This window comes from Streptomyces sp. NPDC002690, from assembly GCF_053592415.1.
In genome coordinates this window covers 1-41,223 of record NZ_JBSFVR010000027.1, presented here as the reverse complement: position 1 = coordinate 41,223, position 41,223 = coordinate 1, and the positions used below count along the sequence as shown (strand labels likewise).

Sequence of the window (41,223 nt, the reverse complement as noted above, 5' to 3'; positions counted from 1 at the left end):
GAGCGCGGGACGGGTGAGCGCGGGACGGGTGAGCGCGGGACGGGTGAGCGCGGGAAGATTGGGCGCGCGAGGGGCGAGCGCGCCACGCCGCGCCGGCCGGAGCCGGGGCGGGATCTGCGCGACGGTCCTGGCACTGGCGGCGGGAGTGCTGTCCGCCTCGGCGGCGGGCGCTCCCCCGGCCGCGTCGCTGACCCCACCGGTCGGGTTCACCGCCGACAACCTGTCCACCTACCAGACCAACGGCATCGTCTGGGCGCTGGCGGAAGCGAACGGGGTCGTCTACGCGGGCGGCACCTTCTCGCAGATCCGGCCCGCCGGGGTGGCGGCGGGCGGGACCGGCTCGGTCGCGGCGGTCAACTTCGCGGCGTTCAACGCCGCGACCGGTGCTCCGGCCGGCTGCTCGCTCTCCTTCACCCGGAGCAGCGGCACCGCCACGGTACGCGCGTTCGCCCTGTCGCCCGACAAGTCGACGCTCTACGCGGGCGGTTACTTCCAAGCGGTCAACGGCACGGCCGCCAACGGCCTGGTCGCCGTCAACACCGCCAACTGCACCGTGCGTTCGGGGTTCGCCCCCAATTTCGGTGCGACCGTGCGGGCGCTGGACGTGGCGGCGGACGGAACGGTGTACGCGGGTGGTGACTTCCAGACGGTCAACGGGAGCGCCCGGCGCTTCTTCGGGGCGGTGACCCCGTCGGGTGCGCTGACGGCGTGGAACCCGGACGCGGACGACCCGGGACGGGCTCTGAAGGTCACCCCGGACGGCCAATCGGTGCTGATCGGCGGCGACTTCACCACGGTTGGTGGTACCGCGACGCACGCGCTCGCGGTGACGGACGTGACGTCCGGCGCGCTCACCCACACCTATCCGAACGGTTTCGTCCCGGCGAGCGCGGTCATCAAGGACATCGTCACGGACCAGGCTTCCGGTGGCTGGTACGTCGCGGGCGAGGGCATGGGGGGCAACTCCTTCGACGGGCGCCTCGCCATGGAGCTGGACGGCTTCGGGCAGCGCTGGCGCGACACCTGCCAGGGCGCCACCCAGGCGCTCCGGGTGTACCGGGGTGTGCTGTACGCGGGCAGCCATGTGCACGACTGCTCCACCATGGGCGAGTTCCCGAACCAGGTCCGCAAGCACCTGTCCGCCCAGTCGGTGGACGACCCGGCCATGCTGGGGTGGCTGCCGGACACCAACGACGGCATCGGTGAACCGGTCGGGCCGCGCGCGCTGACCGTCGCCGGCCGGGACGGGCGCGACTTCCTCTGGGTGGGCGGCGAGTTCACCACCGTCAACGGTTCGTCCCAGCAGGGGCTGACCCGGTTCGCCAACACCCCGGACACGGGGGCGCCCGCCGTGCCGGTGGTGAGCGTGTCCGCGCCCCGGGCCGGGCAAGTGAAGGTGGCCTGGCGCTCCTCGCTGGACCTGGACGACTCCTCGCTGACCTACCGGGTGTACCGCGACGGCGCGTCGACCCCGGTGTACACCACCACCGGTTCCTCGCTGTTCTTCAGCCGTCCGCAGCTGGTCTTCACCGATACGGACGTGGTGGCCGGGCAGACGTACTCCTACCGGGTCAGCGCGAGCGACGGCACCAACACCAGCGCCCAGTCCGCCGCCGTCCCGGTCTCCGCGACCGCCTCGGCCGCCGCCTCCCCGTACCAGGAGAAGGTGCTGGCGGACGGTGCCGGGCTGTACTGGCGCTACGACGAGACGGGCGGGGCGTTCGCCGCGGACGCCTCGGAGGGGCTCGACGGGGGCGTGTACGTCAACGCGCCGACGTACCGGGCGGCCGGGGCGGTGGCCGGTTCGACCGCGCTGGGCCTGAACGGCACGGACGAGTACGTCTACAGCGACCGGCTGCACCACCTCACCTCGCCGTCGCCCTACTCGGTGGAGACCTGGTTCCGTACGACGTCGACGACCGGTGGCCGGATCATCGGCTTCGGCAACAACATCGGTGTCGACACGGGCCACACCAGCACCATCTCCGACAAGATCGTCTATCTGACGGACGACGGACGGCTCGCCTTCGGGGTCCAGACGGGCAGCAGCAACGCCCGCCCGACGATCACCACCAGCGGCAGCTTCAACGACGGTGCCTGGCACCACATGGTCGCCACGCAGGGCCCGGCGGGCATGGTGCTGTACGTGGACGGCACGGTGGCCGGTACCAACGCGGCGACCGGGAACCGTTCGTACGACGGGTACTGGCGGGTCGGCGGCGACGCCATGAACAACGCCTGGCCGAACCGTCCGACCAGCACCTACCTCGCCGGGCAGGTGGACGAGACGGCCGTCTACCCGACGGTCCTGACCGCGGCGCAGGTCGCCGGGCACTACGACCTCGCGGACGCGCCGCCCGCCCCGGGCGGCGGCGACGGGGGCGGCGGCGACGGCGGTGCGGACACCACGGTCACGCTCACCCCGGTGGAGGACGCGTACGTCAACAGCGTCGCCCCGAACACGAACTACAACGACAACCAGCTCGCCTCGCGCGGCACCACCGCGTACGTGGGCTACCTCCGCTACGACCTGCCGGCGGCCCCCGCCGGCCAGGTGCTCAAGGGCGCCCGGATCGACTTCCGCACCTCCTCGGACTCGACGGCCGGTTCCGCCGAGAGCCACCAGGTGGTGCAGGTCACCGGCGCCTGGACCGAATCGACGGTCACCTACAACACCCGGCCGGCGCTCGGTGCGACCGTGCTGGGGACCATCACCGGCGCGACGGCGGTGTCCACCGGCTACACGGTGGCGCTCGACGCGTCGGCCCTGGGCGGAGCCCTCGGCTCCACCACCTCACTCGCTCTGACCAACGCCGGTACGGACAGCCTCCGTATCTGGTCGAGCGAGATCTCCACCGCGGCCTACCGGCCGCAGCTCGTTCTCACCTTCGGAGCTGAATGATGAACGGACGTACGGGGCGGAGATCCGCCGGACGCGGCCGCAGGCGCGCCGCCTCCGCCGCCCTCTGCCTGCTGGCCGGAGCCCTGACCGCGACAGCGGCCGGGACTTCGCCGGCGGCTTCGCTGACGCCGCCGGTGACGGTCACCGCCGACGACCTCTCCACCTGGCAGACCAACGGCATCGTCTGGTCGATGGCCGCGAACGCCGGCGTGGTCTACGCCGGCGGCACCTTCTCCACCGTGCGTCCGCCGGACGCCGCGGCCGGCACCTCGGAGACCCCGGCGGTGAACTTCGCCGCGTTCGACGCGGCGACCGGTGCGCCGACCGGCTGTTCCCTGTCGTTCACGCTCTCCTCGGGTACCGCGACGGTGCGCGCCCTCACCCTCTCCCCGGACGGGCAGACGCTCTACGCGGGCGGCCAGTTCGGGTCGGTGAACGGGGTCGGGGTCAGCAACGTCGCGGCGATCGACACGGCCACCTGCACCCCGCGCGACGACTTCAAGATCGCCGTCTCGGCGACCGTCCGGACCATCGCCGTCACCACCGACACCGTCTATCTGGGCGGTGACTTCAACAGCGTGGGCGGCCAGACCCGCAACAAGTTCGCCGCCGTCACCACCGGGGCCGACCTGCTGCCGTTCACCGCCAACGCCGACGAGGTCGCCCGGGCGGTCGAGGTGACCCCGGACGGGCAGCACGTGGTGCTCGGCGGCGACTTCTTCACCGTCAACGGCACCACCACGCACGCGCTGGCCGTGGTGGACGCGACGACGGGTGCCGTGACCACGGCGTATCCGGGTTTCATCCCGAACACCTCCACCACGCAGGACATCACCTCCGACGCCACCGGCTTCTACACCGCCAACGAGGGCACCGGCGGAGGGGTGTTCGACGGCCGCATCGCGGTCGACCTGGACGACTTCCAGCAGCGCTGGCGGGACACCTGCCTGGGTGCCACCCAGGCGGTGCTGGTCCACTCCGGGGTGCTCTACAGCGGCAGTCACGCCCACGACTGCTCCAGCATGGGCGAGTTCCCCGACCAGCCGCGCAAGCACCTGCTGGCGCAGTCGGTGAACGACCCGCAGCTGCTGCCGTGGTTCCCGGACACCAACGACGGCATCGGTGAGCCGGTCGGCCCCCGGGTGATGGCGCAGACGGACAGCGGCGGACACCACTACCTGTGGGTCGGCGGCGAGTTCACCACCGTCAACGCGGCGGCCCAGCAGGGTCTGACCCGGTTCGCGGACGGCCCCGACACGGTCGCCCCCTGGGTGCCCAACGTCCAGCTGTCCACCGTCGTACCGGGACGGATCGACGTCAACTGGCAGACCAGCTTCGACACCGACGACGGTGTGCTGACCTACCGGATCTACAAGGACGGGGCCACCACCCCGGTGTACACCACGACCGGCACCTCGCTCTTCTGGGACCGTCCGCAACTGCGCTGGACCGACACCGCGGTGGCGGCCGGCGAGACGCACTCGTACCGGATCACCGCGAGTGACGGCACCAACACCAGCGCCAAGTCCCCCGCCCTCTCGGCCACCGTGGCCTCGGCCGCGGAGGCGTACCCGGCGAAGGTGCTTGCCGACGGCGCTTCACTCTACTGGCGTTACGACGAGGGCACGTCGACCTTCGCGGCGGACACCGGGACCGGGCTGGACAGCGGGTTCCTGCGCAACGCCCCGTCCTACCGTCAGACCCCGGCCGCCGTCGCGGGCGCGTCCACGGCGATCGGGTTCAACGGCACGGACGAGTACGCGTACAGCAACCGGCGGCACGCCCAGCCGAGCGCCTTCTCCGTCGAGACCTGGTTCAAGACCACCACGACCAAGGGCGGCAAGCTCATCGGCTTCGGGAACCTGACGATGCAGACCAGCACGAACTACGACAAGCACGTCTACATGACGAACGACGGGAGGCTGGTGTTCGGCGTCCACGACAGCGCCACCCGCACCGTCACCACCCCGGCCGCCTACAACAACGGCGCGTGGCACCACGTCGTCGCCACCCAGGGGAGCGGGGGCATCGCGATCTACGTGGACGGCGTACTGCGCGCGTCCAACTCCTCGTACAAGACCAACCAGAGCTACAACGGCTACTGGCGGGTCGGCGGCGACAACCTCAACGGCTGGCCGTCCGCTCCGACCAGCACCTACTTCGCCGGTCAGCTCGACGAGACGGCCGTCTACCCGACGGCGCTGAGCGGTACCCAGATCGCCGCGCACTACGCCCTCAGGACGGGCTGATGAGGAACCCGCTCCTGGCCGGCGCCGCCGTCGTCATCCTGACGGCGGCGCTGGCCGCGTGCGGCTCGTCCCACGACGGGAACGGCCCGGAGGCCGCGGACGCACCACGCCCCGCGGCCTCCGGGCCCTCCGTCGCGGGGCCCACGGCCGCCGCACCGACCCACGACGCCCGGTCCGGGGCTTCAGGAGCTTCCGGGGCGGACGCGGCTCCGGCCCCGGACGCCTCCGGGCCCAAAGTCCCCACCGACGAACTCACGCCCGCCACCGGCACGTTCACCAAGAGGGAGAAGGAGTACCTCACCGACCGGGTACCCAAGGGCATGGACCCGGCCGCCGTCCTCCAGACGGGCCAGGAGACCTGCGACAAGCTCGACTTCCTGGTCAAGGCCGACCGCCGGATCGCCGTGGGCTCCATCGTCACCGGTGAAGTGCCCGACGCCGCACCGGCCGTGACCCACCTCTGCACCGGACACCAGGACCTGGTGGACGAGGCCGCGCTCGGTTACGCGGACGGCACCCACACCGGCAAGGAACTGCGACCCGGCGCCTACCGCTCCGTCTCCCCCACCACCGCCTGCACCTGGCGGACCGAGGGAGCCGGAGGCAAGGTACTCGACCAGGGTTCCTCCGCGAACGGTCAGCCGGTGCGGATCACCCTCCCCACGGCCGCCCGCGCCTTCACCTCCACAGGCTGCTACGCCTGGCTGCCCGAAGGAGACAAGAGTTGAGCAAGCTGCCCATCGCCGTGGCGATCCCCACCAAGAACGAGGGCCTCAACATCGCCGAGGCGGTCAACTCCGTGCTCGGCCACTTCGAGGCGGTCGTCGTGGTGGACTCCCACAGCACCGACGACACGGCGAAGATCGCCGCCGAGTGCGGCGCGGAGGTGGTCGAGTACACCTGGGACGGCGGCCACCCCCGGAAGAAGCAGTGGTGCCTGGAGAACGTCCGCACCGACATCGACTGGATCCTGGTGCTGGACGGCGACGAACGGCTCAGTCCCGGCCTGCTCGCCGAACTCCGCGCGATCTTCGCCGATCCCGCCACGCCGAAGCCGGCCGCGTACGACATCCCGCTCGGCTACTGGTTCTCCGGCAAGCGGCTGCGCCACGGCTACACCATCCGCAAACGCTCCCTGACCGACCGCACCCGCTGCGCCTACCCGGAGGTCGGCGACCTCGCGGCCCCCGGCATCGGCGAGGTCGAGGGCCACTACCAGCCCGTCGCCGACTCCGCCCAGGCGCTGCGCAACCCCATCGAGCACCAGGACCTCGACCCGGTGACCGCGTGGTTCGAGCGCCACAACCGGTACTCCGACTGGGAGGCCTGGCTGGAGCACCACCCCGACGTCAAGGAGCAGGTCCGCCGGGTCAAGTCCCGCCAGGGGCAGCTGTTCCACAAGGCGCCGTTCAAGCCGCTGGTGTCGTTCGCGTACATGTACGTCTACCGGCGCGGGTTCCTCGACGGCCGGGCGGGGCTCGACTTCGCCCTCGCGATGAGCTTCTACCGCTGGCAGATCGCGCTCAAGTCACGCGAAAAGCCGCAGGGTTGACGCTTCTCATGGGGGAACGGCCCGGGGGCCGCGCGAAGTTCGCGCGGCCCCCGGGCCCGTTTCCGTGTACCTCAGGACGGCTTCCGGGTGGAGGCGCGCCGCAGCAGGGTGGCGGCGACCAGCCGGTGCCGGGGCAGGCCCTCGGCCACCGTGCCGCCGCCCTGCACCAGCTCTATCAGGAGCTGCGCCGCCTGCTTGCCGATCTCCTCGGGCGCCAAGTCCAGCGCGGTGAGCGCGGGGCGGGCGCTGCGGGCGAACTCGCCGTCGGCACCGACGACGATCTGGACGTCCTCGGGCACCCCGAGGCCGAGTTCACGGCAGACCGCGAGGGTGGCGAACCCGAACTTCTCCATCACGACGTAGAGCGCGTCGGGGCGGTCCGGCCGGTCGAGCAGCCTGCGCGCGGCGTCGGTGGAGTCGGTGCCGGGTTCCGCCCGGTCGATCAGTACCGGGTTTCCGGTGCGGGCGCACCAGTCGCGGTAGGCGCGGGCCGCGTCCTCGTCGTAGGACTGGCCGGTCGAGCCGGTCAGCAGACCGATCCGGCGGGCGCCGGTGGCGGCGAGGTGGTCGAAGGCGGCCAGCGCGCAGGTGGACAGTTCGTTGTCGACCCAAGGGAAGGCGTCCTTACGGGCGAGGTCCCGGCCGGTGGTGACGACGGGGACGCCCATGCCGGAGAGCCGGGTGAGCAGCGGGTCGTCGGTGAGCGGGTCGATGACGATCGTCCCGTCCAGCGGCAGCGACTCGAAGGGGCGGCCGTCGAGCGAGGGCGGGACGAGCACGAGGGAGTAGTCGTGGGCCATCGCCGTCCAGGTGGCGGCATTGACGATCTTGACGAAGTACTCGATGTCGGTGACCCCGCCCTCCACGGCGGAGCGGTGCGTCAGGCCGAGCAGTCCGGTTCGGGCGCCGCGCAGCCCCCGGGCGTTGGGGTTGGCGCGGTAGCCGATCTCGGCGGCGACCGCCAGCACGCGTTCCCGGGTCTCGGCGCCGACCCTGCCCACGCCGTTGAGGGCGTGGGAGGCGGTGGTGACCGAGACACCCGCACGGTGGGCCACCTCGCGCAGCCCACCGGTCTTCGCCGCGCCGGAGGTGCGGCGCCTGGGTCCGCCGGTCGTCGCGGCGCCGGAGGTGCGGGGCGCGGGTCCGCCGGTCGTCGCGGCGCCGGAGGTGCGGGGCGTGCGAGGGGTGCCGCGCGGGTCCGGCTCTGTGACGTCTGACATGGCGGCGAGCTTACCGGTTGACTGCCAAAACGTTTAGGCAGTACGGTCCGGATCATTGCCAAAACGTTTGCGCACTTCCCTGCGGGCTGTTGCCAAAACGTTTTGGCATGCGTGCGGCGCGCCGGGTTCCCCCGCCCGAGCCGCGCCGCACGGCCCCCCGCCTCACCGCTCTCCCCCCGCTCCACCCCCCGCACACCGCCGTGCGGTCACCCGGCTCGTTCCGGAACTCCCCGTACATCCCTCGTCCCGTCCCTCCAGGCCGGGACGCGAGTCCGCAAAGGACGTCTGCCGACCATGGCCGAGGCCACCGCCACCGCCCCGCCCGGATCCACCGACCACGCGGCCCACGTCGACGGGACGTCCCCGACGTCCGTCTTCACGGTCGAGCAGCGTGGCATCGACGCCGTCCCCGCCTCCGAGCGCCAAGGCGGCCCCGGCCGCCTCTTCGGACTGTGGGCCGGCACCAACACCACCGTCTTCACCGTCGTCTACGGGGCGCTGGTCGTCTCCTTCGGCCTCTCGTTCTGGTACGCCGTCGCGCTGATCGTGGTCGGCAACATCCTCGGCTTCACCGTCACCGGCCTGACCAGCCTCCAGGGCCCGCGCACCGGCACCTCCACGCACTCGGTCTCCCGGGCTTCCTTCGGGCCGAACGGCGGACGACTGCCGGCGCTGCTCAGCTGGGTGATGCTGGTCGGCTTCGAGGCGGGCGGCATGGTTCTCATCGTGCTCGCGGGCCTCGCCCTCTTCGAGCAGGCGGGCATCCACACCGGCACCCCGCTGAAGCTGGTGACCATCGCGATCGCGGCGGTGCTCCAGATGCTCCTGCCGCTCTCCGGCTACCACCTGATCATGAAGGTGCAGAAGTACTTCGCCTGGATCTTCGCCGCGATGTTCGTCGTGATGGCGTTCCTCGTCTTCCCGAAGGCGGACTTCGCCACCCACGGCTCCGCGCCTTCGGTGGTGACGATCTCCCTCGTCCTGGCCATGGTCACCGCCTCGGGCGGGCTGTCCTGGGCGGACATGGGCAGCGACTACTCGCGCTACCTCCCGGCCGACGCCGCGCCCCGCAAGGTGTTCACCTGCGCCGCGCTCGGCGGCATGGTGCCCAACATCGCGCTCCAGATCCTCGGCGCCGCCGTCGCCACCGCGACCACCAACGCCGCCGACCCGATCTCGGGGCTCCCGGAGGTGCTGCCCGGCTGGTTCGTCACCCCGTACCTGCTGCTCGCGATCGTGTCGCTGCTCGCGGTGAACACCACCGACATGTACTCCTCCGGCCTGAACCTGCTGGCCGTCGGCCTCCCGGTGAAGCGGTGGATGGTCGTCTTCGTGGACCTGACCCTGTGCACCGCGATCACCCTGTGGGCCGTGTTCTCCGCGGACTTCTACACCCTGCTGTCGAACTTCCTCAGCCTGATCGTGCTCTGGCTCGGACCGTGGGCCGCCGTCTACCTCACCGACTGGGCGCTGCGCCGGGGCCGTTACCACGTGCCCTCGCTCTTCCCCCGGGAGACCGGGGCCAAGGGCATCTACTGGCACAAGGGCGGCGTACGCCCGGCCGGTCTGATCGCGGTGCTCCTCGGCTTCGGGGCCGCCATTCTCTGGGTCGACTCCACGGTGTTCGTCGGCCCGCTCTCCGACGCGGCCGGCGGCCTGGACCTGTCGGTCTTCGCCGGTGCCCTCGTCGCGGGCGTCGTGTACTGGCTGCTCGCCCGCAGCACCGTGCGCGCCGAGGCGGAACTCGTCCTCGACGCCTGAACGGTGGCCGGGCGCCGCACACTCGGCGCCCGGGCCGCCTCCCCTCCCCCCTCTTCACCACCTTCTCGACCCGCCCTGGAGCGAACCCCATGAACCACCCCAGCCTCCGCAGCCTCATCGACGCCTCCGAAGGGGTCGTCAAGGCCGACCGGATCATCAAGGGCGGGCAGCTCGTCAACGTCCACACCGGCGAGATCTACCCGGCGGACGTCGCGATCACCGGCGAGCGGATCGCCGCCACCGGTGACGTCACCGCCTACGAGGGGCCGGACACCGAATTCGTCGACGCCACCGGCAAGTACCTCACCCCGGGGCTCATCGACGGCCACCTCCACCTGGAGTGCTCCAAGCTCTCGGTGACGATGTTCGCGGACGCGGCGGTCCGCTACGGGACCACCTCGGTGATCTCCGGCCTCGACCAGTTCCTCGTCGTGGCCGGTCTCGAAGGGGTCCGCGAGGCGCTGCGGGAGGCCGACGCCGGCCCGATGAAGATCTTCTGGGGCGCCCCCTTCAAAACGCCGTACACCCTGCCCGAGACCACGGTCGGCTTCACCTTCGGACCGGAGGAGCACGAGGAGACCCAGGGCTGGGCCGAGTGCTTCGGGGTCTGGGAGACGGTCGCCGAATTCGTCCTCAACCGCGACGAGAAGGTGCTGCGCGCCCTCGAACTCGCCCACCGCAACCGGCTGCCGATCTTCGGCTGCGCCCCGATGGCCGCGCAGACCACCATCAACGCGCTGTCGGCGGCGGGCGTCCGCCTCGACCACGAGAGCTACACCGCCGAGGAGGCCCTCCAGAAGCTGCGGGCCGGCATGTCGCTGCTCATCCGCGAGTCCTCGGTCGCGCACTTCATGAACGAGAACGTGCGCACCGTCACCGAGTTCGGCGCCCAGTCCCGGCACGTCGGGTTCTGCACCGACGACATGCACGTCGCCGACATCATCCGCGAGGGCCACCTCGACAAGCTGGTCCGGATGGCGATCAAGGCCGGTGTCCGCCCGGTCGAGGCGATCCAGATGGCCACCCTGAACTGCGCCGAGATGTACCGCATCGACCACCTCGTCGGCTCGATCACGCCGGGCCGCTTCGCGGACGTCCTGATCGTCGACTCCCCCGAGTCCTTCCAGGTGGAGCGGGTCTTCGCGCGCGGCGAGCTGGTCGCGGAGAACGGCCACACCCTGCGCGCCCCGCAGCCGCCCGTGCGTACCCCCGCGCTCTCCCCCGCCTTCCGGGTGGCCCCGCTCGCGCCGGAGGGCGTCGGTATCGCCGCCGAGGGCGACGAGGCCCGCGTCCTGGTCGTGGAGATGGACCGCACCGTCCCGTTCGTCCGCAAGGGCGTCGAGATGACGCTGCCGGTGGTCGACGGCACCGTCCGCGCCGACCTCGCGCAGGACGCGCTGTACGTCACGGTCTCGGAGCGGTACGGCAAGAACGACGGCGCCACCGTCACCGCCATGATCAACGGCTTCGGCTTGCGGTCGGGTGCCATCGCCTCCTCCGCCGCCCCCGACGACAACAACATCGTCTGCGTGGGCGCCGACCGGGCCGACATGGCGCTGGCCGTGAACCACCTCTCCGAGCACGGCGGCGGCCAGGTCGTCGTGGACGGCGGTGTGATCAAGGAGTTCCTGCCGCTGCCGGTGGCCGGGATCGTCGCCGACATCACCCCGGAGGAGATGGCGGAGGCGGAGGACCGCCTGGAGGCGGCGTCCCGCGCGCTCGGCTGCGAACTCCCCTCGGCCTTCGGCTACTTGATCTTCCTGGAGATCACCGCGATTCCCGAGTACGCCGTCACCGACCTGGGTGTCGTCAGCTACACCACCCAGGACGTCGTCGACGTCCTGCTTCCCGCCGCCAACTGACGCGCCCTACCGAGGAGATCGCCATGACCGAGACCGTCACCGTGGACCCCTTCGTCGCGGGTCTGCCCAAGTGCGAACTGCACCTGCACATCGAGGGCACCCTGGAGCCCGGACTGAAGTTCGCGCTCGCCCGCCGCAACGGCGTGGAGCTGCCGTACGCCGACGAGGCGGCGCTGCGCGAGGCGTACGACTTCGACGACCTGCCCGGCTTCCTCGCCGTCTACTACGAGGGCATGTCCGTGCTCCGCACCGAGGCGGACTTCTACGACCTGGCCGCCGCCTACGCGGCCAAGGCGCACTCCCAGAACGTCCGTTACGCGGAGATCTTCTTCGACCCGCAGGCCCACACCGCGCGCGGTGTCGCCTTCGACACCGTCATCCGCGGCCTGACCCGGGCGCTGGACGACGCCGAGCGGGCGACGGGCTTCCGGGGCCGTCTGGTGATGTGCTTCCTGCGCGACTTCCAGGCCGAGTTCGCCATGGCGACGCTCGTCCAGGCGCTGCCGTACAAGGAGTGGATCATCGGTGTCGGCCTGGACTCGGACGAGGCCGGCAACCCGCCGGTGAAGTTCCGCGAGGTCTTCGCCCGGGCCCGCGCCGAGGGCTTCCGGCTGACGATGCACTGCGACGTCGACCAGAAGAACTCCACGGAGCACATCCGCCAGGTCCTCGACGAGATCGGCGTCGACCGGATCGACCACGGGGTCAACGCCCTGGAGGACCCGGCACTGGTGGCCCGTATCGTCGAGCGCGGCCTCGGCCTCACCGTGTGCCCGATCTCCAACGCCCATGTCACGGACGGCCTGAAGGCCGCCGAGATCCGCGCGCTGCTGGACCAGGGCGTCAAGGTCACGGTCAACTCCGACGACCCGGCGTACTTCCCGGGGTACGTCTCGGAGAACCTCGCGGCACTGCGCGGCCCGGCCGCCCTCAGCGACGAGGAACTGGTCCTCCTCCAGCGGAACGCCATCGAGGTGTCCTGGGCGGCGCCTTCGGTCCGGGAGCGATTCCTCGCCGAACTGGACGCGTATCAGGGCTGATCGGCCCGAAGGACAGAGTGAGGGGCCCGCGGCTGCGCGGGCCCCTCACCCGTCTTCGCCGGGCGGTGACGCCCGGGGCCGGCCGTGCGGGAAGAATCCCCCCATGGAAGCAACCCCCTGGCGCAACACCACCCACGACTGGGCGAGCACCGTGGACCACGCCCACCTCGCGGAAGTCCGCGGCGAACCGGCCGCGTTCGCACCCGGCGGCCCGGCCCATCTGGTCCTGGAGGTGATCGCCTACGCGGCGGACGAGGCGGAGGACCGGGGAAGCGGGCACTGCACGGTCACCCTCCACCCGGACGGCTCGGTCTCCGTCGCGGACGACGGGCGGGGCACGGACACCCGGCTCGACGCGCGGGGTCGCCCGGTGACGAAGCCGGTCATGGCGACCAAGGACCTCCGGTTCTTCGACCACCCCGGCGCGCGGACCCTCCCCGACGGGCACCCGCGACGCGGGATGTCGGTCGTGGCGGCACTCAGCGAGTGGCTCGTCCACACCAACCGGCGGGCGGACGGCGCCTGGACGCAACGCTACGAACACGGGGTCCCGGTGACGGACCTGACGCCGGTCACCGATCACGGCACCACCGGCACCACCGTCCACTTCCGCCCCTGCGGGGAGCTGCGCACCGCGCCCCTCTTCCCCGAAGCGTTCGAGCACCCGTGGCCCCGGCTCACCGTCGGGGTGCGCGACCTCCGGACCGGCTGAGGGCCCACCCCCGCCGTCGCCCGCGGGTGCGCCCGACCACCTCCTCGTAGGTCCGGCGCAGTGTGGCGGTGACGACGTCGATGGTGAAGTCCGCGTTGACCAGATCCCAGGCCGCCTTGCCCGCCTCGGCGGCGGCGCCGGGTTCCAGCAGTTCCAGGACGGCCCCGGCGACCTTGGCGGCGTTGGCCGCGTCCTCGCCGACCCGGCTGTCGATCACCCGGCCCGCTCCGGCCTTCGCCACGTCCGGGCCGAGGCCGCAGGTGCGGGTGATGACGACCGGCGTACCGACCGACATCGCCTCCAGGACCGAGACCCCGAGCGGTTCCTCGATGGACGGGAGGACGTAGACGTCGGCCTCGCGCCCGGCCGCCAGGACCTCCTCGTGGCCGAGCGGGCCGACGTGGTCGAGGGAGCCGGCCACGCCGAGCCGCTCCGCCAGCGCCAGGGTGCCCGCCAGCGCCCCGGTGTCGGGGCCCGCCAGCACGAAGCGGGCGCCCGGGTGTACGGCGAGCACGGCGGGCATCGCGGCGACGAAGTCCTCGGGCCGCTTACGCTCCTGGACGCGGGCGAGGAAGAGGACGGTGGGCGGCCGGCCGGGCTCGCGGGCGGGTTTGCGTTCCTGGGGGCGTACTCCGTTCACCAGCCGGACCGTGCGGGTGAGGGCGACCGGTGCGGCCACCGCGTTGACGTCGAGGCGCTCCGTCTCGGTGAGGTGCAGGACGGCGTCGGCCTCGCGCAGCACCTTCCGTACGCCGAGCAGGTCGGTCAGCTTCGCCACCGGCTTCTCGGTCGGGTCGATCATGCCGTGGGTCTGCACGACCAGCGGGGTACGCGTCGCGAGCGCGAGGAGCGCGACGGGCAGGGTCACCAGGTCCCGCATGAGATGCACGTGCACGAGGTCGGCGTCGCGCATGGCGCGGCGGGCGGCGCGCAGCAGCGCGAGCGAGGTGATCCCGCTGACCTCGAACATCGGCAGTACGTGACGGGCTTGATGGAGATGGGCCGGAACTCCCTCCATGTCAGCGGGTAGTTCGCCGCGTTCGAAGCCGTCTCCCAGCGCCATGATCCGCGCGTCGTCACCGGCCGCCCGCTGGACCTTGGAGAGGTTGAGCGCCACCCGGGTGGGACCGCCGAAGGCGTGGTCCGGGGTGTGCAGCGTGACGACGTGCAGGATTTTCACCAGGGTTCCCCTCAACCTCGGCCGGTGTTCACAGAGTAGCCAACGCATACCCTCAAGTGGGTTGATTCGTTAGGGTGTTCGCAGGTCCACGGAACGGGGGGCGCATGACGTCCGGGTACGACACGGCTCCGCCCGCGCGGGCCCGCGCGGGCGGCGTCCGAGGTCACCTGGAGCCCGTGGCGAGGCCGCTGGCCTGGGCGATGCTCTCCCGCGCGCTCGCGGTGCCGCTGATCCTGGGCCTGGTCGTCTTCCTGCCCGCGGTGGTCGCGGCGCAGCCGGGGACGGGCGCCCGGGACGTCGTGTTCTGGCTGCAACTGGTCCTGACGTGTTACGCGGGTGCCCGGCTGGCGACGATGATCCTCTCCACCCGGCGCCGGCTGCTCCAGGGCGTCTTCTGGATGTTCGTGTACATCGCGATGGGTGTGGCGCCGTTGGCGCAGGCGGTCATCGGGAAGACCCCGACTCCGCTGGTGGGGCCCCGTTCGGACCTGGTGACGGCCACCGCGATGATCCTGGTGGGGTGTTCGGCGTTCGACCTGGGCGCCCTGCTGGCCTCCCGCCGTCCGCTGCGGCGCCGCTCGGCCGGCACTCGGTCACGGCGCGGACGTCCGGCGGTCGCGAGCCGTACGCGGCTGCGGCTGCTGTTGCTGGTGGCGTTCGCGGCGAGCGGCTACTACGTGGTGAAGCTCGGCGGCCCGGCGATCTTCTTCACCAGCCGTCAGGAGATCAGCGCGTCCGTGGCCGAGAGCGGGGTCGCCTCGGAAGGGTCGAACGTCGGCTCGGCGTTCCTGAAGGGCTTCGGCACGGTACCGGCGCTGCTGGCCCTGCTCTTCTGGACGCGCCGTCTGGTGACCTCGCGCCGGGCCCGGCGCTCGCCGTCGACGGTGCTGGCGTGGTCCGCACTGGTCCTGCTCAACCTGGTCGTCAACAACCCCATCTCGAACGCGCGTTACTGGTTCCTGACGGTCCTGGTGTCGCTGCTGTTCACCGCGTTCCCGAGCAGTGCGGCGGTGTACCGCACGGTGCTGGCGATGGGGGTGGTCGGCGCGCTGGTGCTCTTCCCGTACGCGGACCGGTTCCGGTACGACGACGGCGGCTACCGGCCGGTGCAGTCGGCCTCGGCTTTCGAGCCGCTGGCGACGAAGGACTACGACCAGACGGTCATGTTCGCCAACACCATCGCCTGGGTGGACACCCGGGGCCACACGTACGGCCGCCAGCTCGCGGGTTCCGCGTTCTTCTTCGTACCGCGCGCGGCCTGGAGCGGGAAGCCCGAGGACACCGGGGTCCGGGTGGGGCAGTGGATGGGGATGAACATGACCAACCTCTCGGCCCCGCTGTGGACCGAGTTCTGGGTGGACTTCGGCCCGGCCGGGATGGTGGCGGGTCTCGCGCTGATCGGTTACCTCGCCGCGCGCACCGACCGGAGGTACGCCGTAGCGGTCACCCGGGCCGGGCCGGGACCGGGCAGCGTGCTCGCCGTAGCGGCGCCGCTGGTGGCGGGTTACACCTTCATCCTGCTGCGCGGTCCGCTCCTCCAGTCGGTGGGGAAGCTCGCCATCGCGGCGCTCTGCCTGGCGTTCGTCACGACGTTCACGGAGCGGAGCGAGCAGCGGTCGCGCTGACGGTCTTGGTACCGGCTCCGCCGGCGCTCCGCAGCCTGGCGACCCGGGTCCAGGTGGCGACGGCCTTGCAGACGGAGCCCAGGCAGAGCCCCCAGGCGGCGCCGGTGACTCCGGCGGCCACGTACCCGGTGATCAGGAAGACGACGGCGGCGAGCGAGAACACCACCTGGATGGAGAGCGTGGTGCGGGGGTCGAGCATCCGCAGCGCGAGGAGCCCGCAGGTGCCGAAGGCCATCGCCGCGTACTGGCTGCCGGTCGCGGGCAACAGGGCGGCGGCGGACGGCCAGGTGTCGCCGAGGAGCTGGCCGCCGATCCGGTCGGGGAGCAGCGCGAGGACGGTGGCCCAGAGCGCGGCGGTCGCGGCGAGCACCCCGGCGAGCGCGGCGGTGGCCCGTGTCCGGCGGCTTTCGTCGCCGATCCGGGAGAGCAGCGGCGGCCCGAAGCTGGTGGCGGAGGTGAACAGGACGTTGAGCGGTCCGAAGAGGGTGGTCGCGCCACGCAGGGCGCCCACCACGAGCGGGCTGCCGACCGCGCCGAGGCCGAGCACGGAGAGCTGGCTGGTGGCGTTGCCGACCCCGAACTCCACGACGAACCGCTGCCCGAGGTGACCGCGCCGCAGGTAGGGCCGCAGTTCGGTGTGCGCTCCGGCGGTACGGCTTCGCAGCAGGACGGCGGAGAGCAGCAGCGCGGGGAGGGCGGACAGCCCCCAGGCGGCGACCAGCCGGGCCGCCCCGGCTCCGTGGCTCTGCGCCCCGAGGGCGCCCAGGACGCAGGTGAGACGGAGCAGGTCGGCGGTGAGGGCGAGGTGCGGGAGCTGGAGCGTGGAGAAGGCGTACCGCATGGCGTCCTGGCCGAGGACGACCGGCAGCACGAGTCCGAGCGCCAGGAGGGCGCGGGAGGTGTCGCCGGGCACGAGCAGGGCTCCCCCGGCGAGGAGGGCGCCGAGCACGGCCGCCGCGAGCACGGCGAAGGCGACGGCGGAGCGGCAGGCGTTCCGGGCCGCCTCGCCGCCCCGGGTGAGGACGAGCGGCTGGCCCGTGTACGCGCCGAAGACGCCGAGCAGCACGGTGAAGACGAGGTAGACGGCGGAGAACCGGGCGAAGTCGGCGACGCTGGAGAGCCGGGCCGCCGCGACCAGCACCAGGATGTTGGTGAGGGCGGCCACCCCCTGGTCGGCGACGGAACTGACGACCGCGCCGCGGGCTCTCACCGGCGCGTGGGCGGCACGGTGAAGGTGCGCAGCCCCATCGTCTGGGCCGGGTCGCCGGTGATCTCCGGCCGGCCGTCCTCTTCCGGCTCCGGTCCCCGACCGCCGCCACCACCGTCGTCCCGGCGTCCGGCGGACTTCTGGTGCTTCCGGCGTTCCTTGCGCGCCCGCCGGGTGTGTCCGGGGTGGAGGAGCACCCCGAGCAGGTGGCCGCCGGCCGCGCCGACGACCTCGCGGATGCGCTCCAGGTCGCTGCGGTGGACCTCGCGGGGGTCGCAGACGATCATGACGCCGCCGACCCGGTCCAGGAGGGCGACGGCGTCGGCGTACGAGAGGACGGGCGGGGCCAGCACGACGACGACGGCTCCGGGCGCGTCCGCTTCGGCGACGATCCGTCCGACCGGCGCCGAGGTGAGGGCGCGGGGGACGTTGTCGACCGGGGCGCCCGCCACCAGGGCGAAGGCGCCGGAGCCCGGCACGTCGACGTTGGTACGGCTTCCGGCGGGCCAGCCGCGCTTGTCGTCCGATGCCCATCGGGGCCGGGGCTCGCTGACCGCCGGGCCGAGGTCGCGGGCGAGGGAGGGGGTCCGCAGGTCCGCCTCGATCAGGAGGACGTCGCGGCCCATCTCGGCGAAGGCGGCGGCGACGTTGGCCGCCGCCGCGGCGGCGGCCGTGTTGTCCCCGCGGGGGGCGGTGACCAGGAGTCTGCGGTTCTCGGCGAAGGCGGGGTCGTAGGCGAGCCGGAACGCCACGGCGCGGTACTCCTCGGCGAGCCTGCTGCCGCCGCGCCCGATGGCGAGCAGGGCCGTGGCGGCGGCGCGTTCCTTGGGAAGGGTGCCGAGCAGTGGTGCGCCGAGCGAGCGGACCAGCTCGTGGGTGGAGCGTACGGTCGGGTCGAAGACGAGGCGGACCCAGGAGAGCAGCAGCCCGAGGGCGAGTCCGACGACTCCGCCGAGGCCGAGCAGGAGCGGGAGGCCCGCGCCGGTGGGCTTGACGGGTGCCACGGGCTTCTTGGTGAGGTAGCCGGGAGTGGCGTCGAGCGCCTTCAACTCGGAGATCTTCTGGCTGAGTCCGGAGATGGAGACGATGAGGTTCGCGCGGGCGCTGGTGATGTCGTCCGCGGTGGCGGAGCCGATCTGCTCCTCCAGCTGGTCGCGCTTCTCCTCCAGCGGTTTGAGCTGGGCGCGGTAGCCGTTCGCCATGTTCTCGATGCTGTCCTCGGTCAGCTGCTTCCGGTTGGCGAGGTAGGCGGTGGCGAGGGCTTCGGCGCGGGCGCGCGCCTCCTCGGGGGTGCTGCCCGTGTAGGTGAAACGGAGGGTGAGGGTGTTCGGCGGGTTGGTGACCTGGAGTCCCGCGAGCAGGTCGCGGGAGGAGACCTTGTCGCCGTGCGCGGCGAGGGTGCGGGCGGCGAGGGTGCCGACGGTGTCGCTGACCGCGGTCTGGCGTTCGGAGCCGATGTTGATGCCCTTGTCGGCGGAGGCGCCGGTGGCGAAGGGGTCGGCGGTCGCCGTGCGGACCAGTACCTCACCGGTGGCCGCGTAGGTGTCCTCGCCCGCGACGGCGAGGTAGCCGCCGCCGAGGAGTCCGACGAGCACCCCGGCGGCCAGCAGCCCCCGATAGCGCAGCAGTTGGCGGAACTGGTCACGCAGCAGCGCCGGTTCGTCCTGGTCGTCCAGGGCCCGGATCGGATGGGTCATCGGCGTGCGCTCCCTCGTGCGTTCCCTCGGGCGTTGTGGAGTGCTTCGGCGAGCAGGTCGTCGAAGCGGGCGAGCCCCGCCTCGCGGCTGAGGTGCTGTGCGACGTAGGCGGCTCCGCTCGCGCCGAGCCGGCCGGCCGCCGTGTGGTCGGCGGCCAGCTCGCGTACGGCGGCGAGCAGGGCGGCCGGGTCCTCGGGCCGCACCAGAACTCCGGCGCCCGAGCGGCGCACCTCCTCGGCGGTGCCGCCGCCCTCGGCGACGGAGGCGACGACGGGCCGTCCGGAGACGAAGTAGGAGGTGAGTTTGGAGGGGACGCTCATGTCGAGGACGGAGGCGCGCTGGGTGATGGCGAGGACGTCGGCGGCGGCGAGGACGTCGGTGAAGTCCTCGGCCCGGGCGGGCGGCAGGAAGTCGAGGTTGGCGAGCCCGGCGGCCCGGGCGCCCAGCGCCTCGCGCTGGTTGCCGTCGCCCATCAGGACGACCCGGACGTCGGGCGCCAGCCGGGCGAGGTCGACGAGCACGTCGAGGCCCTGCTTGAGCCCCATGTTCCCCGAGTGGAGCAGCACGGGAGTGTCCGGTCGCCAGCCCAGGCGGGCGCGGGTGGCCGCCCTGTCGGCCGTGGGCCCTTGCACATGGGTCCAGTTGGGAACGGTGCGGATGCGGGCGGGGTCGACGCCGAGGGCCGTCACACCGGGCACGAAGCTCTCGTGGATGACGCCGACCAGGGCCGCGTCGCGCAGCGCGTACCGCTCGGCGGCAGCGGCGGCGGACGCCGCTCGGCCGCCGCCCCGGATGCCGCTCTGGGCGGCGGCGGCACCCATCAGGTCCTGGACCACGGGGATGTACGGAACGCCGTGGCGGCGGGCGATCCGGGCGCCGACGACACCGCCGGCGAGGCTCGGCATCTGGGCGACGACGGCGTCCGGGCGGCCGGGCGGCGGGGCGAGCAGCCCGTGGCCGAGGACGGTGAGTTCGAAGAGCCCTCGGCGCAGGGCGGTCTGCCGGGGCGGTACGTAGTGCCGTCGACGGTGGACGTGGACTCCCCCGCGGCGCTCCGTGGTGCGCCAGACGCCCCGGTACTCCTCGTCGGTCCGCCAGGACGGGTAGTGCGGCATCCCGGTGAGCACGTCGGCGCGGGCGGTGGTGGCCGCCCAGTGTTCGGCGAGCTGGGTGGCGTACGGGCCGATGCCCGTCAGCTCCGGCGCGTAGTTGGTCGAGACCACCAGGATCCGGCGGTCGTGCAGCGGCGTACGTGGTGCGGCAGCGGACATCGGACGATCGCCTTCCCCCCGGAACGGCCCCCTGCTCCCGAAGGGAACAGCCCCGAGCCGAGCTTATCCGTTCACGGGTTGCACAAGTGTTCTTCACAGTAAGGTCGTTGGAATCATCAGCACATGACGTTCACCGTGGGGGGAGAGAACGGATGGTGCAGCACAGGGTGGGTTACGCGCCGGGCGTGTACGACCTGTTCCACGTGGGTCACCTCAACATCCTTCGTCATGCCCGCAGTCAGTGCGACTACCTGGTGGCGGGGGTCGTCTCCGACGAGATGGCCGAGCTCGCCAAGGGCCACCGGCCGGTGATACCGCTGCCGGAGCGGCTGGAGATCGTCCGCAGCATCCGTCACGTGGACGCCGCCTTCGTGGAGACCGCGCCGGAGAAGATCGACACCTGGCAGCAGGTCCGCTTCGACGTGATCTTCAAGGGCGACGACTGGCGGGGTACGGAGAAGGGGAAGAAGCTCGAACGCGACTTCGCCGAGGTCGGCGTCGAGGTCGTCTACTTCCCGTACACCGTGCACACGTCCAGCACGCAGCTGAGCAAGGCGCTCGACGTGCTCACCGCCCGGCCCGGAGCGCTCTCAGCTCCCTGAACCACTTGGCCAGGAAGGCCACCAGGAACAGCGCGTGCACCACGGCGAGCGCCGCGTACCCGGCCAGGAAGGCCGTGGGCGCACCGAGCAGCAGGAAGACCAGGCAGAACACCCCGTAGTCGGCGGGGAGCAGCGCGACGGCGCGTACCCGGGAGACCGGCCCGGCGGGGGCGGCGGTCCCGGGGTCCGCGCGCTGGGCCGCCTTGCCCAGCTGCTCGCGGAGCAGTCCGGCACAGAAGGTCAGGACGGCGACGAAGAGGAAGCCGAGGGGCAGCAACAGCCAGGTGTCGGAGCGCTGTTCGCCGATGCGGTAGGAGCCCGCACGGTAGAGGGAGATCAGCACCGCCGTGTGGACCAGGATCATCTTGGCGCAGTCCACCACGTGATCGAGCCACTCCCCGTCCGGGCCTCCGCGTCCGGTGAGCCGGGCGAGCTGGCCGTCCGCGGAGTCGAAGGCGAAGCCCACCACCAGTCCGGCCCACACCAGCACCCCGAGCGCCCACGAGGGTCCGGCGAGCACGACCGCGGCGAGCGAACCGAAGGTGAACAGGGCGCTCACCAATGTGACTTGATTGGGCGTCAGGCCAATCCGGAAGGACGCCGCCGCGAGCACCCGGCCGGCGGGTCTGTTCACGTACCGTGAGTAGAGCGAGACGCCCTTGGCCGTCTTCTGTGCCCCGCGCAACTCGCGCAGCACCGTACCCGTGCTTCCCATACGCCCCCCAGCGTCCGGCGGTTGCCCCGCATCATGGCACGCTTCCGTTTCCGGGCATACGGTGCCGAGCGGTACGGCCCGCGCGACAGCCGGGGTGCGCGAGGTTCAGCGTTCTTCGGTGAGTTGATCGTCCAGGTCGTCGAAGAGCAGGTCGCCGTGGTCGATCTGGCCGGTCCGGTACGCGGATCGGGCCACCAGGTGCGCCGCCACCGGGCCGGTCATCATCTGGAAGAAGAGGATCAGGGCGAGGGTCGCGAGATCCATCCCGCTGCGCAGCCGCATCGCCACCCCGATGAGCACCAGCAGGATGCCGAGGGTCTGGGGTTTGGTCGCCGCGTGGCTGCGGGAGAGGACGTCGGGCAGCCGGAGCATGCCGAAGGTGCCGAGCAGGCAGGTGGCCGCGCCGAGCAGGACGGCGACGGCCCCGGCGGTGTCGACGACGGTGAGCCAGGTGGTCATGGTCCGGTCTCCTTCGTGCCGGTGGGGCGCCCGGGCCGGGGGCGCGGGCGCGGCCGGTCGCGGACCGCGATGAAGCGGGCGATACCGACGGACCCGGTGAAGCCGAGGAACGCCAGCACCAGCATGATCGGGAAGTAGAAGGTGTCGCGGACCAGCGCCGCGCGGGCCCCGAGACCGGCGATGATCAGGGCCGCGCAGACGTCGAGCGAGAGCGCGCGGTCGAGCATCGAGGGCCCGCGCCAGATGCGCGCGAGCAGCAGCAGCCCGGCGACGACGATCGTCGCGACCGCCACGTACAGCAGCCAGCGGTCGACGTTCTCGGTCGTGCTCATGCGGGGGTACTCCCGGTCCGCGGATGGGGTGGCGGCGGCTCGGCGACCCGGGCGATCTCGTCCCGGGTCCCGAAGGCCCGTACGGTCAGGGCTTCCATCCGCCACACCGAGCGCCGGGCCGCGTCGAGTTCGGCGGGCCGGTCGGCGTCGAGCACGTGCAGGAAGACGGTTGCGGTGGAGCGGCGCACCTCGACGATGGCGCCGCCCGGCACGTTGGAGACGGCGACGGCGGTGGCGGTGAGCATCAGGTCGCTCCGGCAGCGCAGCGGCACCGCGATGACGGCGGCCCGGTGCGGGCGGTCGGCGAGGATCTGCCCGGCCACCTTCACCCCGGAGGTGAACATGTCGTACAGCAGATAGCCGACGAGCCGCAGAATGCCCCAGGGGTGCAGCCGCAGCCCGAGATCGACCCGGGGCAGCGGGAAGGCGAGACAGACGGCCACCGCGACGACCACCCCGATGAGGACGTTGGCCCAGGTCAGGGTGGACCAGAGCATCACCCAGATCAGGGTGAGCCAGGCGATGAGCGGCAGGTCGAGCACCCGGCGCCCGCTCCTGCCCAGGGTGAAGGCGAGCGGCGGCATTCCGGGCCCGCGCGGGAGTCGGCGGCTCACCGGCCGAGCACCTCCTCGATGTAGGGCGTGCGCCGCAGGAGTTCGGCGGCGGCCCGGTCGGTGTAGGTGGTCAGTGGTCCGGCGAAGACGGTGAAGGCGAGGCTGATCGCGACCCCGGCGGCGGTGGCCGCGACCATGGTGCGCGGCAGCCGGGTCGTGGTGGTGATGGCGCGTCCGTGCAGGGTGGCGGCGAAGGCGCGTCCGGCCGGTCCGGGCAGGTGGCTCACGGGCTCGTCGCCCGTGCCGGGCATACGGTCCGGTCCCTCGTCGGCGTCGGCGGCATCGTCGTCCTCGTCGGAGTCGGCCTCCAGCACGGTGCCGTCGAGCGCCTGTCCGGGCGGTGCGTCGCGCCAGAACGCCAGGTTCCAGACCTTGGCCATCACGTACAGCGTGAGCAGGCTGGTCGCCGTGGACCCGGCCACCAGGAGCCAGGCCCAGACGCTGCCGTCGGCCACACCGGCGCGCATCAGGCCGAGCTTGCCGATGAAGCCGGAGAACGGCGGGATGCCCGCCATGTTGAGGGCCGGGACGAGGTAGAGGACGGCGAGCAGCGGGGCGGCGCGGGCGAGGCCGCCGGTCCGGGTGAGTTCGGTGGTGCCGCCCCGGCGTTCCATCAGCCCGGCGACGAGGAAGAGCGTGGTCTGCACGGTGATGTGGTGGGTGACGTAGACGATCGCGCCGCCGTACGCCTGGCGGGTGGCGAGGCCGATCCCGAAGATCATGTAGCCGATGTGGCTGATCAGGGTGAAGGAGAACAGCCGCTTGAGGTCGGTCTGCGCGACGGCGCCGAGGATGCCGACGATCATCGAGGCGAGGGCGAGGGCCATCAGCAGGTCGCCGACCCGGTTGCCGGGGAAGAGCAGCGTCTCGGTGCGCAGCATGCTGTAGACGCCGACCTTGGTGAGCAGGCCGGCGAAGACGGCGGTGACGGGCGCGGGCGCGGTGGGGTAGGAGTCGGGGAGCCAGGCGCCGAGCGGAAAGACGGCGGCCTTGATGGCGAAGACCGTCAGCAGCATGGCCTGGATCAACGTCTGGACCCCGAGCGGCAGTTCTGGCATCCGTTGGGCGAGCTGGGCGAAGTTGGCGGTACCGGCCGCCGCGTACGTCATGGCGATGGCGGTGAGGAAGAGCATCGAGGAGAAGAGGGAGATGATCACGTACGTGGAGCCGGCCCGGACGCGGGGCCCGGTGCCGCCGAGGGTGAGCAGCACGAAGCTGGCGACGAGCATGATCTCGAAGCCGACGTACAGGTTGACCAGGTCTCCGGCGAGGAAGGTGCAGGAGACTCCGGCGACGAGGATGAGGTAGGCGGGGTGGAAGACGGCGACGGGCGTCTCCTCGTCGCGGTCGGCCATGCCCTGCCCGAGGGAGTAGACGAGCACGCAGAGGGTGACGGCGGAGGAGACGGTCAGCATCAGGGCGGAGAGCCGGTCGGCGACCAGGGTGATGCCGAGCGGCGGGGGGAAGTCCCCGAGGTCGACGGAGAGCGGGCCGTTCGACTGGGTGGCGGCCATGAGTCCGGCGGAGAGCCCGAGGACGAGCGTGAGTACGGCGACACTGATGAAGCGCTGGAAGCGCTTGAGGCGGGTGCCGAAGGCGAGGCTGAGTCCGGTGGCGCAGAGCGGCAGCAGCACCGGCAGCGGGACGAGGGCGTTCATCCGGCGTCTCCTGGGTGGTGGTCTCCTGGGTGGTCGTCTCCCGGGCGGGGGCGGTGCGAGGGGTCGTCCGGGGACGGGCGGGCGCCGGCGGCTTCCGCGTAGTCCTCCGGGTCGGCGCCGAGCACGTCGTGCCAGAGATCGCCGGTGGCGTCCCGGCCCCGGGCCTGGAGGGCGCGGTCGGCGCGCAGCCGGTGGCGCAGGCGGCGGCGTTCGTCCAGGTAGCGGGCGCGCTCCTCGCTGGTGGGGGCGTCTCCCGTCCGGTACTCCTCGATGAGCTGGGCGCGTTCGCCCCGGACCTCGGCGCGCAGTGCGATGCGCCGGTCCTCCAGGTCGTCGTGGACCTCGTCGGTGCCGGTCAGCTGGTGGCTGCGGTAGGCCATGGCGAGCAGGAACGCGGTGGTGGCGAGGGTGATGACGATCGCGGTGAGGGCGATGGCCTGCGGCAGCGGGTCGGTGACCTCGCGCAGCGGTACGCCGTAGAGCAGGGGCGCGGCGCCCGCCGAGCCGGTGCCGGCCAGCACGAGGAGGTTGATGCCGTTGCCGACGATCACCGCGCCCAGCAGGATGCGGGTCAGCGGCCGGGTGAGCATGAGGATGCCGCCGACCGCGCAGAGTACGACGGCCGTGGCGAGCAGCGCGGCGCTGACGGTCACCGGGCACCGCCTCCCGCCTCGGTGGGGCCCTGGTGCCGCAGGGCGGCGGCGCGTTCGATCTGCCGGTCGATCTTCGCTCCCAGCGCGCGGACGAGGTCGAGGACGACGCCGAGGACCAGCAGGTAGACCCCGCAGTCGAAGAGGACCGACGTGCCGAGGTGGTAGTCACCGAGGACCGGCAGGTGGCCGTGGTAGGTCCAGGCGTGCAGCACCGTGCCGTCGATCAGGCCGAGCAGGGCGATGCCGGTGGAGAGGAACAGGCCCAGTCCCGTGATGAGTCCGGGGGGCAGCGGCGCCGCCTCGGCGAGTTCGAACCGACCGCCCGCCAGGTAGCGGGTGATGAGGGCGACGGAGCCGACCATCCCGGCGACGAACCCGCCGCCCGGCATGTTCTCCGCGCAGAAGAGCAGGTAGACGGAGAGCACCAGAACCGGGTGGAACAGCAGCCGGGCCACCACCTCGAAGACGAGCGAGCGGTGTTCGGGGGCGAGGGTGGAGGTCGCGGCGAGCCAGTCGCGTTCGGGAGCGCCCTCGTCGCCCTTCGGGAGCCCGGTGAGGTCCTGGCGGTCGCGGGAGAGCGACCAGGCGGTGCCGTGCGCCGGGGCGGCGGTGAGTGTCGGGAGGCCGGCCGGTGCGGTGGCGCCGGGCGTGGTCCGGCCGGTGGGCCCGTCGCCGGGGGCGGGCGGTTCGCTCCTGCGGTGCAGGTAGATCAGGCTGGTCACGCCCACGGCGGCGGCGGCCAGCACCGCCGACTCGCCCATGGTGTCCCAGGCCCGCAGGTCCACCAGGATGGTGGCGACGACGTCCTTGAGGCCGTGGCTCGCGGCCTCCTCCACCATCGCCGCGCCGGCCGGTTCGGCGGTGCGGGCGGCGGCGGAGACCCAGACGGCGACTCCGAAGGTGGCGGCCGCCGCGAGGGCGACGGGAATGCGGACGGCCCGCCGCCAGGAGCTGACGGTCTCCTGGAAGTGCACCGGCATCCGGCGCAGCACCAGCACGAACACGATCATCGAGACGGTCTCGACGCAGAACTGGGTCAGCGCGAGGTCCGGGGCTCCCTGGACGACGAAGAGCAGCGCGGTGCCGTAGCCGGTGAGCCCGGCCAGCACGACGGCCTTCATCCGGCGGCTCACGGTGAGGCAGAGCAGGGCCGCGGCGCTGGTGAGCACGGCCAGCGCGCCCTGGAGGGGGGAGTCCCAGAGCCGTGGGGCGACCGCGTCGTCCCACGGGCGGTCGGTGATGAGTACGGCGAGCTGTCCGGCGATCAGGACGAGCAGGGTGGTGGCGAGGTAGACGGAGAGCGAACCGCGTTGCACCAGGCCGGTGATCTGGAGGGCGAGGCGTTCCAGGCCGAGCAGGAGGTGGCCGAAGACGCTGTCGGCGGTGGGCCAGGCGACGCGCCGGGAGAACGTTCGGACGGGGGTGCGGGCGGCGAAGATCACGATGCCGCCCGCCCAGGCGACGGCGGAGAGCAGCAGCGCGGTGCCGAAGCCGTGCCAGAGCGCGAGGTGGTAGGGGTACGCGGTGGCGGGGAACTCGTCGGCGTACCGGCTGAACAGGTGCTCCGTCCAGCCGATCCCCGGTCCGAGCACGAGCCCGGTGACGGCGAGCACGGCGGGCGGGGCGAGGAAGGCGGCGGAGACCCGGTGGACGGGGGTGTCGGCGACGCCGGGCTTGCGGAGGAAGGCGCCCCAGACGAACCGGAGGGTGTACGCGGTGGTGAGCGCGGCACCCGCCACGCTGGCCGCGAGGGTCCAGAGGTCGGCGGTGTCCCCGTGCAGGAGTGCCTCGAACGCGGCTTCCTTGGCGGCGAATCCGAGCATCGGGGGCAGTGCGGCCATGGAGACCGCGGCGAGCACGCCGACGGCGCACACGTACGGCAGGGAGCGGCCGACGCCGGAGAGACGGCGCAGGTCGCGGGTGCCGGTGGCGTGGTCGACGATGCCGATGACGAGGAAGAGCGGGGCCTTGAACAGGGCGTGCGCCAGGATCATCACGGCGGCGGCGAGCGCGGTGTCACGGTTGCCGTCCCCGGCCAGCAGGGTGAGGAAGCCGAGCTGGCTCACCGTGCCGTAGGCCAGTACGAGTTTGAGGTCGTGCAGGCGCAGCGCGCGCCAGCCGCCGAGCAGCATGGTGGCGGCGCCGAGCACGAGGACAACCGGGCGCCACAGCGGCACGTCGGCGAAGGCGGGGGCGAGCCGGGCCACCAGGTAGACGCCGGCCTTCACCATCGCGGCGGCGTGCAGATAGGCGCTGACCGGGGACGGGGCGGCCATGGCGTTGGGCAGCCAGAGGGAGAACGGCCAGATCGCCGACTTGGACAGCGCGCCCGTCAGGACCAGTGCGACGGCGACCTGGACGGCGACGGAGGCGGTGGGAGGGTGGTCGACGATCTCCGAGATCCGGTACGTGCCGGCCGCGTGTCCGATGATCAGGAACCCGACCAGCATGGCGAGTCCGCCGAAGGTGGTGACGGTGAGGGCCTGGAGGGCCGATCTGCGGTTCTGCTTCTTCTCGCTGGTGTGCCCGATCAGCAGGTAGGAGAAGACGGTGGTCAGTTCCCAGAAGACGTAGAGCGTGATCAGGTCGTCGGCGAGGACGAGGGCGAGCATCGCACCGGCGAAGGCCAGCAGGTTCCCGGCGAACCGGGCCAGTTGGGGTGTGTCGTCGGTGAAGTACGAGGCGCAGTACAGCAGCACGAGGGTGCCGACCCCCGCGGCGAGCAGCACCATCAGTTCGCCGAGGGCGTCCAGGCGCAGGTCGACGGAGACGTCGTACGCCGGAATCCAGTCCCAGGACCACTCGTCGGGCCGTCCGTCGGCGGCGCCCGTCCACATCGTGAAGGCCCAGACCGTGGTGGCGGCCGGGGGGAGCGCGAGCACGGTGAACGCGCGGCTGCCCAGCCGGTGCACCAGGGGACCGGCACAGGCCGCCAGCGCGAAGTGGCAGAGGACGAGCGCGATCACAGCGGGACGTCCGGGAAATATGGCACTGAGTACAGATATATCCCCCGGCGGCGTTCACCCGTCCGGCACGCCGCACGGGACGCGGCGGCACCTCATGACCACCCGGGCGGTCCCGGTACGCGCCTTTGGCGGCGCCTAGAGGTGTGGGGAATACGTGGGACCGGTGTTGTTCATGTGAGCCCACTTTCTCTTCATTTTTTCACTGTGCCTAGTATCTATGTGTCGAAGTTCTCAACGGAATTGACGGTTCGTGAGTCCGTCACCCACGTCAAGGAGCATGCCCTGCGCACGCGCGCGTCTCGGCGCACCGACTCGACCCCCATGTCGCTGCGGACAGCCCTGCTCATCCTGGCCATCGTCCCCGGCGTCGCCCTCGCGGCCCTCTGGGCGGTCACCAGTGGTCAGACCCTGCTCGACTTCCAGCGGCAGGCAGCCCAGGGGCAGTTGGCCCAGAAGGCCGGCCAGCCGTCCAACATCGTGTACTTCAACCTGCAGGAGGAACGGCGGCTCAGCGCAGAGGCGCTGGCCGATCCCGATGCTTCCAAGGAGGCTCTCCAGCGCCAGCGAAAGCTCACCGACAAGGCGATCGAGACCTTCCAGTCGGTCTCCGACATCTCCGCCGACAGCGCCCCCGCCAAGGTGCGCGAGGCCGTCGGCAAGGCCCGTGAGTCGATCAACCAGCTCCCCGCTCAACGGACGTTGGTCGACCAGGGCGACGACGAGCAGCAGGCGGTGGTCTACGGCTACTACACCGACCTCATCGACGTCGACCTCCAGCTCTTCGCCGCCCTCAGCCAGGTGGACAACGGCGAGGTGACCACCGCGTCCGCACCGCTGGTCGACCTCTTCTGGGTCAAGGAGATGGCGTCCCGCTCGGACGCGCTGCTGGCCCGCGGCTGGTCCGACGGCAAGCTCAGCACCGCGGACCTCGCGCAGCTGCGCGAGGAGATCACCGGCCAGTCCTTCCAGTACTCCACCAAGGTGCTTCCCAACCTCCCCGCCGACGAGCGGGCGATGTGGAACAAGATGGCCGAGGGCGAGGCATGGAAGACGAAGACGAAGCTGGAGGCGCAGATCCTCGCGCCCCGCGACGCCGACTCCAAGGGGTACGTCAGGATCGTCGCCTCACAGAAGTCCTGGCGTTCGACGATGGACGAGGTCACGCCCCAGCTGGTGGCCCTGCTCCAGCACCGCACCGAACTGGTGGTCTCGATCGGCAAGGACAGCATCGTGTCCCTGCTGGTCAAGATGGTGATCACCACCGTGGTCGGTCTGCTCGCCGTGGTCGCGGTCATCCTCACCACCTGGCGCCTCACGCGTAACCTGCGCCGCCGCATCAAGCGTCTCCAGGACCGCGCGGAAGAGCTGGAACGCACCCTTCCGGACGTCGTCGAACGGCTCGGCCAGGGTGAGAAGATCGATGTCGAGGCCGAGGCCCGCGCCATCGAGTCCGACCGCAAGGACAAGTCCGGCGACGAGCTCACCCAGCTCGGCGACGCGCTCAACCTCGCCCGCACCAGCGCGCTCGCCGCCGCCGTCAAACAGGCCGACCAGCACCGCGGGTTCGAGCGCCTCCTCCAGCGCATCGCCCGGCGCACCCAGCAGCTCATCGGCCAGCAGCTCAAGAAGCTGGACGAGCTGGAGCGCAAGCACGAGGACCCCGAGGTGCTCGACGGCCTCTTCGACCTGGACCACCTCACCGCGCGTCTGCGCCGGTACGAGGAGAACCTGGTCATCCTGGCCGGCGGCGCCCCGCACCGGCGCTGGCGCAAGCCGGTCCCGCTGCTGGACGTCATGCGCTCCGCCCAGGGCGAGGTGCAGGACTACCAGCGGGTGGTGCTCGACCTCGACGGGACGCCCTGGCTGTCCGAGCGGGCCGTCGGTCCCGTCTCGCACGTACTGGCCGAACTGATCGAGAACGCGCTGGCGTTCTCCCGGCCGCCGAGCCCGGTGGAGGTCCGTGCCGCCAAGGTGAGCCGCGGTCTGGCCATCGAGGTCGAGGACCGCGGTCTCGGCATGGAGGAGAGCCAACTGGCGGAAGCCAACGAGCTGATGAGCCGGCCGCCCCGGATGGACGTACTCGCCCACTCCGAGGACATCCGGCTCGGCCTCCACGTGATCTCCCGCCTCGCCCACCAGCACGACCTGCGGGTGGAGTTCCGTTCGTCGGCGTTCGGCGGCACCCGTGTCGTCGTACTCGTTCCCGACGAGCTCACGGTCACCCACCCGACCGGGCGCACGGTGGCAGCCGTCCCCGCCGCCGCGGTCCCCGCGCCGGAGCCCGTGCGTGAGGAGGCCCCCGCCTCCACCGGCGTACTGCCGTCCCGGGTCCAGGGCAGGGCACTGGCCGGGGTCACCGCACTGGTCGACCACGCCGCCGGCCGCTCCCAGCGGTCCGCCGAGCCGGAACCCTCCGGGGAACGGCCCCCCGCCGCCGCGGACGCGGACCGACCGGTCGCCTCCGGTACGTACACGGTCCAGGAAACCCCGTACCCCGCCCCCGCGGAGCCGTACGGGAACGAGGTGTACGCCGAGACCTCCTACGCCCCCGCGCAGGAGTCGTACGACACCGCCGACCAGGCGTACGGGGCCCCCGCGGACCCCTACGCGCCCGGCGACCAGGGCTACACCTCCCAGGAGCGGCCGTACATGACGGCAGCCGGGCAGTACCCGGTGCCGGACCACGGCTTCCCGGGGCAGGACGCGCCGGCGGGTGCGTACCCGGAGCCGGAGCACTCCTACCAGGAGCCGGCGTACGGGGACCCGTCGTACGGAGAGCCGGCGTACCAGGAGCCCTACCAGGAACAGCCGTACCCCGGCGGTTTCCCGGGCCCCGACGCGAACACCTCGCCCTACGGGAACCACGCGCACAGCGGTGAGCGGCAGCCCGAGGTCTCCGGCCATCCCGCGCTCCCGCCCGGCCAGGACGCCCCCGCCCCCGGTTCGGAGCCCCCGCTCCCCCGCCGGGTCCGTCAGGCCAGCCTGGTCGACGAACTGCGGGTCGACCCCGCGGCCGGTCGTCCGGCCGCCGCCCCCAGGACGCCGAGCTGGGACGAGAACCCGCTGCTCCGGCCCGCTCCCCGGCGTGCCGGTGCCGCCATCGGAGCGTTCCAGCGGCGGTCGCGCGAGGCGCGCTCGGCCGACGGGGCGCCCGCGCGGACGACCCCTCCCCCATCGCCCCTCAACCCGAGAGAAGAACGGTCATGACACGCACAACGGCCACGCTCCAGGATCTCGACTGGTTGCTCGACGGCTTGGTGGACTCGGTGGCCGAGACCGTCAACGCCGTGCTGCTGTCCGACGACGGACTGGTCGTGAGTCACTCCCGGACCATCGACAGGTCCGACGCCGAACGGCTCGCCGCGATCTGCACCGGGCAGCAGAGCCTCGCCCGGGGCGTCGGCCAGCTCTTCCGGGGCGGCACGGTCCACCAGGTCATCGTGGAGCTGGCCGACCTCTGGCTCTTCATCATCACCGCCGGCCAGGGCACCCACCTCGCCGTCGTCGCCTCCCAGGAAGTGGATGCCGAGGTGATGTCCCTGGCGATGCACAACCTGGTCCAGCAGGTCGGCCAGAAGCTCACCGCGCCCGTGCGCGGCGAGTTCGACGCCTTCGGCACCGGGGACGGGCAGCGGGTGTGACGCCCTACTGGGACGACGACGAGACCGACGCCTATGAGGACGACGGTGCGGGCACCATGGTGCGCCCGTACACGATCACCCGGGGCCGGACCGCTCCCGAGCGGGACGACTTCACCCTCATCACCGTGCTGACGACCGTGCACGAGATGCGCGACGAGCACGGTGCACCACTGCGGCCGGGCCGGCTCCAGCCGGAACACCGCATGATCCTCGACCGCTGCACCCACCCGGCAGCGGTCGCGGAGGTGTCCGCCGATCTCGACCTGCCGATCTCGGTGACCAAGATCCTGCTGGCGGACTTGGTCTCCCAGGGCCTGCTGCTGGCCCGCGCCCCGCTCTCGGTGGCACGGGCCTCCGGCGGGGCCGACATGGGCATGCTGGCCGCCGTACGTGACGGACTCCGGAGACTCTGAGCAAGATGACAACCCCTCAAACGGCGCCCAGCGCCGTCAAGATACTCATCGCCGGCGGCTTCGGCGTCGGCAAGACCACCCTGGTGGGCGCGGTCAGCGAGGTCGCCCCGCTGCGCACCGAGGAGTTCCTGACCAAGGCCAGCATCGGCGTGGACGATCTGGCCGGTGTCGGCCAGAAGAGCACCACGACGGTCGCGCTGGACTTCGGCCGCATCACGGTCAGCCCGGAGCTGGTGGTCTACCTGTTCGGCACGCCCGGACAGGAGCGCTTCTGGTTCATGTGGAACGACCTGGTCAACGGGGCGCTCGGCGGTGTCGTCATCGCCGACACCCGACGGCTGGACACCAGCTTCGCCTCGATCGACTTCTTCGAGAGCCGGGACATCCCGTTCGTGGTGGCGATCAACTGCTTCCACGGTCACAACACCCGCAGCGCCGCGGAGATCCGCGCGGCTCTCGACCTGGACCCGCACGTCCCGCTCCTCGTCGGTGACGTCCGTGAACGGTCCTTCGGCCGCGACGTGCTGCTGGCGCTGGTCGACCACCTGATGGCCCTGCCGGCCGCGGTCGGCTGACCACCGCGCCTCCCGTGCCCTCCCCGCACTCCTTAACCTCCCGGGAAAGAGAACAGACATGGCAACACCCCTGCGCGTACTGATCCACGGCGGCGGAATCGGCGGACTCACCCTGGCCACCGCGCTCGCCCTGCGCGGTCACACCGTCCGGGTCGCCGAACTGCGCGACGGCGTCGAGGCTCTCGGCGTCGGCATCATCCAGCCGTCCAACGCCCTCCACGTCATGCGGGAGATCGGGACGCTGGACGCCTGCCTCGAAGCCGGCTTCGAGTGGGAGATCCTCACCATCTGCGACCCGTCCGGCGCCCCGCTGGCCAAGATCCCGCAGCCGCGCATGGACGACGCCCCCTCGAACAACGGCATACCCCGGCCCGAGCTGGCCCGGATTCTCGCCGAGGCCGCGACGGCCGCGGGCGCGGCGGTCTCCTACGGCACGACGATCACCGAGCTGTCCGACGACGGCGCCGGGGTCGACGTGAGCCTGTCGGACGGTTCGTCCGCCCGCTGGGACCTGGTCGTCGGCTTCGACGGCATCGGCTCGCCGCTGCGAGGCCGCCTGTACGGCGACACGTACACCCCCGAGTACACCGGCTTCGCCAACTGGCGGGTCACCGTGCCGCGCCGGCCCGAGGTCCAGGGCGTCGTGATGAGCGCGGGCAACGAAGCCGCCAAGGCGCTGCTCACCCCGATCACCGACGAGCTGATGTACCTGGGCGCCGTCTTCGGCGAGGAGCCGGACTTCCGGCCGGACCCGGAGCGGGCGCACGAGGAGCTGGCGGAGCGGCTCACCGCCTTCGGCGGGCCGGTGGCCGAGGCGCTGAAGCACGTCACCGACCCGGCGGCCGTGGTGTACTCCCGGATCTCCCAGGTGACCGTCGAGGAGCCCTGGCACGTCGGCCGGGTCGTGCTCGCCGGTGACGCCGCGCACGCGTCGGCGCCGCAGCTGGCTCAGGGCGCGGCGATGGCCGTGGAGGACGCCTTGGTGCTCGCCCAGTCGCTGGACGCCGAGGAGGACGTCGCGACGGCGCTCGCGTCGTGGGAGGCCCGGCGCCGGCCCCGCGCGATGTTCGTGCAGAGCCTGTCGCGGGCGGTCCTCAAGCAGGAGACCGGCAGCCCGACGACGCCCGAGGAGGACGAGCTCCTGAAGATCGGCATCCCGGGCGCCGCCCACGTGCTCGTCAAGCCGTACTGACCGGCCCGCCCCACCCGGCACTGCCCCGACGGGGCCCGCACGTCCGCGAGGACGTCCGGGCCCCGTCCCGCGTGCGGGCCCGCACGGGGTGGGTACGGGCACCACCCGGTGCCGCGTAGAGTGACTGTCCTCACAGCCACAGGTCGGGCGGTTCGTGAGAGTGTGGCCCGAAAGTCCTTTTCATACCGGTCGGGCGACTCCTGTACGCAGACGTCCCGATCCGTAGGTTGGAACACGGAAGCATCCCGGTGCGGACGTCCGCAGCACGACGGCCCCGCTGTCGCAGGACGGCTTCCGCACAAGGAATCCCGCGACCCGAACGGAATCCGTCTTGCCTCCCGTCGACCCCGCACCCGCCTCCTGGCGCATCGAGTTGCCGCACACGACGGCGGCCGTACCGATCGCCCGCGCCCTCGTCCGTTCGGCCCTCACCGACATCGAGGCGCCCACGGACAGTGACACCGCCGAGCTGCTCACCGCCGAGCTGGTCACGAACGCCGTCGAGCACACCGACAGCCACGAGCCCATCGAGCTGGTCGTGGAGCTGCTGCCGACCGGTTGCCAGGTGGAGGTCCACGACCGCGACCCCGAGCCGCCCGGCGGGCTGACCGCCCCGGGCCCGGACACCATGCCGGACCCCTGGCAGGAGTACGGGCGCGGACTGCTGCTGATCCGCACTCTCAGCTCCGCCTGCGGTCACCGCACCACGGAACACGGCAAGGCGGTCTGGTTCACGCTGCCGGTGGTGCCTGCCCAGGCGGGTCCGACTCCTCGGAGCTGACCAGGCGCGAGCGGCTCCGGCCGTAGAAGGAGTACAGCAGGGAGCCCGCGACCAGGAAGGCCGCGAACTCGACCCAGGCCTCCCAGCCCGTCCCGTACATCAGGTAGAGGCAGAACGCGACGCCCAGGACGGGGCTGACCGGGTAGAGGGGCACCCGGAAGGAGCGCTTCAGCCCGGGGGCGCGGCGGCGCAGCTGGATGACGGCGAGGTTGACGACGGCCATCGCCCCCAGCGTCCCGATGGTCGTCAGGTTCACCACCGCGTCGAGCGAGGAGAAGGCGGCCGGGACGGCGAAGACGGCGGCGACGATCCAGGTGTTGGCGACCGGGGTGTGGGTCTTCGGCGAGACCCGTTCGAAGATCCTCGGCACCAGTCCGTCCCGGGCCATCGACATCAGGATGCGGGTCTGGCCGTACATCACGGCCAGCACCACGGAGGCGATGGCGACGACCGCGCCGAACGCGACGATGCCGCCACCCACGGTGGATTCGGTGACCTGGTTGACCACGGCCGACAGCGCGGCAGGCGTGTCCGCGACCTCGTCCGGGCCGAGCGCGCCGATGGCGGCGACGGCGACCGCGCAGTAGAGCAGAGTGACCAGGCCGAGGCAGATCATGATCGCGACGGGGATGTTGCGCCGGGGGTTCTTGACCTCCTCACCGGCGGTGGTGATCGCGTCGAAGCCGATGTACGAGAAGAAGGCCAGCGAGGCACCGGAGGTGATCCCGGAGATGCCGCTGCCCGCGAACGGCGTCAGGTTGTCATGACGGTACGCGGTGAAGGCGATGGCGCAGAACGCGACCAGGATGCCGATCTTGAGCACCACCATCGCGGCGGTCGCGCTCGCGCTCTCCCGGACTCCGCGTACCAGCAGCGCCGCGGCCATGGCGATCACCAGGACGGCCGGCAGGTTGACGACACCACCGTCGGCGGGGCCGCCGGAGAGGGCTTCGGGCAGCTGCACCCCGAAGAGGCTGTGGAGCAGTTCGTTGACGTACTGGCTCCAGCCCACCGCGACCGCGGAGACCGAGACGCCGTACTCCAGCAGCAGGCAGCCGCCGACGAGGAACGCGGTGCGCTCGCCGAAGGTGGCGTAGGCGAAGGAGTACGAGCTGCCGGAGACGGGGATCGCACCGCCGAGCTCGGCGAAGGAGAACGCGGTGAAGATGCAGGTGATCGCCGCCAGCACGAAGGAGATCACCACCGCCGGACCGGCCTCCGAGACGCTGTCCGACAGCCCGACGAAGATGCCGGTGCCGACGACCGCGCCGACGCCGAAGCAGACGAGCTGGAACAGGCCCATGGTGCGCTTGAGGCCGTGCCCCTCCAGGTCCGCGCCGGATTCGGCGAGCAGCTGTTCGGGGCTCTTGCGGCGCGGGCCAGAGGTGGGTGGGCCCGGCCGGATCGTGCGCTGCGCGCTCATGCGGCGTTTCTCTTCTCTGGTGGTGCGGTGGGGGGACTGGCCTCGTCCGGCGGATCGGGGCCGGGCGCGGCTCGCCGTGGGGGGCGGGTGCCGTACATGGCAATGGGGCCCGAGCCTGCAAGCCCGGACCCCAACGAGACGGACCATGGTAGCCGCCGAAGCGCATGTTCACCCAATTGGGCGCATCACCATACAGAGAGGACGAGGACGCGGAAACCGGCCGCGCCCGTCGTGCGGGGGCGTACCGCTCAGACGCCCGCGAGCGTCGCGACAAGAACCGCCTTGATGGTGTGCATCCGGTTCTCCGCCTCGTCGAAGACGACCGAGTGGGCGGACTCGAAGACCTCGTCGGTGACCTCCAGCTCGGTCAGGCCGTGCACGGCGTGGATGTCCCGGCCGACCGCGGTGCCGAGGTCGTGGAACGCGGGCAGGCAGTGCAGGAACTTCACCCCGGGGTTTCCGGTGGCGCGCAGCACGTCCATGGTCACGGAGTACGGGGCGAGGGCGGCGATGCGCTCGGTCCAGACCTCCTTGGGCTCTCCCATGGAGACCCAGACGTCGGTGGCGACGAAGTCGGCGCCGGCCACACCCTCGGCGACGTTCTCGGTGAGGGTGACCTTCGCGCCGCTGCCGGCCGCCAGCTCCCGGGCCCGCGCCACGATGTCCGCGTCCGGCCAGTACGCCTCGGGGGCCACGATCCGCACGTCCAGGCCGAGGAGCGCGCCGGTGATCAGGTAGGAGTTGCCCATGTTGAAGCGGGCGTCGCCGAGGTAGGCGAAGGCGAAGCCGTCCTCACGGATGTCCTTGGCACAGTGCTCGACCATGGTGAGGACGTCGGCCAGCATCTGGGTGGGGTGCCAGTCGTCGGTGAGGCCGTTGAAGACCGGGACGCCCGCGTTGGCGGCGAGCTCCTCGACCGCGTGCTGACTGTCGCCCCGGTACTCGATCCCGTCGAACATCCGGCCGAGCACCCGGGCCGTGTCCCGTACGGACTCCTTGTGCCCCATCTGCGAGCCGGAGGGGTCCAGGTAGGTGGTGGAAGCGCCTTGGTCCGCGGCGGCCACCTCGAAGGCGCAGCGGGTACGGGTCGAGGTCTTCTCGAAGATCAGCGCGATGTTCTTGCCCTGCAGCCGCCGCACCTCGTTCCCCGACTTCTTGGCCGCCTTCAGCTCCGCGGCCAGCTCGACCAGCCCGAGGAACTCCTCGGCGGTGAAGTCGAGCTCCTTGAGGAAGTGACGGCCTGCGAGGTCTATGGCCATGGTTCTTGCTCCTGGGTCGGACGGGGATCTGCGGCGTACCGTAACTCTGGAAGTGTATACGAGGCAATGCATCGCTATACAGAGCTGTCGGCCGACTCGGTCCTTCGCCGGAACGCCGGACGCGGGTGCCGGGTGAACACCGTCTACACCGGATCGCGTACGACCGGGCAGCTCATGCAGCGGGGGCCGCCGCGGCCGCGCCCCAGTTCGCTGCCCGGGATCTCCAGCACCTCGATGCCCTGCTTGCGCAGATGGGTGTTGGTGGTGGCGTTGCGCTCGTAGGCGACGACCACCCCGGGCTCGATGGCCAGGACGTTGCAGCCGTCGTCCCACTGCTCGCGCTCCGCCGCGTGGACGTCCTGGGTGGCGGTGAGGACCCGGATCGCGTCCAGGCCGAGCGCGGCGGCGATCGCCCGGTGCATGTGTTCCGGCGGATGGTCGGTGACCTTGAGTTCGCGGGGCCCGTCGCCCGGCTCGATGGTGTACGACCGGAGCATGCCGAGCCCGGCGTACTGCGTGAAGGTGTCGCCGTCGACCATCGTCATCACGGTGTCCAGGTGCATGAACGCCCGCCGCTTCGGCATGTCCAGCGCCACGATCGTGTGCGCGGACCCGGCGTCGAAGAGCCCGCGCGCCAGCATCTCGACCGCCTGCGGGGTGGTGCGTTCGCTCATCCCGACGAGTACCGCGCCCCGGCCGATCACCAGCACGTCCCCGCCCTCGATGGTCGACGGGTAGTCGTGCTGCCCCTGCGACCAGTGGTGGAAGGCGCCCGCCTCGGGTCCGGTGAACAGCGGGTGGTGGCGGTAGATCGCCTCGAAGTGGACGGTCTCGCGCTGCCGGGCGGGCCAGCGCATCGCGTTGATCGACACACCGTCGTAGATCCAGGCCGAGGTGTCCCGGGTGAAGAGGTGGTTGGGCAGCGGGCCGAGCAGGAAGTCGTCCGGTTCCATGACGTGGAAGCGGACCGAGACCGGCTCGGCGTGCCGGTCCAGGAACTCCCGCTTGGTCATCCCGCCGACCAGCGCCTCGGCGAGTTCCGCCGGGGTCAGCTCCTCGAAGGCCGCCCGCAGGTGCTCGGTGGCCAGCGGTCCGTACTCCTTCTCGTCGAAGACCCGGTCCAGCACCAGCCGGCGGGCCACCGGGACGGCCAGGGCCTCCCGGAGCAGGTCCCCGAAGAGGTGGACCTCGACGCCCCGGTCACGCAGCAGGTCCGCGAAGCCGTCGTGCTCCTGCCGGGCGCGGCGCACCCAGAGCACGTCGTCGAAGAGGAGCGCGTCCTTGTTGCTCGGGGTGAGCCGCTTCAGTTCCAGATCGGGGCGGTGCAGGATGACGCGGCGCAGCCGCCCGGCCTCGGAGTCGACATGGAATCCCATGTCCTCATCCTCACCGGGCGGCACCCGCTTCACCCCGCGAACCGGCCGCCGATCGCGGGGCGTGCGTCACAGCGGAACGCCGTCGCGGGACGGCCCTGCGATCACAGCCGGGGGTCGACCGGCTCCGACTCCAGGGCGAGGACGGCGAAGACCGCCTCGTGGACCCGCCAGAGCGGCTCGCCCCCGGCCAGCCGGTCGAGTGCCTCAAGACCGAGCGCGTACTCCCGGAGCGCCAGCGACCGCTTGTGGCCGAGGAAGCGGGAGCGCAGCCGTTCCAGGTTCTCCGGGCGGGTGTACTCGGGGCCGTAGATGATCCGCAGGTACTCCCGGCCGCGCACCTTGATGCCCGGCTGCACGAGCCGGCCCTTGCCGTCCCGTACGAGAGCGCCGAGCGGCTTGACGACCATGCCCTCACCGCCGCTGCCGGTCATCTCCAGCCACCAGTCGACGCCCGCGCGGACGGACGCCTCGTCGCCGGTGTCGACGACCAGCCGACGGGTGACCTGGAGCAGGCCGGTCGGGTCGTGCTCGACCAGCCGGTCGAGCCACCCGAGCTGCGCGTCGTGCGGTTCCGCTGCGAGCGAGCGCCCGCGCACGGCGAGGACCTGGAACGGCGCGAACCGTACTCCGTCCAGCCCCTCGGTGCTCCAGCAGTAGCGCCGGTACGCCTCGGTGAACGCGGCGGCGTCCCCGGCGCGCTCGCGCTGGCGTCCGGCGAGAGCGGCCACCTCGACGCCCCGGCCCGCCGCCGCCTCCAGCGCGGCGAGGGCCGGCGGGAGGGCGGCACCGGCGGCGGCGCCCACGGCGGCGTACTGCGAGCGCAGCAGTCCGCCCGCCTTCAGCGACCACGGCAGGAGCTCCGCGTCGAGCAGGACCCAGTCGGTGTCCCACTCCTCCCACAGTCCCGCGGCGGTGACGGCGGCCCTGATCCGGCCGAGGAGCGTCTCGGTGAGCTCGGTGTCGTCCAGGAACGGCCGCCCGGTACGGGTGTGGAGGGCGCCGGTCGGCCCGTCGGTGCCGAAGCGCTCACGGGCGGCGTCGGCGTCCCGGCAGACCAGGGCGACGGCGCGCGAACCCATGTGCTTCTCCTCGCACACGACCGTGGTGACACCGTCCGCCCGGTACTGGGCGAACGCCTCGGCCGGGTGCTCCAGGTACCCCTCCTCGTGCGAGGTGGCGGTCGGCGCCATGGTCGGCGGGAGGTACGGCAGCAGCCGGGGGTCGACCGCGAACCGGCTCATCACTTCGAGCGCGGCGGCGGCGTTCTCCTCGCGCACCGAGATCCGGCCCATGTGACGGGTCTCCACGATCCGTCGGCCGTGGACGTCCCCGAGGTCGAGCGGGCGGCCCTCCCTGCCTCCCGGCGCCTCCGAGGCCAGCGGCTTGACCGGCTCGTACCAGACCTTCTCGGCGGGTACGTCGACGATCTCGCGCTCCGGCCAGCGCAGTGCGGTCAGCTTTCCGCCGAAGACCGCCCCGGTGTCCAGGCAGAGGGTGTTGTTGACCCAGGAGGCCGTGGGGACCGGGGTGTGGCCGTAGACGACCGCCGCACGGCCCCGGTAGTCCTCGGCCCACGGATAGCGCACGGGCAGGCCGAACTCGTCGGTCTCACCGGTGGTGTCGCCGTACAGGGCGTGCGAGCGGACCCGGCCGGAGGTGCGGCCGTGGTACTTCTCGGGCAGCCCCGCGTGGCACACCACCAGGTCGCCGCCGTCCAGGACGTAGTGGCTGACCAGACCCGCGACGAACTCCGCCACCCGCTCGCGGAACGCGGGATCCGTCTCGTCCTCGCGTTCCAGCTGCTCGATGGTCTCGGCCAGACCGTGGCTGTGCTGGACCTTGCGGCCCTTGAGGTAGCGGCCGAGCTTGTTCTCGTGGTTGCCGGGCACGCAGAGCGCGTCGCCCGAGGCGACCATGGACATCACCCGGCGCAGCACGCCGGGGCTGTCCGGTCCCCGGTCGACCAGGTCGCCGACGAAGACCGCCGTACGCCCCTCGGGGTGCGTGCCGTCCTCATAACCGAGCTGGGCGAGCAGGGACTCCAGCTCGCCGAGGCAGCCGTGGATGTCACCGATGATGTCGAAGGGGCCGGTGAGGTGGCGCAGGTCGTTGTAGCGGCGCTCGCGCTCGACGACCGCCCGGTCGGTCTCCTCCTCGGAGTGCAGCACGTGCACCTTGCGGAAGCCCTCGCGCTCCAGCCCGCGCAGCGAACGGCGCAGCTCGCGCCGGTGGCGCTGGACGACGTGGCGCGGCATGTCCGACCGGTCGGGCCGCTTCGCGTTGCGC

At 71.9% G+C, this 41,223-nt stretch carries 32 protein-coding genes; 16 read left to right on the top strand and 16 right to left on the bottom strand.

Annotation, left to right across the window (positions count from 1 at the left end):
- Positions 1-112 precede the first annotated feature (112 nt).
- From ACWD3D_RS06550 to ACWD3D_RS06535, 4 genes are read left to right on the top strand one after another with little or no spacing between them, the layout of a single operon-like run.
- Entirely contained in the window at positions 113-2,902 is a 2,790-nt protein-coding gene (locus ACWD3D_RS06550) for a LamG-like jellyroll fold domain-containing protein (protein ID WP_451459802.1), read from the top strand.
- Positions 2,899-5,151: a LamG-like jellyroll fold domain-containing protein gene (locus tag ACWD3D_RS06545; protein ID WP_451459800.1), complete on the top strand. Its 2,253-nt coding sequence runs from the start codon at positions 2,899-2,901 to the stop codon at positions 5,149-5,151. Before ACWD3D_RS06550 ends, ACWD3D_RS06545 begins: the two co-directional genes overlap by 4 nt.
- Positions 5,151-5,879 (top strand): hypothetical protein, encoded by a 729-nt coding sequence (locus ACWD3D_RS06540; protein WP_451459799.1) that lies wholly within the window; start codon positions 5,151-5,153, stop codon positions 5,877-5,879. Before ACWD3D_RS06545 ends, ACWD3D_RS06540 begins: the two co-directional genes overlap by 1 nt.
- The gene (locus ACWD3D_RS06535; protein ID WP_451459798.1) at positions 5,876-6,703 is read left to right on the top strand and encodes a glycosyltransferase family 2 protein; all 828 of its coding nucleotides are present in this window, start codon (positions 5,876-5,878) and stop codon (positions 6,701-6,703) included. Before ACWD3D_RS06540 ends, ACWD3D_RS06535 begins: the two co-directional genes overlap by 4 nt.
- A 71-nt stretch (positions 6,704-6,774) precedes the next feature.
- Here the strand turns inward: ACWD3D_RS06535 and ACWD3D_RS06530 are convergent, their stop codons facing one another.
- Entirely contained in the window at positions 6,775-7,923 is a 1,149-nt protein-coding gene (locus ACWD3D_RS06530; RefSeq protein ID WP_451459797.1) for a LacI family DNA-binding transcriptional regulator, read from the bottom strand.
- Positions 7,924-8,217: 294 nt separating this feature from the next.
- Here ACWD3D_RS06530 and ACWD3D_RS06525 point away from each other — a divergent pair, with 294 nt between their 5' ends.
- The 4 genes from ACWD3D_RS06525 to ACWD3D_RS06510 all read left to right on the top strand — a co-directional run bounded on the left by ACWD3D_RS06525 (position 8,218) and on the right by ACWD3D_RS06510 (position 13,298).
- Positions 8,218-9,684 carry a purine-cytosine permease family protein gene (locus ACWD3D_RS06525; protein ID WP_451459796.1) on the top strand — a complete coding sequence of 489 codons (1,467 nt, stop codon included), beginning with the start codon at positions 8,218-8,220 and terminating at the stop codon, positions 9,682-9,684.
- A gap of 89 nt (positions 9,685-9,773) precedes the next feature.
- Positions 9,774-11,546: an adenine deaminase C-terminal domain-containing protein gene (locus ACWD3D_RS06520; RefSeq protein ID WP_451459795.1), complete on the top strand. Its 1,773-nt coding sequence runs from the start codon at positions 9,774-9,776 to the stop codon at positions 11,544-11,546.
- A 23-nt stretch (positions 11,547-11,569) separates the two neighbouring features.
- On the top strand, positions 11,570-12,586 hold the full coding sequence (gene add, locus ACWD3D_RS06515; RefSeq protein ID WP_451459794.1) for an adenosine deaminase: 1,017 nt from the start codon (positions 11,570-11,572) through the stop codon (positions 12,584-12,586).
- A gap of 103 nt (positions 12,587-12,689) precedes the next feature.
- Entirely contained in the window at positions 12,690-13,298 is a 609-nt protein-coding gene (locus tag ACWD3D_RS06510) for an ATP-binding protein (protein WP_451459793.1), read from the top strand.
- On the opposite strand, the gene ACWD3D_RS06505 is transcribed toward ACWD3D_RS06510, so the two are convergent.
- Positions 13,264-14,478: a glycosyltransferase gene (locus tag ACWD3D_RS06505; protein WP_451459792.1), complete on the bottom strand. Its 1,215-nt coding sequence runs from the start codon at positions 14,476-14,478 to the stop codon at positions 13,264-13,266. The genes ACWD3D_RS06510 and ACWD3D_RS06505 overlap by 35 nt on opposite strands.
- A gap of 104 nt (positions 14,479-14,582) precedes the next feature.
- Here ACWD3D_RS06505 and ACWD3D_RS06500 point away from each other — a divergent pair, with 104 nt between their 5' ends.
- Positions 14,583-16,103 (top strand): hypothetical protein, encoded by a 1,521-nt coding sequence (locus ACWD3D_RS06500; RefSeq protein WP_451459791.1) that lies wholly within the window; start codon positions 14,583-14,585, stop codon positions 16,101-16,103.
- Here ACWD3D_RS06500 and ACWD3D_RS06495 read toward each other — a convergent pair.
- The 3 genes from ACWD3D_RS06495 to ACWD3D_RS06485 are packed head-to-tail and all read right to left on the bottom strand — an operon-like array spanning position 16,072 to position 20,278.
- Positions 16,072-17,313, bottom strand: a complete 1,242-nt coding sequence (locus ACWD3D_RS06495; RefSeq protein ID WP_451459790.1) for a hypothetical protein — start codon at positions 17,311-17,313, stop codon at positions 16,072-16,074. The two genes, ACWD3D_RS06500 and ACWD3D_RS06495, sit on opposite strands and share 32 nt — an antisense overlap.
- Positions 17,310-19,007 (bottom strand): lipopolysaccharide biosynthesis protein, encoded by a 1,698-nt coding sequence (locus tag ACWD3D_RS06490; protein WP_451459789.1) that lies wholly within the window; start codon positions 19,005-19,007, stop codon positions 17,310-17,312. The genes ACWD3D_RS06495 and ACWD3D_RS06490 overlap by 4 nt, the downstream gene beginning before the upstream one ends.
- Positions 19,004-20,278 carry a glycosyltransferase gene (locus ACWD3D_RS06485; protein ID WP_451459788.1) on the bottom strand — a complete coding sequence of 425 codons (1,275 nt, stop codon included), beginning with the start codon at positions 20,276-20,278 and terminating at the stop codon, positions 19,004-19,006. The genes ACWD3D_RS06490 and ACWD3D_RS06485 overlap by 4 nt, the downstream gene beginning before the upstream one ends.
- Positions 20,279-20,430: 152 nt before the next feature.
- Here ACWD3D_RS06485 and ACWD3D_RS06480 point away from each other — a divergent pair, with 152 nt between their 5' ends.
- Entirely contained in the window at positions 20,431-20,880 is a 450-nt protein-coding gene (locus ACWD3D_RS06480) for an adenylyltransferase/cytidyltransferase family protein (RefSeq protein ID WP_451459787.1), read from the top strand.
- Here ACWD3D_RS06480 and ACWD3D_RS06475 read toward each other — a convergent pair.
- The 7 genes from ACWD3D_RS06475 to ACWD3D_RS06445 all read right to left on the bottom strand — a co-directional run bounded on the left by ACWD3D_RS06475 (position 20,846) and on the right by ACWD3D_RS06445 (position 28,277).
- Positions 20,846-21,595 (bottom strand): CDP-alcohol phosphatidyltransferase family protein, encoded by a 750-nt coding sequence (locus tag ACWD3D_RS06475; RefSeq protein WP_451459786.1) that lies wholly within the window; start codon positions 21,593-21,595, stop codon positions 20,846-20,848. The genes ACWD3D_RS06480 and ACWD3D_RS06475 overlap by 35 nt on opposite strands.
- A 105-nt stretch (positions 21,596-21,700) precedes the next feature.
- Complete coding sequence (mnhG, locus tag ACWD3D_RS06470; RefSeq protein WP_451459785.1) at positions 21,701-22,054, bottom strand: monovalent cation/H(+) antiporter subunit G; 354 nt, start codon at positions 22,052-22,054, stop codon at positions 21,701-21,703.
- Positions 22,051-22,386: a monovalent cation/H+ antiporter complex subunit F gene (locus ACWD3D_RS06465; protein WP_451459784.1), complete on the bottom strand. Its 336-nt coding sequence runs from the start codon at positions 22,384-22,386 to the stop codon at positions 22,051-22,053. Before ACWD3D_RS06465 ends, mnhG begins: the two co-directional genes overlap by 4 nt.
- Positions 22,383-22,970, bottom strand: a complete 588-nt coding sequence (locus ACWD3D_RS06460; RefSeq protein WP_451459801.1) for a Na+/H+ antiporter subunit E — start codon at positions 22,968-22,970, stop codon at positions 22,383-22,385. The genes ACWD3D_RS06465 and ACWD3D_RS06460 overlap by 4 nt, the downstream gene beginning before the upstream one ends.
- 26 nt (positions 22,971-22,996) lie before the next feature.
- Positions 22,997-24,658, bottom strand: a complete 1,662-nt coding sequence (locus ACWD3D_RS06455) for a Na+/H+ antiporter subunit D (protein ID WP_451459783.1) — start codon at positions 24,656-24,658, stop codon at positions 22,997-22,999.
- Positions 24,655-25,311, bottom strand: coding sequence for a Na(+)/H(+) antiporter subunit C (locus ACWD3D_RS06450; RefSeq protein WP_451459782.1), 657 nt, complete (start codon positions 25,309-25,311; stop codon positions 24,655-24,657). The genes ACWD3D_RS06455 and ACWD3D_RS06450 overlap by 4 nt, the downstream gene beginning before the upstream one ends.
- Positions 25,308-28,277, bottom strand: a complete 2,970-nt coding sequence (locus ACWD3D_RS06445; RefSeq protein WP_451459781.1) for a Na+/H+ antiporter subunit A — start codon at positions 28,275-28,277, stop codon at positions 25,308-25,310. Before ACWD3D_RS06445 ends, ACWD3D_RS06450 begins: the two co-directional genes overlap by 4 nt.
- 321 nt (positions 28,278-28,598) lie before the next feature.
- Between ACWD3D_RS06445 and ACWD3D_RS06440 the strand changes: the two genes are divergently transcribed.
- The 6 genes from ACWD3D_RS06440 (at position 28,599) to ACWD3D_RS06415 (ending at position 34,879) form a co-directional block, all read left to right on the top strand.
- A complete protein-coding gene (locus tag ACWD3D_RS06440; RefSeq protein WP_451459780.1) occupies positions 28,599-31,484 on the top strand; it encodes a nitrate- and nitrite sensing domain-containing protein in 2,886 nt (961 codons plus the stop codon).
- A complete protein-coding gene (locus ACWD3D_RS06435) occupies positions 31,481-31,918 on the top strand; it encodes a roadblock/LC7 domain-containing protein (RefSeq protein ID WP_266710071.1) in 438 nt (145 codons plus the stop codon). Before ACWD3D_RS06440 ends, ACWD3D_RS06435 begins: the two co-directional genes overlap by 4 nt.
- The gene (locus tag ACWD3D_RS06430; RefSeq protein ID WP_451459779.1) at positions 31,915-32,331 is read left to right on the top strand and encodes a DUF742 domain-containing protein; all 417 of its coding nucleotides are present in this window, start codon (positions 31,915-31,917) and stop codon (positions 32,329-32,331) included. Before ACWD3D_RS06435 ends, ACWD3D_RS06430 begins: the two co-directional genes overlap by 4 nt.
- Before the next feature lie 5 nt (positions 32,332-32,336).
- Positions 32,337-32,906, top strand: coding sequence for a GTP-binding protein (locus tag ACWD3D_RS06425; protein ID WP_266710069.1), 570 nt, complete (start codon positions 32,337-32,339; stop codon positions 32,904-32,906).
- Between the two features lie 58 nt (positions 32,907-32,964).
- Positions 32,965-34,098: an FAD-dependent monooxygenase gene (locus ACWD3D_RS06420; protein ID WP_451459778.1), complete on the top strand. Its 1,134-nt coding sequence runs from the start codon at positions 32,965-32,967 to the stop codon at positions 34,096-34,098.
- Between the two features lie 331 nt (positions 34,099-34,429).
- Positions 34,430-34,879, top strand: a complete 450-nt coding sequence (locus tag ACWD3D_RS06415; RefSeq protein ID WP_451459777.1) for an ATP-binding protein — start codon at positions 34,430-34,432, stop codon at positions 34,877-34,879.
- Here ACWD3D_RS06415 and ACWD3D_RS06410 read toward each other — a convergent pair.
- The 4 genes from ACWD3D_RS06410 to ACWD3D_RS06395 all read right to left on the bottom strand — a co-directional run.
- Positions 34,830-36,302: an APC family permease gene (locus ACWD3D_RS06410; protein WP_451459776.1), complete on the bottom strand. Its 1,473-nt coding sequence runs from the start codon at positions 36,300-36,302 to the stop codon at positions 34,830-34,832. The genes ACWD3D_RS06415 and ACWD3D_RS06410 overlap by 50 nt on opposite strands.
- Before the next feature lie 248 nt (positions 36,303-36,550).
- Entirely contained in the window at positions 36,551-37,561 is a 1,011-nt protein-coding gene (gene argF / locus ACWD3D_RS06405) for an ornithine carbamoyltransferase (protein WP_451459775.1), read from the bottom strand.
- 143 nt (positions 37,562-37,704) lie between these two features.
- Positions 37,705-38,937 (bottom strand): arginine deiminase, encoded by a 1,233-nt coding sequence (locus ACWD3D_RS06400; protein WP_451459774.1) that lies wholly within the window; start codon positions 38,935-38,937, stop codon positions 37,705-37,707.
- 101 nt (positions 38,938-39,038) lie between these two features.
- The coding region (locus ACWD3D_RS06395; RefSeq protein ID WP_451459773.1) for a polynucleotide kinase-phosphatase at positions 39,039-41,223 on the bottom strand (2,185 nt) is incomplete at its 5' end.

Excerpts from the sequence above, each read along its gene's own strand:
- ACWD3D_RS06545 (WP_451459800.1), top strand. The coding sequence starts at position 2,899 with ATGATGAACGGACGTACGGGGCGGAGATCCGCCGGACGCGGCCGCAGG.
- ACWD3D_RS06540 (WP_451459799.1), top strand. The coding sequence starts at position 5,151 with ATGAGGAACCCGCTCCTGGCCGGCGCCGCCGTCGTCATCCTGACGGCG.
- ACWD3D_RS06530 (WP_451459797.1), bottom strand. The coding sequence starts at position 7,923 with ATGTCAGACGTCACAGAGCCGGACCCGCGCGGCACCCCTCGCACGCCC.
- ACWD3D_RS06525 (WP_451459796.1), top strand. The coding sequence starts at position 8,218 with ATGGCCGAGGCCACCGCCACCGCCCCGCCCGGATCCACCGACCACGCG.
- ACWD3D_RS06520 (WP_451459795.1), top strand. The coding sequence starts at position 9,774 with ATGAACCACCCCAGCCTCCGCAGCCTCATCGACGCCTCCGAAGGGGTC.
- add (WP_451459794.1), top strand. The coding sequence starts at position 11,570 with ATGACCGAGACCGTCACCGTGGACCCCTTCGTCGCGGGTCTGCCCAAG.
- ACWD3D_RS06510 (WP_451459793.1), top strand. The coding sequence starts at position 12,690 with ATGGAAGCAACCCCCTGGCGCAACACCACCCACGACTGGGCGAGCACC.
- ACWD3D_RS06500 (WP_451459791.1), top strand. The coding sequence starts at position 14,583 with ATGACGTCCGGGTACGACACGGCTCCGCCCGCGCGGGCCCGCGCGGGC.
- ACWD3D_RS06490 (WP_451459789.1), bottom strand. The coding sequence starts at position 19,007 with ATGACCCATCCGATCCGGGCCCTGGACGACCAGGACGAACCGGCGCTG.
- ACWD3D_RS06485 (WP_451459788.1), bottom strand. The coding sequence starts at position 20,278 with ATGTCCGCTGCCGCACCACGTACGCCGCTGCACGACCGCCGGATCCTG.
- ACWD3D_RS06480 (WP_451459787.1), top strand. The coding sequence starts at position 20,431 with ATGGTGCAGCACAGGGTGGGTTACGCGCCGGGCGTGTACGACCTGTTC.
- ACWD3D_RS06475 (WP_451459786.1), bottom strand. The coding sequence starts at position 21,595 with ATGGGAAGCACGGGTACGGTGCTGCGCGAGTTGCGCGGGGCACAGAAG.
- mnhG (WP_451459785.1), bottom strand. The coding sequence starts at position 22,054 with ATGACCACCTGGCTCACCGTCGTCGACACCGCCGGGGCCGTCGCCGTC.
- ACWD3D_RS06465 (WP_451459784.1), bottom strand. The coding sequence starts at position 22,386 with ATGAGCACGACCGAGAACGTCGACCGCTGGCTGCTGTACGTGGCGGTC.
- ACWD3D_RS06460 (WP_451459801.1), bottom strand. The coding sequence starts at position 22,970 with ATGCCGCCGCTCGCCTTCACCCTGGGCAGGAGCGGGCGCCGGGTGCTC.
- ACWD3D_RS06455 (WP_451459783.1), bottom strand. The coding sequence starts at position 24,658 with ATGAACGCCCTCGTCCCGCTGCCGGTGCTGCTGCCGCTCTGCGCCACC.
- ACWD3D_RS06440 (WP_451459780.1), top strand. The coding sequence starts at position 28,599 with ATGTCGCTGCGGACAGCCCTGCTCATCCTGGCCATCGTCCCCGGCGTC.
- ACWD3D_RS06435 (WP_266710071.1), top strand. The coding sequence starts at position 31,481 with ATGACACGCACAACGGCCACGCTCCAGGATCTCGACTGGTTGCTCGAC.
- ACWD3D_RS06425 (WP_266710069.1), top strand. The coding sequence starts at position 32,337 with ATGACAACCCCTCAAACGGCGCCCAGCGCCGTCAAGATACTCATCGCC.
- ACWD3D_RS06420 (WP_451459778.1), top strand. The coding sequence starts at position 32,965 with ATGGCAACACCCCTGCGCGTACTGATCCACGGCGGCGGAATCGGCGGA.
- ACWD3D_RS06410 (WP_451459776.1), bottom strand. The coding sequence starts at position 36,302 with ATGAGCGCGCAGCGCACGATCCGGCCGGGCCCACCCACCTCTGGCCCG.
- argF (WP_451459775.1), bottom strand. The coding sequence starts at position 37,561 with ATGGCCATAGACCTCGCAGGCCGTCACTTCCTCAAGGAGCTCGACTTC.
- ACWD3D_RS06400 (WP_451459774.1), bottom strand. The coding sequence starts at position 38,937 with ATGGGATTCCATGTCGACTCCGAGGCCGGGCGGCTGCGCCGCGTCATC.